Below are 57,671 nucleotides of genomic sequence, written 5' to 3'. Positions count from 1 at the left end.
GAGATGGCAAATGAACAAACAGTTTATTGGGAAAAAGCACCGAATAATAAATTGTTACTTCGTTCTTTGGTATTAGATGCTACCGCCGAAGAAAACAGCGATATTAGTAAAGCTGTGGCTGTCAGTTCTGAAAATCCGATTATCGGTATTTTTTCAATTGAAGCCCTGAATAATGGAAGTTCCGTTATCAAGGTAACCGATTTCTTTGCTGGAGACAATCAGGCTGTATCATTACCTGCCCGTACGAAAAAAGAATATAACCTGGGTTCCATACAAGGCGATAAGTCATACATACAGAATATAAAATCATATCCTATCAATACGGAAGTGCGGATGGTAAAGACCTTTGCTTCTTCTGCTCCTGCCGATGGGAAAACAGGTCGCAGGGAAGTCGTTTATCCGGCAGCTAAGATGACAGGAGCAGTTACTATGCAATTGAATACTTCTTTTGTACTTCTTCCTGAAAAACCAATGCAGAAGCGTCTGTTTGATCTTCGTGTCGGGTATTTCACAGACAACTATTCTTATTTTGCAGATGATCAACAGGCCGTAAAAGAAAAGAAGTTTATTTGCCGTTGGCGTTTGGAGCCGAAACCGGAAGATGTGGAAAAGATGAAACGGGGCGAATTGGTGGAGCCTCAGAAACCTATTGTCTTTTATATTGATCCGGCTACACCGAAACAATGGCGTAAGTATTTGATCGATGGTGTAAATGACTGGCAAAAAGCTTTCGAAGAAGCGGGATTTAAGAATGCTATCTTTGGCAAAGAATGGCCGGAAAATGATACCACAATGAGTATGGAAGACGCCCGTTTTTCAGTAATCCGTTATTTGGCATCACCTATACCGAATGCATATGGTCCTCAGGTGCATGATCCGCGTAGTGGAGAAATTATAGAAAGCCATATCGGCTGGTATCATAATGTCATGAAGCTGGTACACGACTGGTATATGATACAGGCCGGATGTAGTGACAAGCGTGCTAATAAAATGCAGTTTGATGAAGAATTAATGGGTGATCTGATTCGTTTTGTTTCTTCACATGAAGTAGGCCATACATTAGGTTTACGCCATAATATGGGAGCAAGCAGTCTTACGCCGGTAGAGAAACTGCGTGACAAAGCCTGGGTGGAAGCAAATGGACATACGGCATCTATTATGGACTATGCCCGTTTTAATTACGTGGCTCAACCAGAGGATAATATAGGGCCAGCAGGATTATATCCACGTATTAATATTTATGATAAATGGGCTATTAAGTGGGGATATATGCCTGTCTTTGAAGCTAAGGATGATGAAGAGGAGCGTTTGATATTGAATAAACTGACTGTTAAAACACTTGCCGATAATCCGCGCTTGTGGTTTGGTAGTGAAGAAATTCGTATTGATCCGCGTAGCCAACGTGAGGATTTGGGCGATAATTCTGTGAAAGCGAGCGAATATGGAATTAAAAACCTGCAACGTATAGTAAAAGCTCTTCCCGAATGGACATACGAAGAAGGAGACCTGAATACAAATCTTCATCGGATGCATAAGGAACTGATCAGCCAATATAAACGTTATCTAGGGCATGTGGCAACAAATATCGGAGGTGTTAACCGTAACTATAAGAGTGTAGAAGAAGCAGGAAAAGTATATCAGCCGGTAGCTAAAGAGACACAGAAAGAGGCGTTGGCATTCTTCGACAAACAATTCTTTACGAAACCGGGTTGGATTATTGACGAACCGTATATGCTACGTATCTATCAATCTCCCGAACAGGAATTGAACAGTTTGATTGACTATGTATTTAACCCTTCTGCCTGCCCATTATTGGATCCGGCAACATTTATTCGTATGGCCGACTTTAATAACAGCTTTCCGGATAGTTATACCCCTGACGAATATATTACGGATTTGCGTACGGTTCTTTTTAAAGAACTGAATAACCGTCAGCCGATCAACGCTTATCGCCGCTATATACAGAATACGTTTGTAAACGGTTTAATGGCAAATATGAACAATAAAGAATATGTAAATACTGATGTTCCGATGTTGATGCGTGATTGTCTGGAAAAGGTTTCCATTCAGATCGGTAAGTCAAGTGGAATGGCTAATGATCCGGCTACCAGCCGTCATCTTAAAAATCTGAAGACACGTATTGACCAAGCTTTGAATCCGAACAAATAAATTTCTTAATAGTATATTTTAAATCATCGGGATGAAATTAAAAAATCATCCCGATGATTTTTTTTAAAGATCGGGACGATTTAAAATATTCCTGCGACTGCTTATCAGCTGATAAATAAAGGATATACTCTTTATAATTTGAAAGGGGGATATGGCGGATGATATCTGGGTTTACGATCCGCAGCAAAAAACGGTAGTGAATATTACCGATAACCCGGCGTAGGATATATTTCCGATGTGACGGGTAAGACCGAACTTTATTTGCAAAATGCCGAAGGTGTCGATCCTGATATCCTGATCGATAATGATCCTGTAAAGGAATGGAACGGTGAAGATCAGCAACTTGATCGGGCTATTGAGGAAATAATGTTGCAGTTGCAAAACCGTAAACCGTTGGCACCTGTTCCGGCACCAAGAGATTTTAGTAAATAAGTTGCTATTTCATAGTTTTACCGGATGTAGGCTCTATTGCAAATGCTAGCCGCATCCGGTAATTTATATTATCTTTGTGCGTTCTCAAATCTAACTTAATACGTGTTTTTAATGAAAAGTAAAATCTATTCTTTAGCCGTTAGCGCTATTCTACTCAGTGCGTGTACTGCGCCTGAAGTAACCGAAACTTATACGCCAGCCGCAGAGAATGCTCTCCGCGCTCCGGCTGTACCTTTGGTTACAATTGATCCATACACAAGCGTATGGTCTTTCTCCGACAACCTGAATGAGGAGAATACCCGCCACTGGACAGGTAAAAATTTCCCTCTTTTAGGAGGCATTCGTGTAGATGGTAAATCTTATCGTTTTATGGGAATGGAAGATTTCCCGGTAAGCCCTGTTATACCGACTGCTGCCGGTGGTGTATGGGAAGGTCTTTATACTGAAAAACAGCCCGCCGGTGATTGGATGGCTGTGGCTTATGAGGCCAAAGGCTGGAAAACAGGTAAAGCCGGATTCGGTTCCGAAGGGAATCCTGACCTGTCTACCCCCTGGACTACAGACGACATTTGGGTACGCCGCACATTTGATCTTCCCGGAGATGTAAGCGGAGAATCATTATATCTGCAATACTCTCACGACGACAATATTGAGGTCTATGTAAATGGTACTTTGGTTGCCGTTACCGGCAATGGCCTGGACTATAATCTGCTGAAAGAGATCCCGGCCGAAGTAGTGAAGGCCCTGAAGCCTACCGGCAATGTGATTGCTGCCCATTGCCATAACAACGGTGGTGGTTCGTATGTGGATCTGGGTATTGTGAAAAAAGAGAAACGTGACAATACGTTTGATGAACGTGCAAAACAAACTTCTGTTTGTGTAATGCCTACCCAGACATTCTATACTTTTGAATGCGGAGGTGTGCAGCTGGATGTTATCTTCACAGCTCCATTCTTAATGGATGACCTGGACTTGATGACTTCTCCATTTAACTATATTACGTATCAGGTTCGTTCTTTGGATGGACAGGAACATGATGTTCAGGTATATCTGGAAGCTACCCCGCAATTGGCAACGAACAGCCTGGATCAGCCCGTTTCTTTCGAGAGGATAGAAAAGGATGGCATGACTTTCCTGAAGACCGGAACCGAAGAACAGCCTCTTCTTGGCAAATCGGGCGACGATGTGCGTATCGACTGGGGTTATCTCTATCTGGCAGCCGAACAGTCTCCACGTGTAACCATGTCTATTGATGAGTATTATGCCTCTAAAGGTGCATTCATGGCAAACGGCAAACTTTCAGGCAGGACAGAGGATGTATCTCCCGATATGCAAAAACAAATGACAGTGCTTGCGTATGCCGATAACTTGGGCAAAGTCTCATCCAATACAGCCAGTGGGCATGTCATGATAGGTTATGACGATATATACTCTATCCAATACTTCGGAGATAACCGCATGGCCTACTGGAAACATGACGGACAGGTGGACATTTTCAAAGCCTTTGCTGATGGTGCTAAGAACTATGCAGACGTAATGAAGCGCTGCAACGAATTCGATGGAAAGATGATGCAGGATGCCGCTGCTGTCGGCGGACAGAAATATGCCGAGCTTTGTGCCCTTGCATACCGCCAGGTCATTGCCGCTCATAAACTGGTGCAGGACGAAGAGGGTAATCTTTTGTTTTTCTCTAAAGAAAACTTCAGTAACGGTTCGATCGGTACGGTGGATATTACCTATCCGTCCGCCCCTATGTTCCTGCTTTATAACCCGGAACTGTTAAAGGGCATGATGAATCCTATCCTTTATTACAGCGAAAGCGGAAAATGGACGAAGCCGTTCGCTGCCCATGATGTGGGTACCTATCCCTTGGCTAACGGCCAGACCTATGGTGGAGACATGCCGGTGGAAGAAAGCGGCAATATGCTTATCCTTATGGCAGCTATCGCCCAGATGGAAGGAAATGCCGATTATGCGGCCAAACATTGGGATGTGCTGACTGTATGGACCGACTATCTGCTGAAAGAGGGGCTCGATCCTGCTAATCAGCTTTGTACCGACGACTTTGCCGGGCACTTTGCTCACAACACCAATCTTTCGATCAAGGCGATCATGGGTATTGCCAGTTACGGAAAATTGGCTGCCATGCAGGGTAAAGACGATGTAGCTGCCCGCTATACCGAAGCTGCCCGTGAAATGGCTGCGAAATGGGTTGCAATGGCTGCCGATGGCGACCACTACCGCCTTACTTTCGACAAGCCCGGAACCTGGAGCCAGAAATATAATATGATATGGGATCGCTTGCTGGGTTTCAATATCTTCCCGGCCGAAGTGGCTGCTACCGAGATGGCTTACTATAAGACTCACCAGAACAAGTATGGCTTGCCGCTGGATAACCGGGCAGATTATACCAAGTCCGACTGGATTATGTGGAGTGCTTGCTTGACCGATACGCCGGCCGACTTTACCGCTCTTGTGGAACCGATATGGTTGTATGCTAACGAAACAACTTCACGCGTTCCGTTGAGCGACTGGCACTTTACGAGCAACGGCTCCCAGCGCGGCTTCCAGGCGCGCTCCGTAGTGGGAGGCTACTTCATGCGCCTGCTACACGACAAAGCCAAGCGGTAACGCATAGCCCTCGTTGCGTTCGTTATCCCTGCTCACCCCTAGGTAGGGAGAAAGATGCTCCCTACCTAGGGGGATAACTTCTCCCTACTTAGGGTGATACTTTCTCCCTACCTGGGGAGATTAGCGAATATCGTCCGGAGTGAGGCAGGCGAAAGGAGACTGTGAATTATTTCATACCTTTGCATCAAACTAAAATGAGATGGAACGTTTTGCTGCTATAGACTTTGAAACTGCCAACGGCAAGAGAAGCAGTGTGTGCAGTGTAGGTATTGCCATTGTAGAAGGCGATACGGTTGTAGATAGTATTTATACCTTGATACGTCCTGTCCCTAATTATTATTCCCCTTGGACAACAGCTATTCATGGCATTACTGCTGAGGATACGAATGATGCTCCTGACTTTGAAGAAGTATGGGCCAGGATTGCTCCCAGGATTCAGGATATACCTTTAGTGGCGCATAACAGTCCTTTCGACGAAGGTTGCCTGAAAGCTGTTCATCAGGTTTATGGTCTGGCTTATCCGCACTATGACTTTTACTGCACGTGCCGTTTATCGCGGAAACTATATCCATACCTTTGCAATCATCAACTGCAAACCGTAGCCGCCCATTGCGGATATGATCTTACCTATCACCATCATGCTATGGCCGATGCTTATGCATGTGCCCATATAGCCAATACAATGATGCGTGAGCGCGGGGTGGAATCTTTGCAAGAGCTGGTACGGATTATCTATTGAGCTTGTTTACCTGCAATTTTATCTATGATGACGGCTATGGAACCGTCGCCCGTAACGTTGCATGCCGTACCAAAGCTATCCATTGCTATATATAGTGCTATCATTAATGCCTGCAATGTCTCATTAAATCCTAACATGCTTTGAAGTAATCCCAGTGCAGCCATGATGGCTCCGCCGGGAACTCCCGGCGCTGCTACCATTGTGATACCTAACATCATGATGAAGCCGCCGAACTGGGCAAAAGTAACAGGCTCTCCTGCCATAATCATGATAGCCATGGCACATGCCGTTATCTTCATTGTACTGCCGGCCAGATGGATCGTGGCACATAAAGGAACTACAAATATGGCGATGTTTTCGCGTACCCCGTTTTTAACAACCTGGGCTAATGTAACAGGGATTGTTGCCGCCGAAGACTGTGTACCCAAAGCTGTAGCATATGCAGGCAGCATATTCTTTAATAAACGTAGCGGGTTTTTACGGCTGACGCTGCCGGCTATTGTAAATTGGATCAGCAGTAAAAGCACATGCAGTACGAAGATTACGACAATTACTTTCAGGAACATTGCAATTACGCTCATTACCTGTCCGCTTACCGTCATATTCAGGAAAATGCCGAAGATATGCAAAGGCAGCAAAGGGATAATGACAGCCTCTATCAGCATCGTGATAACTTCTTTGAAGTCAACGAACGTATCCCGTAGGGTGGTTCCTTTTATGTTGGAGATTCCAAGCCCTACGGTAAACGAAAGCAATAAGGCTGTCATTACGTCCATTAACGGAGGCATGGCTACTGCGAAATAAGGTTTGAGCATGAAGCTCTCAGGGTTTTCCATAGCGGTCAGTTCCGTATTGGCAGGCAGGATGTGGGGGAAGATTGCCGAACCGCTGAAATAGGTGAAGAAACCGGAAAAGATGGTTGATCCGTAAGCTATCAATGCTGTTATTGCCAGAAGTTTGCCGGCTCCTTTGCCCAGTTCTCCGATAGCCGGTGTTACCAGCCCCACAATAATGAGCGGAATGGAGAAGGAAAGGAAGTTCCCGAACAGAGAATTAAAGGTGACAAAGATTCGTGCTATACCCGACGGCAGGAATTGTCCGAACAATACGCCGGCGGCTATGGCAATAATGACTTTAGTCAGCAGTGTGATTTTTATCTTCTTCATGGTCGCGTACTTGTTTTATTTTGAAGCCTATGGCGGCAACGGTTATACTCATCAACGGACTGATCAGGTTGAAAAAACAGTAAGGCAGGTAGGTAAGCGTGGCTACTCCCAGAATGGTAGCTTGCGTCATGCCGCATGTGTTCCAGGGAATCAGTACGGAAGTGACCGTTACCGAGTCTTCTGTCGTGCGGCTAAGCAGACGGCTTTCATAGCCTTTTCGTTTGTATATATCTTTAAACATATTACCTGTCAGGATAATGGATATGTATTGGTCTGCCGTACATATATTCAGAAATAAACCGGACATCACGGTAGAAGCTACCATGCCCGCCCTGCGTTTCATAAAGCGCAGGAATACGGAAGTTATACTTTCCAGCATTCCGCTGGCTGTCATGGCACCGCCGAAACACATGGCACAGATAATAAGCCAGATCGTGTTCATCATACCTGCCATTCCCCGGGTAGCTACCAGGTTGTTCAGTGCCTCGTTGTGTGTCTCTATCTGGGTGCTTCCGTAAAATGTCATGAATAAACCTTTGAAAGAAGCTTGTACTCCTTCTGCCGGAAGCCCTGAAATCTCTTGTAGCAGATGGGGCTGAAAAAAAAGAGCGAATACACCAGCCAATGCCGATGATACGAATAAAGTAATTAACGACGGTACTTTGCGGGCAATCAGAATACCGGTTATTACAGGTACAATGAGCAGCCAGAGTGAAATGTTGAAGGTGCTTTTTAGTGATTCCGAGAAGGCGGCTATTTGTTCGTTGCCTGCGTTATCCTGTGTAAATCCCGCAATTGTAAAGATGGTTAAGGTAATCAGCATGGAGGGTACCGTTGTGAACATCATATAACGGATGTGCGTGAATAACGGGGTGTGCGTTACGGATGAAGCCAGAACTGTCGTGTCGGAAAGGGGGGAGATCTTGTCACCGAAATAAGCTCCCGATATGATAGCCCCGGCAATCCATCCGGTAGAAAAACCTTGTGCTTCCCCAATGCCCATCAGTGCAATACCAATGGTTGCGATAGTTGTCCACGAACTGCCTGTCATAACCGATACGATAGAACAGATAATGCAACAAGATGCCAGAAAGAAACTGGGATGCAGTATCTGCATTCCGTAATAAATCAGTGTGGGTACAACCCCGCTTATCATCCAGCTGCCCGATAAAGCCCCTATCAATAGCAGGATAATGAGTGCAACCGACACACCTAATATGTTATTGCAGATAGCTTGTTCGATGTCTTTCCATTTCGTTTTGCAGACTACGATAGCCAGGAGGGAACATATCGCCGTTGTTGTGAGTAATACAATCTGGCTGCCGCCATTTAATGCATCACTTCCGAATGTACGGATTGTAAAGAAAAGGAGGACAATCAGTACAATGATCGGGACGATGGATAGTAAGGGTGCCGGTAGTCTTTGCGGACGATTTTCCATTTATTTCTGTCTTATACGCTGTTATGATATAGGTTGCAAATATAGCGAAAAGATGTCTCTCTTAAAAAATATATCTGCGTTCATCTGTACCCGTCTGCGTTATCTGCGTTTCTTGATCCCACAAACACATTATAGCCTGCCTCGTATAGGCCGGCTACCTCTTCATCCGACAGAGCAGCTCCGTATATCCGGCTTGAACCGAATTTCATGTGGGAGAAGCGACTGTAAGGCATCTCGGCATTACGTCCCAGATTCCAGGGTAATTCTGTCTCCGCCAGCTCTCCCTCGACCTGTATCTCCTGTATCAATTGCCCGTCTATGTATAGTTTAATGCTGGAACCGGTACATACTCCTGCGATATGATGCCAACGGGTGTACCAATCTTCCGGTACATTGACCTGGCACTCGCCCCGTCCCCAGCCTCCGGCGAAGAATGCCAGCCGGCGGGCACCCTCCATCTTGAACAGGCTGTAATCTCCTTTTGTAAAGAAATCGGCATCACCCCTGGGTGGCTCTTGCGGATAGATCCAGGTGGCTATTGTCAGTTGATTATTGTAGACAGATTGCAGGCTCTCGGAGAGTGGGAATACGACATAGGCTTGTTCTCCGGTTTGTATGGTCCCTTGTCCGCCTTGTTTGCCCCACTGAAGGCTACCGTGCAATTCACCATGGTTGCCAAAGCCGGACTGGTCATATACAAACAGGTCGTCTTTGTGGTTGTAATCGAGATGCAGCAAACAGGCAGACGTACTTTGTGAATAGGCTTTTACCCGTTTATGGCAACCTAAGACATCTACGTCCAGAAAGCCTTCGCGGCAGGCGGTATATGGCATGCTTATTGTCTGTTGCTCTCCCGGTGCCAGGGAAACTTTTAGGGTGGCAACTGCCTTTCCGTTTACTAAGACAGGAACTTTTCTTTTATGCGGTTTGCCGGATATGTTCTTGCAAACTATTTGCCAGCTCACCTTCTCGTTTACGGGTAGCAAGGGAGAGCCAATGATCCGGGTGCAGATAAAAGGTTGTGTACGATCTGCCGAATCTTTTACCACTATGGTATAGGTGTAGTCTCCCAGGTTAATCTTGTGTTTTCCTTCTTTATAGAGTGTGAATGAGAGTGTATCTGCCAGGGTATGCCCTTGTTGTACCATTACCCGCCTGGTGGCTATCTGTGCTGTGTCATCATACAAACAGGCTGCGAAGGAACCTTGAACGCCTTTGTTGGTGACGTGGAAGACAATATGATTGGACTGGTTGGGAGACATTGTACTTTGAGCCGGAATAGTGGCCGTTATCTTAAAATCCGGCTTCTCCTTTGTTTCGGAGAATGGCCTTTTGTAAGAAGAAAAATCGGTTATAGGGCTGCCGTAGTCAAATGCTAACCTTCCTCCGTTTGCAATAGCATGGTGATCGATGTACATACTATTGTGCATTTTTCCATTGAATAGTATGGTAGGGTAGGAGGTTGCAGCTTGTTGTGGCTCGTCTTCGGTGTCGATTGTGAGGGTCTTGCCATTGTGCAGACGGATTTCTATGTGGTCGAATAACGGAGGTGTCAGTATATATTCGCCAGTCCCCGGACAGGCAGGAAATAGTCCGAGGGCGCTGAATACGAACCAGCTGGAGGTAGACCCTAAGTCGTCATTTCCCGGAATGCCGCCCGGACGCGAGGAGTAATCTTCATTAAGGATTCTGTTTACTATCCGGTGCGTAATATCCGGCCTGCCCGCCCAGCAGAAGAGGTATGGATAATGGAAAACGGGTTCGTTATCGTGTATGATTTTACCTTCGCTATACCCTTTCTGTAAATGGTTTACAAAATCATTGGTGCCGCCGGATAAGTTGATTAAATCTTGTATATTATGCGGGACGAAACAGGAGGCTGTCCACCGGTTGCTTTCCTGATATCCCAGTTCTCCGGAATTACGGACAAAACCGTTTTCATCCTTTGGCAACATGAACAATGTTTGCCCGTCAAACAGATTCCGGTAATTAAACGAACGGCGTATCAGCTTCTCCGCATCTGCTTTCCGTCCTGTTAATCGGGCAAAGTGGCCTAAAGCCCAGTCGTCGTAGGCAAATTCTGTTGTGATACTGACCGATTTTTCTTTGGAAGCTCCGATATAGCCCTTCTGCAGGTATTCGCTCAGAGAGTTCTGTAGATCTCTTTCGCCGTAGCAGGATAGCATGGCCTGGTATAATTCTTCCGCATTTTCGTCTACCGCCTCTTTTACGTAGGCATCTACAAGAACCGGTATCATGTGCATGCCGGTCATGGGGCCTTTTGGAAGAAAGCCTTTGGCACGGTATTCGTTCATGGCAGACCGTATCATGTCTTTCTGGCGGTCCGGTTTCAACAAGGAGAGGAGGGGATGCAGAGAGCGGAATGTGTCCCAGGCTGAGAACTCGGCGTATGTGTTGCCTGTTTGTGTTTGTACATCCGAGACGATCCAGGGCATCAGGAAGGAATGATAAAGTGCTGTGTAAAACTTTTCTTTGTTATCCTTGTCATCCGATTCGATCCGGACGCAGCTTAGTTCTTCATCCCACAGGTTGTAGGCAGACTGCCGTACGGCTTCAAAATCCCAGCCGGGTATTTCGGCATCCATGTTTTTGAGACTGCCTTCAAAGTTACGGATGGAGGTGCCGAGTTTTATCTGTAGCCCGTCTTTTGTCTGCGCTTTATCGAAATACAGGTAGGCTGTGTCGTTACGCAATGTACATTTTTTCCAGGGATGGTTGAACCGGAATACGGTATGAAAGAAATCCGCATTTATCGTGTTTTGATTACCGACAGATAAGTTTCCTGCATTACAGATAACCAGCGTTGTCTGTTCTTTGTCCGAGTGGTAGCGGAATAATCCGGTGCGGACTAAGGCTGTAGTTTCTACCTGGTCTCCGCTTTGAAAGTGCACGTTATAATATCCCGGCGCAGCTTGTTCTTGTGTGTGGCAGAAAGCACGTCCGTCGTATTCCTGGGATAGTTCCGAAATATGATCGGGTATGAATAAGAGATGGACCCTCCCGGCCGAACCGTTCGGGTAACCGCTCCGATGGGTTACGCACGAGAAGGAACGTATTTTGTCGTCACTATAATAATATCCTCTTTCCGAGGGACGGATGCTGGTCTCAGGCGTAAGTTGCACGCGTCCCCAGGGGGCAACGGCTCCGGGGTAAGTTCCTCCGTAGTTTCCCCACAGCGAAAGGGCGTGGCTCCGGGCTGTTCCGATAAACGGATTCACGAGAGATGCGTTTTGACTGTGTACGTGCAATTGAACTAGTATAAAGACAAGCAGTGACAGGGAGAATATGTTCTTTTTCATAACCGTATAGTGTGTTGAGGGAATAAAGTTAATACAAATCTCTTTGGTTCTGCCCAAAACTTATGCCTATATTTGTTGGTAGTCAAAATAATCAGGATATGAAAAAGAAGTTAGTTGTATTGACAGGCGCCGGTATGAGTGCCGAAAGTGGAATCTCTACCTTTCGCGATTCGGACGGGCTATGGGAAAAATATCGTGTGGAAGACGTCGCAACTCCCGAAGGATTTGCGGCAAATCCGGGCTTAGTCCTCGATTTCTATAACCAGCGGCGCAGGGAACTACTGAATACCAAACCGAATGCAGGACACATCGGTTTGGCCGAACTGGAAAAGGATTTTGATGTGTGCATCATCACCCAGAATATAGACAACCTGCACGAGCGTGCCGGAAGCTCTTCTGTAATTCATCTGCATGGCGAGCTGATGAAATCGTGTCCGGTGGGCGACATGGGCACTACTTACGATATTTCGCCGGACAATCCCGATTTGCATGTGGGAGATAAAGATAAGAATGGCCGCCAGCTACGTCCTTTTGTTGTTTGGTTTGGTGAAGCTGTCCCGATGATCGAACCGGCTATCCGGGAGGTTGAGGCTTCGGATATAGTGGTCGTTATCGGTACATCTTTAAACGTATATCCGGCTGCAGGCTTATTGAACTACGTGCGCAAAGGTCAGCCTATCTTCCTGGTCGATCCGAAAGATGTGAATACATATCGTAACGACATACAGCATATCCAGACAGGAGCTTCGGAGGGGGTAATGAAGTTGAAAGAGATTCTGTTGGCAGGCAGGTAGGTTTGTGAAATAGCGGGCCGTGAGCCCGCTATAATGGAGTGCCACCGTTTTATCCCAGATTATTCAGGATATCTACTTTGCCTTCGTTTACGAGGCGGTAAATCATTTCGCCAAACAGGGTGTTTACCCACGCAAACCATGAGCGGGTGAATTTGCTTGGATCGTCTTTATAGAATGATTCGTGCATAAAGCCTGTATTGGCATCGGTGTCGCGAAGCATCTTAACGCACTTGCGTATTTCTTCGGCGTCTTTTGTTGTGTTGCAACGCATAATGATACTCATCGGCCAGATGTAACCGAATCCGATGTGCGGGCCGCCTATTCCTTCGCCGGCTGTGCCTTTAAAGAAATACGGGTTGTATTCGCTCAATACGAACTTGCGGGTGTTCTGGTAGATGGGGTCGTTTGCGTCTACACAGCCCAGATAAGGTAGAGCTAACAGGCTGGGCACGTTGGCGTCGTCCATAAATACGTGGTTGTAGAAGCCGTCTACTTCAAATGCGTATATTTTACCGAACTTCGGATGGTTGATGATACCGTATTCTTTTACGGCTGCGTCTACTTCTTTGGCAAGGGCTTCGCACTGAGCGGCAAATGCGTTGTTGCCTTTTATTGTGCGCATCATCTCGGCCAACTGGCGAAGTGAAGTGATGGCAAACAGGTTGGACGGGATAAGGAAACCAAACAGAGTGGCATCGTCTGAAGGGCGGAAAGAAGAAACGATCAGTCCCACCGGACGAACGGGGCTTCCCCAGCCGTCATTAAGCAGGGTGTCTCCCTGACGGTCTGTTACGCGTGTGAACTTGTACGGACCCAGATTGTCTTTGCGTTGTTGTTCGATGAATGTTTTGTATACGGATTGCATGGCCTTTTCCCAATCGGCGTCGAAGGGTGAGGTATCGCCCGTTTTCTTCCAGTAATGATAAGCCAGACGGATGGGATAGCAAAGCGAATCGATTTCCCATTTGCGTTCGTGAAGTTCTTTCTTCATTTCGGTGTTGTCGCTTTCCCATTCGCTGCCTGTCGGGCCTTCGTTGAAGCCGTTGGCGTAGGGGTCTTTCAGTATGCACCAAGTCTGGCGGTTGATAACACCGGCAAGCATGGTTTTCACCTTCGGATCTTCGTTGGCAAACTGGATATGAGGGAATACCTGTGCCGACGAATCGCGCAGCCACATAGCGTGGATGTCTCCGGTAAGGACGAAGGTGTCCGGCTTGCCGTTAATCATCTTGTGTTCGCAAGTGGTGTCAAGTGTGTTGGGGAAACAGTTTTCGAACATCCAGGCCAGTTTTTCGTCTTTTAGTTTGGCTTTTGTCGTCTTGATAGCTTTTTCTACTGCTTCGGAGGTGAATTGGCGTTTCTCCGGTGCCGGACGCTGGCAAACATACTGCAAAGCGGCTGCTGTGCCGGGCATGCTGTCGTACTTGCCTGCTGCTTCGGCCATGCTGGTAATCGATTTCTCTCCAACCATTAGGCCGGCCAGTGCAAGGCCACCGTTTCTAAGGAAGTTTCTGCGAGTTGTCATTTTTGTAATGTGTTTAATAAGTAATTATTTAATGTTTCCAATTACCGAATAAAGTTCGATCATGCAGGGTGGTTAGCCCGCGTAAAAGTACAACATAAAACTAAGGAGTGGCAGAATAAGAGCTATTTTTTTGTACTATCCACCCCTTGCTTCAGTTTTGTAGAGTAATGAAACAAATCAAATGCTAGGGGAAGAATTAGCTAAATAAGAGAAAAACGCGTAATATTGCATTTACATTAATAATATAAATGCCGCGTATATGAAATATCTGAAAAAACTGCTGTGGCTTGCCTGTTTGGGTATTACTTATCCTGCTGTTGCACAAGAGGCAGGCAAAGCCATGACTTTCGAAAATCTGGTTGAATGGAACCGTATTTCTTCTAAAAGTATTTCCAATGATGGAAATTGGGTAACTTGTCAAATGGAGCCTTGGGTTGGGGATGCTACCGTTAAGTTATATGATGTAAAAGGAAAAGAGGTAGCTTCTTTTTGCCCGGCTGATAAAGCTGTTTTTTCTTCTTCTTCCCGTTACTTACTTGCTGTAAGTAAACCAACGGTGAAGGAAACAGACTCTTTAAGGTTGAAAAAGACGAAGGAAGATGATATGCCTATGGATAAATTGATTATTTATCATTTATCCGGGAAACAGGAGACGATTGACTCTCTGAAAAACTACAAATTAGCGGAATCTGCCGATTGGATAGCTTATCAACGTGGCCGGAAAGATTCTACATTGTATATCCGTTCCCTGGATGGAAGCAAAACATTTCAATTTCCGTCTGTAACAGAATATAAGTTTGCGAAAAAAAGTGCTATGCTCTTCTACATTTCTATTGAAGATAAAGAGTTGCAGCCTGGTTTATTTACATTGAATCCGGATAAGGGAACACCTGTCTTGATCAAGGAGGGAAAAGGTGTGTTTAAACAGACAACTTTCGATGAACAAGGTAACCGTATAGCTTTTCTTTATTGTGCTGATAAAGATTCGGTATATAAAGCACTCGATTTATGGTTGTCCGAGAATAATGTGCCGGCTAAATTACTGGCCGGACGGGGCAATAAAGCTTTCCCAACCGGTTGGGTAGTGAATGAAAATGGAGAGTTGCAGTTCTCAAAGAATGCAGCCCGTCTTTTCTTTGGTACTTCACCTGAGCCGAAGCAAAAAGATACGACTATTCTGGCCGCCAATCGTCCGGAAGTACAGGTATGGAGCTGGAATGAACCAGTTCAGTATACTGTACAAAATTATAATAAGGAAAAGGAACTGAAACGAAGTTATCGTGCAGTCTATAATTTAAGTGATGGCTCTCTGTTTCAACTGGCCGATAAGGAATTACCTGATATTAAGTTAGGTGATGAAGGTAATTCATCTGTTGCTTTGCTCTCTACTTCGCGTCCTTATTCTCTTTCTTCTATGTGGGAAGGACGTACTCGCAGTGATTATTATACCGTGTCGTTGGATAATGGAGAGAGAAAACCGTTGCTAACGGCCGATTACGGTGATTTGGATATTTCTCCGGCAGGCAAATATGCTTATTGGTATGCTGAAACGGATAGCAGTTGGTATACTGTTGCTTTGGCAAGCGGCACGAAGTATCGTCTTTCTACTCCGCAAACTTTTCCTGCCTGGGACGAAGAAAATGACGTTCCTGATTATCCCAGTTCTTATGGCTCGGCGGGATGGACAACGGATGACAAATATTTACTGGTATATGACCGTTATGATCTTTGGCGTTTTGATCCGATAGGAGAGGCTGCGCCAGTGAACCTTACAGTGGACGGAAGAAAGAAAGATATATCTTATAATTGGATACGCCTGGATAAGGAAACACGTGCTATTAACCTGAACGAACCTCAGCTATTAATAGGCTTCAACCGGACAACGAAAGGGTATGGTTATTATCAGGCAAAGTTGTCTTCTCCGGGAGCTCCTAAAACATTGCTTGCAGGCAACTTCATGCTGAGTGTTCCTTTAAAGGCCAAGAATACGGATGCCGTTATTTATACATCTGAGACGTTTGAACAATATCCGGATATTCGTCTTTCTGATCTGAATTTTAAACAATCCATTCAGTTGACTCATGGTAACCGGCAGCAGGAAGACTTCCTTTGGGGAACAACAGAAATGGTTTCCTGGATTTCTTTGGATGGCCGTCCGTTGGAGGGCGTGGTGTATAAGCCGGCCAATTTTGATCCGAAGAAGAAATATCCGATGATTGTCAATTTCTACGAACGGAACGCCGACACATATTATAGCTACCACATGCCTGAACCCGGACGCTCTACTGTGGATTATCATTTATACAACAGTCATGAATATATTATTTTTAATCCGGATGTACGTTATGTAGACGGCTACCCCGGACAGAGTTGTTATAATTGTGTTATGCCGGGTGTAACCATGATGATTTCTAAAGGCTATATTGATGAAAAAGCGATTGCTGCACAAGGCCATAGCTGGGGCGGTTATCAGGTGGCTTATCTGGCAACACGCACCAATCTGTTTGCAGCTATCGAGTCTGGAGCACCTGTCGTAAATATGTTTAGCGCGTATGGCGGTATTCGTTGGGGATCAGGTTTGAACCGTTCATTCCAGTATGAGCATACGCAGAGCCGTATTGGTGGAACTCCCTGGAGTGCACCATTGCAATATCTTGAAAATTCACCCCTTTTCCATATGAATAAGGTGCAAACGCCAATCCTTATCATGCATAATGATGCAGATGGACATGTGCCCTGGTATCAGGGAATAGAATATTTTATTGCTTTGAAACGTTTACATAAACCGGCTTGGTTGCTTAACTATCCGGGAAGTCCTCATTGGCCGGAACCAATGGCAGATCGTGTAGACTTTCAGAAGCGCATGTTCCAGTTCTTCGATCATTATTTGAAGAAGAGCCCGATGCCTAAATGGATGTCGGAAGGTGTACAGGCAACGGAGCAGCCTTTTGAATTAGGATATTAGCTTTTAGGGGTTGCCCTTTTGGAGTGTAAGATTTCAGGTTCATCCGACAGATGTATGATATGTTGTTGGATGAACCTTCTTTGTTTGATAGTATGAAACCTGGACAGGATTTTAACTGCTTATGTTCAGCTTGTTAGAGATACATCCTTTTTATGCTTCATTTCTTTCCTTACGAAACGTTATATGGTGATTTGGGTGAGGCTTTATCCGTACCAAACAAGATTGCTTTGAGGAGTGAATAGTGATATTTTTATATCATCGGGATCATTTTGTAAAATCATCCCGATGATTTTTAGAAAAGATCGGGATCAATACTGTTCCTTCTGTAGCGGCCATATCACGGGCGCATGAATTGGCAAACAAAATAAAAGGCTCCTTAAATTGATCAAAGAGCCATGAAAATCTTGTTAATTCGGTTTGCCGTTCATTCATAATTGATGCAAAAGTAATAAAAAAGTATTTCCTTTTGGTGATTGTCCGGTTAAAAGCATTACTTTTGTACCTCATAATTAGTTGAACAAGAAAAAAATGGATAAAGTAAGTTATGCCCTTGGTTTAAGTATCGGCAATAATTTCCAGAACTCTGGAATCAATAATCTTCAGGTTGAAGATTTCATGCAAGGATTGAAAGACGTATTGTCTGAAACCAAACCTGTTATAAGCTATGATGAGGCAAAACAGATAATCAATGATTATTTTGTAAAACTTCAACAGGAAAAGTTGGAGATTAATAAAAAAGCAGGAGAAGAATTTTTGAATATCAATAAGCATAAAGCAGGCGTAAATGTATTGCCTAGCGGACTGCAATATGAGGTACTGAAGAAAGGAACCGGTGCAAAGCCTACAGCATCAGATAAAGTAAAATGTCATTATCACGGAACTTTGATAAATGGGACTGTTTTTGATAGTTCAGTGCAAAGAGGCGAACCCGCAGTGTTTGGTGTATCGCAAGTTATTCCGGGATGGGTTGAGGCATTACAGTTAATGGAAGTCGGTTCTAAATGGAGATTGTTTATCCCTTCCGACTTGGCTTATGGCGAACATGGTGCCGGAGAAGCAATCGAACCGAACAGTACGCTCGTGTTTGATGTTGAATTATTGGATATAGTAAAATGATTAAATACAAAAAGAAAATGAAAAAGTTTGGTGTATTAGCTACTACAGCTATCGTGGCATTAGGTATCTCTGTCTCTTCTTGCAATTCGCATCCTACGGCAAATTTAAAAACTGCCGCTGACAGTGCAAGTTATGCAATCGGTGTAAGCACCGGTTTGAACTATAAGGAAAACCTGAAAACTTTGCCTGGTGGCGAAGCTAACATCGATGCATTGATTGCAGGTTTTGTTCAGGCTATTAAAGGTGATTCTACAAAGATGTCTATGCAAGAAGCACAGAATTATTTGCAGACTTATTTTGTAGAAGCTCAAGCTCGTGAAGCAAGTAAAACAAAAGAAGAAGGTGATAAATTCCTTGCTGAAAATAAGACAAAAGACGGTGTTATTACAACTCCGAGCGGTCTTCAATATAAAGTGGAAAAAGAAGGTACAGGTGCAAAACCTACTGATGATGATAAAGTAAAAGTTCATTATACCGGTACTTTGTTGGACGGTACTAAATTTGACAGCTCACTTGATCGCGGCGAACCATTGACAATTGGTGTAGGTAATGTTATCAAAGGTTGGACAGAAGGTCTTAAGTTGATGCCAGTAGGTTCTAAATACATTTTCTGGATTCCTGCAGAATTAGCTTATGGCGAACGCGGCGCAGGCCAGGATATCAAACCGAACAGTACATTGAAGTTTGAAGTGGAATTGCTGGAAATTGTAAAAGACGACGACAAGAAATAATATTTCCTTTGTTTAGTTAACGGGCGGGCAAAATATGCTAAAAAGCATTATTTGCCCGCCTTTATTATTTATTTAGCACTTTTTTCTTTCAGAATGACATTTGATTCAAATTAATTATATACTTTTGATACATTAAACTATAGTGCATTATAAAGCAAATTGAAAAATGGAGAAGATTGACAAACTGGATCGGCAGATATTGAACATTATTTCAAAAAATGCCAGGATTCCTTTTAAGGATGTTGCCGAAGAATGTGGTGTCTCACGTGCAGCCATTCATCAACGGGTACAGCGCATGATTGATATGAATGTGATCGTTGGGTCGGGATATCATATCAATCCGAAAATTTTGGGTTATAATACCTGTACTTATATTGGTGTTAAGCTGGAACGCGGATCCATGTATAAAGATGTGGTTCCGGAGTTTGAGAAAATTCCGGAAGTAGTGGAATGTCATTTTACTACGGGGCCGTATACAATGCTTATTAAATTGTATGCGCGTGACAACGAGCATTTGATGGAGCTTTTGAATTCTAAAATTCAGGAAATCCCGGGAGTTACGGCAACTGAAACATTAATATCCTTGCGTCAGAGTGTAAAACGGGAAATACCGATCTGCAATATCAGCGAGTAAATAATAGATATATACTGAAATAAATAAACCCTTCATGGCTTGTCTGACAAGAACTATGAAGGGTTGTTTGTTTTAGTATGTTTGTGTGTTATAGTATATTTTATGCATTATTCGTACCTTTGTAACCCGTGTGTATTGTGTAGATAAATATCATATGAGTAAATATATAGCAGTATTATTGTTTAGTTGCCTGTCTTTATGGCTTTGCGCCGGTGAAAGTTACTGTTTTCGTGTCTATCTGAAAGATAAAGGGAATTCCGGTTATACGGTTGATAAACCGGATGCCTATCTCTCCGAACGTGCAATAGAACGCCGGGCAAAACAAGGAAAACAAATCTCAGTTTCTGATTTGCCTATTGCCCGTGCCTATTTGGATTCATTGGCTGATTGTGGAGGAAAACCAATCGTACAGAGCAAATGGTTCTCGACAGTAGTTGTGGCATGTGCTGATAGCCTGGCCTCCGAACAGTTAAAACGGCTTTCTTTTGTGGATTCTGTGAAATGGGTCTGGAAAGGAGATTGGGAAACAAAGGTCGTAGCCCGTGATGATACGTCTTTATTTGTACCCTCCGACGAACCTTTAGAAACGTTTTATGGTTATGCAGAAGATCAGATTAAAATGTTGAACGGTGTAAAATTACATAATGCCGGGTATAAGGGTGAAGGTATGCAAATTGCCGTGATTGATGCCGGATTCATGAATGTAGACCGTATAAGTATATTTAGCTCATTGAAGCTACTGGGTACACAGAATTTTGTTTTTCCCGGAGAAAGTGTTTTTGATGATGACGACCATGGGACTAAGGTATTGTCTTGTTTGGCTTCAAATGTCCCGGGTTTAATGGTGGGGACAGCTCCCGAAGCATCTTATTGGCTGATAAAAAGTGAAGATAGCCGGTCTGAATATCCGATAGAAGAAGATTATTGGGCTGCTTCTGTTGAGTTTGCCGATAGCGTTGGGGTTGATGTCATTACTTCTTCTTTAGGGTATTTTACGTATGATGCGGGTGAGTTGATTTACAGTCAGTCGGCTTTGGATGGAAAGACTGCACTTATCAGCCGTGCTGCGCATAAGGCTTCTGAAAAAGGAATTTTGGTGTTTTGCAGCGCCGGCAACGAAGGAAATGGTTATTGGGAGAAAATAACTTTCCCTTCGGATGCTTCTGATGTCGTAACCGTAGGAGCAATAACAGAGAAGAAGAAAAAGAGTGTGTTTAGTTCCGTTGGGCTTACGGCGGATTACAGGGTAAAACCCGATGTTGTTGCTTTGGGTAGTGGTTGTTGTGTAATAGATTCTTCGGGTAATATACATTACGCAAACGGGACATCTTTTTCAACTCCTATCCTTGCCGGTTTGGGAGTTTGTTTATGGCAGGCATTCCCGGAATTGAGCAATAAGGAAATGATAGAGTTATTGCAACGATCATCCAGCCAATACAACCAGCCGGATGCGGAGTTGGGATATGGTATTCCGGATGTGTTCAAAGCGTATAAAAACAAGAGTAAATATGTCGCAAGAACAGAATAGCATAGAGATTGAAAAAGAAGCGTTTTCACTCTTGGAATTAACAACCCGGGTAAAGAAAACGGTCTATGAATCTTTTTCCGATACTTATTGGGTACGTGCCGAAATGAGTGATGTGCGTACAAATATGTCTTCCGGACATTGTTATTTGGAATTTATCGAAAAAAATACAATAACAGGACAAATTGTAGCTCGTGCCAGAGGAACGATATGGGCGAAAACGTTCCGTATGGTGAAACCTTATTTTGAAATGGAAACCGGGCAGTTGTTTGCTTCCGGAATAAAGGTACTGGTAAAAGTTATTGTTGAGTTTCATGAATTGTATGGTTTTAGCCTGACTGTTATAGATATTGATCCCGCTTACACTTTGGGTGATATGGTGCGTAAGCGGATGGAGATAATTCGTCAGTTACAGGAAGAAGGAGTATTGACATTAAATAAAGAACTTCCTTTTCCTGCATTGCCACAACGAATTGCGGTGGTTACCTCTGCTACGGCCGCCGGATATGAAGATTTTCTGAATCAGTTATCTTTGAACAAAGCAGGCTATCCTTTTTATGTAAAACTTTTTCCGGCTTTGATGCAAGGTGAAAAAACGGAGGCTTCCGTCATTTCAGCATTGGATAAGATTTATCATTATGCAGATAGTTTTGATGTCGTGGTTATCATCCGGGGTGGTGGTGCAACGTCGGATTTGAATAGTTTCGATTCTTATTTGCTGGCTGCTAATTGTGCCCAGTTCCCGTTGCCTGTTATTACAGGAATTGGCCATGAGCGGGATGATACGATTGTTGATATGGTAGCTCATACCCGAATGAAAACACCTACGGCTGTGGCTGAGTTTCTTATTGGACGAATGGACGCAGCTGCAGACGAATTAAATGCTTTGCAGCAAGATATTTGTGCATCGGCTGTTGATGTTCTTCAAAAACGAAAGAACTATCTCCAATTGGTAGGAAACCGGTTGCCGGCAATAGCGGTAAATAAGATCGAACGAAACCGGGCTACATTGCAGGCATTAGGAAGCAAATTGCCAACTGCAGCATCTTCTCTTTTAAAGTTACGCAATTCTTTGCTGAATGCTGCCCGGCTACGATTGGGAAACTTGGCGGTTTTTAAATTGAAAGAAGGCGAACGTTTTATACAGCTTACAGAACAATTTATAAAAATGGCTTCGCCGGAATATATTTTGAAACGTGGATATAGCTTATCTTTGAAGAACGGAAAAATTATAAAGCACGCTGCAGACTTGCAACCTGGTGATGAATTGATAACCCGGTTTGCCGATGGTAGTGTATATAGTACGGTAAATAAAATAAAATGATATGGCAGAGAAGAAAGAAACATATAACGAAGCAGTAGAGAAACTTCGTGAGATTGTAGCTGATATTGAAAATGGCGATTTGGATGTTGACATTCTTTCGGAGAAGGTGAAAGAGGCAACCCGCCTGATCAAACTTTGTAAGGAAAAATTATATAAAGCAGACGGGGAAGTGAAAAAAATACTGGAAGAATTGGATGTATGAAGAAGTTTGTATTGATAGTTGCCGGAGGTAAAGGGCTTCGTATGGGAGGCGATTTACCCAAACAATTCATACCAATGAACGGAAAACCTGTATTGATGCATACGTTGGAGACTTTTCACCGATGGGATGAGGCTGCCCGCCTTATATTGGTTTTACCGGAAGAACATCAGTCTTATTGGAAGATGTTGTGTAAAGAAATAGGATGTGGTGTGCCCCATGAGGTTGTTAACGGAGGAGAGACTCGTTTTCATTCCGTTCGGAACGGTTTGGAATTTCTTTCGGAACGGTTTGGAGTTTCTTTCGGGAGGAACGAAAATGTTTTCGTTGGTGTGCACGATGGAGTACGTCCGTTTGTTTCCAAAGAAGTGATAACGGCTTGCTTTGAAAAAGCGCAACAATGCGGTAATGCTATCCCGGTAATGCCGATGATTGAATCTTTACGTGAATTGGATGGCGAAGGCAGCCATCCGGTAGACCGTAGTCGATATATTACCGTACAAACGCCTCAGGTATTTTCTTCCTGTTTATTATTGAAGGCTTATAAACAGCCGTATTCACCTTTGTTTACAGATGATGCTTCGGTTGTTGAAGCGATAGGGGAAGTTGTGCATACAGTGGAAGGTAACCGTGAGAATATAAAGATAACGACACCTTTTGATCTGTTGGTTGCAAATGCTATTTTTGCAGACAAGTGTAATTTATAAAGTGAAATGCTTGATCTTGATAAACGGTCTATAACGTATCTGCAGGGTGTAGGACCTAAAAAGGCGGAAATTTTGCAGAAGGAAGCTGATATTTCTTCTTATGAAGACTTGTTGTTTTATTTTCCTTACAAATACATAGACCGCAGCCGCTTTTACAAAATAGCCGAGATCAATGGGAATATGCCTTACATTCAACTAAAAGGGCGCATCCTTTATTTTGATACTTTTGGAGAGGGACGAAGTAAACGTTTGGTGGGTAAGTTTACGGATGGTACAGGTACGATTGATCTTGTCTGGTTTAAAGGGTTGAATTATGTGACCGATAAAATCAAGCCGGGATTGGATTATATCGTGTTTGGCAGGCCTGCCGAATTTGGGCATATTTATAGCATCCCGCATCCCGATATTGACCCGGTAGATCAGGCAGATCAGGTTTCAGGCGGTTTGACGCCTTTTTATAATACAACGGAAAAGATGAAGAAATCTTTTCTGAATTCCCGGTCGATACAAAACTTGCAGTATACTTTATTAAGCTGGCTGAATTGGGAAGTTCCGGAAACGCTTTCGCCCGATGTGTTACAGCGTATCCGTATGGTTTCACTTACCGAAGCAATGCGTAATATTCACTTTCCCGAATCGGCGGAGAAACTCAAAAATGCACAGTTACGTTTGAAGTTCGACGAACTGTTTTTTATTCAATTGAATATCCTTCGTACGGCAAACGTGAGAAAACTTAAACTTAAAGGAATTATTTTTCCTACGGTAGGGCACTTCTTCAATACCTTTTACAAAGAGTATCTCCCTTTTGAGTTGACAGGGGCTCAGAAACGTGTGGTGCGTGAAATCCGTTCGGATATGGGTAGCGGACGGCAGATGAATCGTTTGCTCCAAGGTGATGTGGGTAGTGGAAAAACATTGGTTGGTTTGCTTGCTATGTTGCTGGCTGTAGACAATCATTGCCAGGCATGTATGATGGCTCCTACCGAAATTCTTGCGACACAGCATTATGCAACGGTGATGGGGTTTCTGAAAGATATGGATATTAAGGTTGCTTTGCTAACCGGTTCTACTCCGAAAAGAGAAAGAAATAAGATATTGCCTGCCATTGCTAATGGTGAAATCCAGATAGTTGTTGGTACTCATGCGTTGATAGAAGAAACTGTTGTTTTTTCTTCTTTAGGACTGGCTATTATAGATGAACAACATCGTTTCGGAGTGGAACAGCGTTCACGTTTATGGACAAAGAATGCAATAGTGCCGCATGTCTTGGTTATGACAGCTACGCCTATTCCGCGTACGTTGGCCATGACGTTGTATGGCGATTTGGATGTGTCGGTAATAGATGAACTGCCTCCGGGACGAAAACCGATACAGACAGTTCACCGTTACGATAATAAGAAGGCTCAATTGTACGACTTCTTACGGAAAGAAATCAATTTGGGACGCCAGGTTTATGTAGTATATCCGTTAATCGAAGGAAATGAAAAGCTGGATTATAAAAATCTGGAAGACGGTTTTAAACTGTTTAAGGAGATGTTTCCCGAGTATAAAGTTTGTATGGTGCACGGACGTATGAAGGCTGCGGATAAAGAACGTGAAATGCAGAAATTTATATCCGGCGAAGCCCATATCCTGATGGCAACAACAGTTATTGAAGTAGGAGTAAATGTACCGAATGCTTCGGTTATGGTAATAGAAAGCGCTGAACGCTTTGGCCTGTCCCAACTGCATCAGTTGCGTGGACGGGTAGGACGTGGAGCAGACCAGTCGTATTGTATTTTAGTCTCTTCTTATAAGTTGAGTAATGAGACCCGCAAACGTCTGGAGATTATGGTAAATAGTAATAATGGATTTGAAATAGCCGAAGCCGATTTGCGACTTCGCGGACATGGTGATTTGGAAGGAACCCGCCAGAGCGGAGAAGGCATTTATCTTAAAATTGCCGATTTGGCTGCCGATGGTCAAATTCTTCAGTTTGCACGTGAAGTGGCACAAGATATTTTGAACGAAGACCCGGAGTTGCTGTCCGATACTCATAGGATATTGAACGAACGGTTAAAAACGTTATTTTCCAGAAAGGTGAACTGGGGAATGATAAGTTAATATGTTGTAAAACATATTGTGATATAATCGCTTGTATATCAAATGGTTTTTGTGTTTGATTTATTTTTGTTTATTCTCATTGTGGAAATTTTTCTATAATTCTTTTTGAGGGTTTACTTAATTTCACGAACTTTGGCAAACTGACTTTTGGGCTGATGGGCTGAAAGTCTTTGTTTTTCATGATCTAAGAAGAATAAATTAATAAAATGAGTATAAAAGCATTACTTATAATATGTTGTTCCGTTGTATTTGTGTCGGCAGGGAGTGCCCAGAATAGAGATAAAAAAGGAACATCCCCGAAGATAACTTCACATACTAAATTAATGGATGAACGTGTTTCCGAACTAATGGCAGACCGTGTCGGCTTTAAAAAAGATATTACTCTTAAAGCATTGGCCGAATTAGAAGAGCAAGCCGAATTAGAAGAGGAAGAATTGTTATTTCCTGCAGACGAATTATATGGCTCTAACTGGGATACCCGTTGGGTAAACCCTTTTCGTGAAGGCAAAGTGGAATTTCCTGATTCATGTGCGATAAATTGTGCTTCTTTTACAATGCCGATTGATTCGATGACTCGTATCACCTCTAAATATGGCCCGCGTCGTCGGCGTATGCATAAAGGAATTGATTTGAAGGTGCAGATTGGAGATACGATTCGCGCAGCTTTTGATGGTAAAATCCGTATTTGTAATTTTGAACGCCGTGGATATGGCAATTACGTGGTAATTCGTCATCCGAATGGTTTGGAGACAATTTATGGTCATCTTTCTAAGATATTAGTTAAAATAAACAATATAGTACGTGCGGGAGATCCGATTGCTTTAGGAGGTAATACCGGACGTTCTACAGGCTCTCATCTTCACTTTGAAACCCGTTTCCTGGGACAGGCAATAAATCCTTCAGAAATTATAGATTTCGAAAATGGAGTTCCTCACCAGGATACTTATGTATTTCATAATGTGAAAATAAACGGACGTAAGAGTAATATTTATACTTCATCCGATAATCAATTGGTCTATCACCGCGTGAAATCGGGTGATACATTGGGTAAAATAGCCCGTTTATACGGAACAACAGTTAATGAACTTTGCCGTTTGAATGGGTTGAAAAGCACATCGATACTTCGTTTAGGCCAGTCAATTCGTTGTAGTGCAAACGGCCAGAGAAGTGTGTCAAAGACTCGCTCCAAACAGGGAGCCTCGTCTGTGCAAAAGGCATCAAAGACAAAGGTCGAGGCAACTACAGCTGCTGTAGCCTCACTTCAGGATAATACTTCAAATAGTAAACCGGGGCAGACTCCGGTTTATCATCGTATTAAATCGGGAGATACATTGGGTGCAATTGCAACTAAATACGGAACAACGGTTTCCAAATTATGCCAGTTGAATGGCATTTCTAAAACTACTGTTTTGAGACTGGGACGTTCTATCCGTTGTTCATAATAGAAATTTAAACAGGTTTATAATGAAAAAAGGCACGAGTTGATTCCCGTGCCTTTTTTATCCCTATCTTTGTCGTATAATTTATATAGGTTATGCCAGAAACGAAGGAACAGTTCGATAAAGTTATATTCCTATGTCGGGAATTATTTGAGAAAAAGTTGAAAGACTATGGTCCGTCATGGCGTATTATGCGCCCTCAGTCGGTTACCGATCAGATATTTATTAAAGCAAACCGTATTCGAAGTCTTGAAACCAAAGGGGTGAGCATGATTGACGAAGGTATTCGTCCTGAGTTTATAGCTATCGTCAATTACGGTGTAATTGGATTAATCCAGTTGGGGCTGGGGTTTTCTGATACGACGGATATAACTAATGATGAGGCATTGGCGTTATATGATAAATACATCACAGCAACCAAAGAATTAATGTATGCCAAAAATCATGATTATGATGAAGCATGGCGTAGTATGCGTATCAGTTCCTATACAGATTTGATTCTTATGAAGATTTACAGAACAAAGCAGATAGAGAGTCATGATGGCAAGACATTAGTGTCTGAAGGTGTAGATGCCAATTATATGGATATGGTGAATTATGCTTTGTTTGGCTTGATTAAATTGGAATTCGGCGAGGAATAACAATGAAAGGAAAAGAGACAGTACTGAAAATCATTGCAGAGAGCTGTCGTTTACTGATAGGACTTGTATTTATTTTTTCCGGAACAGTAAAGGCAGTAGACCCGATGGGAGGAGCTATCAAGATTGGTGAATATCTTGCTTCTTTCGGGCTTGACAAGTTACAATCTTTTTCCGTATTAATCTCCTTTAATCTGTCTGCTGCAGAGTTTACTTTGGGAGTATGTGTTTTGTTGGGGGTATATCGCAGATATGCATCTTTCCTTACGCTTGTATTTATGCTGTTTATGACGCCGTTGACGTTGTATTTGGCACTTTATAATCCGGTTTCCGATTGCGGATGTTTTGGTGATGCGTTGGTTATAACTAACTGGCAGACATTTTATAAAAATATTCTTCTTCTGGCTGCTGCGATAATTGTATTTATTTATAATCAGAAATTATTGCAATGTTATACATACAAAGTATATTGGTTTATAGCTTTGTTTGCTTATGCTTTTAATGTATGTTTTGCCTATTATAACTATAATCATCTTCCGATCTTGGACTTTCGTCCATATAAGGTAGGAGCGAATATTCCGGCTTTGATGTCTATACCGGAAGGTGCGCCGGAGGACGAATATCGCTATTCATTCATTTATGAGAAAGATGGTGTAAAACAGGAATTTTCATTAAATGATGTTCCTGCAGATGACAGTACCTGGACTTTTGTCGATTCAAAAACAGAATTGATAAAGCAAGGATATATACCTCCGGTTGCAGCGTTCAATATTTATAATGACAAAGACGAAGATGTTACAGACCTAATATTGGATAATCAGGATGGAGTGCTGCTGTTGGTAGCTCCTAAACTGGAACATGCGAGCGATGAACGGATTGATGAAATAAATAATCTTTACGATTATGCTTTGGAAAACAATATTCCGTTTTACTGTGTGACAGGTTCTGCACCGGCAGCTATAGCTGAATGGAGTGATAATACTGGAGCTGAATATCCCTTCCTCATGGCAGATGAAGTATTGCTGAAAACAATTATCCGTTCTAATCCTGGTTTAGTGCTTCTAAAGGGAGGTACAGTATTGGCAAAATGGCATTATAACGATATTCCGCAAGAAGAAGATCTGAAAAAAGTTATAGATGGTTATCTGCTGGGAAAAGAGCCTGTGGCTAAAGAAGATGGTCTGTTATTAACCAACCTATTAACTTTTACCGTACCTTTGTTGCTCGTTTGGATGTATGATTTCGGGAGAAATCGCCGAAAGAAAAAAACTGGTAAAAACGAGGCAGAAAAGAAATAAGTTATTGTATTATATATTAAATAATAAGAATTATGAGAAAGAATATTGTTGCAGGAAACTGGAAGATGAATACTACTCTTCCTGAAGGTTTGGCATTGGCTAAAGGTTTGAACGAAGCATTGAAGGGCAAAACTCCGAATTGCGATGTAATTATCGGAACTCCGTTTACTCACTTGGCAAGTGTTGCAGCTGTTATTGATACAAATAAGATTGGTGTTGCTGCTGAAAACTGCGCAGACCAAGCTGCGGGTGCTTATACCGGCGAAGTTTCTGCTGCTATGGTGGCTTCTACAGGTGCAAAATATGTTATTTTAGGCCACTCTGAAAGACGTGCTTATTATCACGAAACTCCGGAAATCCTGAAGACAAAAGTAAATCTGGCTTTGGCTAATGGCTTGACTCCTATTTTTTGTATCGGTGAAGTATTGGAAGAAAGAGAAGCTGGTAAACATTTTGAAGTGGTAGACGCTCAGATTAAAGGTTCTTTGTTTGATCTGTCTGCTGAAGACTTCGGCAAGATTGTTTTGGCTTACGAACCGGTTTGGGCTATTGGCACAGGTAAGACTGCAACGTCTGACCAGGCAGAAGAAATTCATGCTCATATCCGTGCAACGTTGGCTGCTAAATATGGTAAAGAAGTTGCAGACAACTGCACTATCCTTTATGGTGGTAGTTGCAATGCAGGCAATGCAAAAGAATTGTTCTCTAAACCGAATGTAGATGGCGGTTTGATTGGTGGCGCTTCTTTGGCTGTTGATAAATTCATGCCTATTATCGAAGCATTTTAATTAAGCAAAATAAAATAAGGGCAGCCTGGTGAAGGTTGCCCCTATATCATTTGTCCAGATGAAGAAATTTCCTTGTATTATATCGTTTTTATTTTTTCTGTTTTGTGTAGTAAGCATCTCTGCTCAGACATTAGACGGGCCTGTTACAACTATATTCGATGATTTGCAATTATCCGGATATGGGAAAGGGCAGGTAATAGTAAATCAGTCCTCCGCTATCCGTAACATGATTGGTGCACGTATGCATGGAGCAAATGTGGAGAAGACAGACAATGAAACTTATCTGAAGATACAAGGTTTCCGTACACAAGTATTTTCCGGTAACAACCAGAGAAAGTCTAAAGATGAAGCATTCCGTAAAGAGAAAGAAATTAAGGAAATGTTTCCGGATGTACCTACTTATGTTACTTATAATGCTCCTTTCTGGAAATTGCGTGTCGGGGATTTTCGTTCACATGAAGAAGCTTATCACATGATGCGCCTTTTAATGGATGCATTTCCTTCATATGGAAAAGAGATGTATATAGTAAAAGAAGAAATTAAGATTCCGTTGAACTAATACGAAGCATAACACAAAAGAGATGGTTTTAAAACAGAGTGAAGAAGAAAAATCCCGTGTCCAGGGAGAATTAGCTGTTCATTATAACGCAATCCTTAGTTTATTGGGAGAAGACCCTAAGCGTGAGGGCTTGTTGAAAACTCCTTTCCGCGTAGCAAAAGCAATGCAGTTTTTAACTAAAGGTTATAGTGAGGATCCCGAAGCTGTACTTCGTTCGGCAATGTTTCAGGAAGAGGACTATAAACAAATGGTTATCGTTAAGGATATTGATTTCTTTTCTCTTTGTGAACATCACATGCTTCCGTTTTTTGGAAAAGCACATATTGCTTATATTCCTAAAAAGTATATTACAGGCCTGAGCAAGATACCTCGTGTAGTAGATATTTTTGCCCGTCGTCTACAAATACAGGAACGCCTTACGATGCAGATTAAAGACTGTATTCAGAAAACACTCGATCCTTTAGGGGTAATGGTTGTTATTGAAGCACAGCACATGTGTATGCAGATGCGTGGTGTAGAAAAACAGAACTCTTTGACTACGACTTCCGACTTTACCGGTTTTTTTCAACAAGCTAAAACCCGTGAGGAATTTATGAACCTTATTAAGCATAACCGCTAAAATTGTCATAAGTTCTAATTTTTAAGTGCATAGCTCCGTATATTTGTACACGGGGCTTTTTTATGCTTGCAATATTATTTTCTTTTCGTTATTATACCTTCTTTTTTCGTTTTGCTTATTTAAAGCAGGTAAGTAGAAATTATTTTGTTTTTCTTTGTAAGTAAGAAAATAGATGGTTATGGACTCATTTGATGCATATATCACCCGGAATCTTCCATGGGCTAGCTTAGTTAGCACAGTATTCATTATATATCCAAACATATCTTGTCTTCCGTGGCAGCTGGATTTGCTGAATGAGTCTGGCTATATGGTCTTTTTTCTCTATTTTAGTTATCGTATATTCTTCTTCTGGGGATTAATATATTGGTTGATACGCTATAATTTGAGGAAAATACCTTCTGCCCAGTTTAAAGAAAGGTTTATCCGTAATTTTATCTATTCTCTTGTAGCATATCTGGTTTTTGCTTCGGTTTCATTTTGGATATCTTCTTTCGGTTTCTTTACGGATTTTAGAGGCAGCACGTTGATTTCCCAGTTCTTTACCTTATGTACTTTATGTACTTTTATCGGTTATATATCAATGATGTATTCTCGCCAGCGAGAAAAAGAGCAAGAGATTGAACGTCTTCGTTTTGAAAACCTGCAAAGCCGTTGTAATGCGTTGGCGAACCAGATTAATCCGCACTTCTTTTTCAATTCATTGAATGGAATACAGTCGTTAATTCGGAAAAAGAACGATGACCACACACTGATGTATGTCCATCAATTGTCTGATATTTTTCGCTATCTGCTCCAAAGTGACCGGAAAGGTCTGGTAATATTGAGGGAAGAGTTGGAGTTTATACAATCTTTTCAATATGTAATGGAGGTTCGTTTTGCGAATAAACTTGCTTTTTCAATAAATGTGAATCAAGAAAAAAAAGATATGTTGATGTTGCCTGTTCTTTCACTGCTTCCACTGGTAGACAATATAGTTGTACATAATATGATAGATAGCGAACATAAAATGTTGATCTCAATTTATCTGAATGATTATGATGAGCTGGTAGTGTCAAACCCTGTTTATCCCAAGCTCTCTCAATCAGATACGAATGGTACAGGACTTAAAAATCTGGAGAACCGTTTTAGTTTATTAATGAACAAACAAATACGGGTAGAGTGTGATGAGAAAACGTTTCGTGTTTATCTTCCTTTAAAATAATATGCCTTTTAAAAACAGCGAATATGAGAGTGTTGATTGTTGAAGACGAAACTGCGGCCTACGAAAATTTAATAGGTATTCTTTCGGAAGTTGCACCGGATATTGAAATAACAGGCAATACAGAGAGTGTTACTCAAACAGTTTGCTGGTTGCAGTCTAATCTGTTACCGGACTTAATATTTATGGATATTCATTTATCGGATGGTTCAGCGTTTACTATTTTTGATAAAATAAAATTGGAAGTCCCTGTCGTTTTTACAACAGCCTATGACAGATATGCAATAGAAGCATTTAAGGTGAATAGTATAGATTATTTGCTGAAGCCTGTGAAGGTTGGAGACGTGAAGCATGCTTTGGAAAAATATAGTAAATTGACACATCTTGATGTCATCCAATATTTGTCTAGATTGGCGCAGCTTGCTCCTGCACGTAAATATAAGGATAAACTGTTAGTGCCATATAAAGACAGGCTGTTACCAGTAAATCTGAATGAAGTTTCTTTTTTTTATACGTCAGATAAAAGCACGTATATATATTTAAGAGACGGAAGCAAATATCCATACTCCAAGACATTGGAGCAAATAATGCCAACATTGAGTCCGGCAACTTTTATCCGGGCAAATAAACAATATATTCTTAACAGGGATAGCGTCACGAATATAACGATATGGTTTGATAGCCGCCTTCTTGTGACATTGGATGTAGAAGTTCCGGAGCGTGTCTATATAAGTAAAAATAAAGCTTCCGAGTTTAAATCTTGGATGGTGAATAATGTATAATAACTCTTTTTAGGTTGTTTTGAGTTATCCAAAATTAAGATTATATAAATGTAGATCAGAAATTATTTTGTGACTTTAAAATGTAAAAACCACACAAGAAAGAGGAGATGCCCGATGAAGGATGTCTCCTTTTTCGTGATAAATTCTTTATTTTTCGTTTTAATGAAAAAGCTCTTTTTTTGTTAATTTTGTTCTGTAATCTTTGTATTAATAATAAATAATATCTACAGTATGCTACGAAAAATCAGATTGATATTGGCTGTTGCGTTCATATCAATTATTACTCTTCTGTTTCTTGATTTTACAGGAACAATACATGCATGGTTTGGCTGGATGACTAAGATACAGTTTCTTCCGGCTTTATTGGCTCTCAATGTTGGAATTGTTTTGTTTCTGCTGGCTCTTACATTCATGTTTGGACGTATTTACTGTTCTGTTATTTGTCCTCTGGGTGTATTCTCGGATATATTAGCCCGTATAGGAAAGGCAGGAAAGAGATTGCCGTATTCATATTCGCCTGAGATGTCATGGTTGCGTTACGGTGTATTAGCGGTGTTTATCCTTGCAATGGTAATGGGGTTTAATTCGGCGGTAGCATTATTGGCTCCTTATAGTTCTTACGGGCGGATTGTTAATAATTTGTTTAATCCGCTTTGGCTATGGGGCAATAATATGCTGGCTTATTTAGCGGAACGTGCAAACAGTTATGCATTTTATGAAACAGAGGTTTGGATGAAGAGTTTGTCGACGTTAGTAATTGCTCTGGTAACATTCTTAATTCTTGTCGTATTGGCATTTCGTAATGGTCGTACGTATTGTAATACCATATGCCCAGTTGGGACACTACTTGGTTTTGTTTCTCGTTTCTCATTGTTTCGTTTTACAATAGATACGGATAAATGTAATAATTGTGGGCTTTGTGCGCGTCGCTGTAAAGCGGCATGTATCAATTCGAGAGAACATAAAATAGACAATAGCCGTTGTGTGGTTTGTATGAATTGTGTAGATAATTGCCAGCGCGAAGCGATAACTTACAAGCCTGTATGGATGGAGAGGAAGAAGAGTGACGAAAAGTTGGAACAGACGATAAACTTGTCTCGCCGAAGAGCTTTATCTGCAACAATCTTGACGGCAATGGCGAGTACCTTGAAAGCACAAGAGAAAAAGATAAAAAATGTAGAGATGAAGAAGGATGGAGGACTTGCGCCGATTAAAGAACGGAAAGCTCCTCTGCGTCAAACACCACTTGCGCCTCCGGGGGCGTTAAGCGTTCGTAATATGACGCAGCACTGTGTGGCATGCCAGCTTTGTGTTACGGTTTGTCCGAATCAAGTATTGAGTCCTTCAGATAGCTTGATGACTCTGATGCAACCGGAAATGTCTTATGAACGCGGCTATTGCCGGCCTGAGTGTGTCAAATGTTCAGAAGTTTGTCCGGCTGGAGCCATACGCCCGATAACAAAAGCTGATAAATCAGCGATCCAGATTGGACATGCCGTATGGTTAAAGGAATATTGTGTGGTTAATACAGATGGGGTAGAGTGCGGAAATTGTGCACGTCATTGTCCAACAGAAGCAATCCAAATGATTGCAATTAATCAGGATGATAAAACTTCACATAAGATTCCGGTTATTAATACAGAGCGTTGCATAGGTTGTGGCGCCTGCGAAAATCTTTGCCCTTCGCGTCCATATCCTGCTATTTATGTGGAGGGGCATTTGGTTCACCGGATTATATAATTTATTTATAAAGACTAACAACATGAAAGAACAAGATAAGAACATAAATCGTCGCGAATTTTTAAATATTGTAGGACTTACTGCAGCTACTACAACGGCTACACTTTATGGTTGTACTTCTAAACCGGAGAAAAGTTCTGTAGGAAATGCTTCTCTTGCTGTTCCTACAGACCGGATGACATACCGTGTTCTGCCAGGTAATGAAGATAAAGTTTCTTTATTAGGGTATGGATGTATGCGTTGGCCGACAATACCTTCTCCTGATGGCAATGGTGATCTGATTGATCAGGATGCGGTAAATGAATTGGTGGATTATGCAATTGCACATGGTGTGAATTATTTTGATACATCTCCTGTGTATGTACAAGGTTGGTCGGAAAAGGCTACGGGTATTGCTCTGAAACGGCATCCACGTGAGAAGTTGTTTATTGCTACCAAATTATCCAACTTTGCTAATTCATCAAGAGAGAACTCTATAGCAATGTACCGGAAATCATTTGAAGATTTGCAAACCGATTATTTTGACTATTATCTGCTTCATGCTATTGGTGGTGGTGGAATGGAGGTTTTTAACAGGCGTTATATTGACAATGGAATATTGGATTTTTTGATTGCAGAACGTGAGGCAGGTCGTATCCGTCGTCTCGGATGGTCGTTCCACGGGGATGTGACCGTTTTTGATCAGGTCCTGGCCATGCATGATTCGGTTAAATGGGACTTTGTGCAGATACAATTGAATTATGTCGATTGGAAGCATGCTACTGCCCAAAATGTCAATGCCGAATATTTATATGGAGAACTTGAAAAACGCGGAATCCCTGCTGTTATTATGGAACCACTATTGGGGGGCAGGCTTTCCAACTTGCCGGATCATATTATAACACGGCTAAAGCAACGTCGTCCTGATGATAGTGTTGCTTCATGGGCTTTTCGTTTTGCCGGTTCGCCGGAGAATGTTCTTACGGTGTTAAGTGGCATGACTTATATGGAACATTTACAGGATAATATCCGTACATATGCTCCACTTGTACCTCTGGCTGATGACGATAAAGATTTTCTGGAGGAAATGGCAGAATTGATAATTGCATATCCTACAATTCCGTGTAATGATTGTAAATATTGCATGCCTTGTCCTTATGCAATTGATATTCCGGCAGTCCTTTTGCATTATAATAAATGTGTGAATGAAGGTAACGTATCACAAAGTAAAGGAGATGCAAACTACAAGGAAGCTCGCCGTGCCTTTTTGGTTGGTTATGATCGTAGTGTACCTAAACTTCGCCAGGCAGACCACTGTACCGGGTGCAACCAGTGTAACGAGCATTGTCCGCAAGGTATTGATATTCCTAAAGAAATGCAGCGGATAGATAAATTTGTTGAACAATTGAAACAGGAGACACTTCCCGGGTAGATGATTTAACCATTAGTCAACAAAACCATTCCATTCGTCATATTTATTTGAAGAATGAAAGTGGCACCTCTACTTTTGAATCAAAATCAAAAGTAGAGGTGCTATGTGTAAAGTTTATCTTTTATTATTAAGTATAATATATCTTTCGGTAAGCTCGTTGTGGGCACAAACCGATACAATTGCAGACCAAAAGATTGAGGAAGTAGTTGTAATAGCTAAACTTCCGTCAGTACAAATACAGCCTGATAAAACAACTTTCCGGCTAGATGCTTCTGTAGCTCGTAACCAGGGCAGTCTGTATGATGCCCTTCGCGGATTACCTGGTGTGATTGTGAATAATGACGGGACAATCATATTGAATGGTCAATCCGGAATCAATATTTTGATGGACGGCAAATCTACCTATCTGAGCAGACAGGAACTGGTAAACCTATTGAAGTCCACACCCGCTACAACAGCAGAAAAGATAGATCTTATTACGCATCCTTCCTCACGCTATGACGCTAGCGGTAACTCGGGAGTCATTGACATTCATACGCGTAAGATCAAACTCCGGGGAATGAATATCGTGCTTAACGGAAACTTTACTCAAGGGCGTTATTCTACCGGATATGGTAGTGCGTCACTGAATTACCGGAATGAAAAGTTTAATATGTTTGCAACTTATTCTTACTACCAGGGGCAAGAATATGATGAAATGAATATTGCCCGTGTGTTTGTTGATCCACGTACAGGTGAAGATACCGGATTAAATCTGCACCAGAATTCTTATCGGCGCGACCTCAACAAAATGCACTATTATCGTGTAGGGCTTGATTATTATCTGACAAATCGTAGTACATTAGGTTTCACTTTTGATGGTAATCATTATGATAAACACCGGGTTGGGACAATGGATTCCTATTTTAAAACTTTAAGGGAGCAATCGGATTCAACCCGGTATACATGGAATGACAGCCGGAAGAAAACTACGAATCTGACGGTCGGAATAAATTTTACTCATAAATTCGATTCGGAAGGAAAAAGGTTGGATGCATCTTTTGACTACCTCCGTTTTAAATATAATGATAATCAGTTCCAGCACGACGTATTTCATGATGCAACTTTTGATCGACAAAAAAGAGATTCTTTGCAAGGACATATGAATGGGATATTAAACCTGTATACAGGACAAGTGAACCTGGCTTTACCTCATGGCGATAAATGGTCGTTGGATGCAGGTGCAAAGACATCATTTGTAAAACTGGATAATAGTGCAAATTATGCAGATGTACTAAATGGAGAGTATATTTATAATACTTCTATCAGTAATTGTTTTGTGTATGAAGAAAACATTAATGCGGGCTATTTGCAGCTGAAAGCAGATTTCAAGCCGATACATGTAGAAGCCGGTTTACGGGTAGAAAACACGCGGGTTACCGGAAAACAATCGGGAAACTCAGTTCAAAGAGACTCTTCTTTCACACAACATTATACAAACGTATTCCCTACGCTGTTAGTGCTGTTCAGCATTAGGGAAAGTAGTCTGTCTTTATTTTATGGCCGGCGGATTGTACGTCCTGACTACGGCGACTTGAATCCTTTTATTTACATCTTCGACGACTATACTTATGAACAAGGGAATACTATGTTAAAGCCCCAGTTATCCAATAACCTGGAGTTTGCGTATATTCATAAAACGTTGTTTAAGGCAAGCTTTTTCTTTACGCACATTCATGATGTAATAGTAAAGAGCTTTTCGTTGATGGACGATAACCGGATACTGGTTTCGCCGGCCAATTATTCTTCGGCTTTTAGTTTGGGGCCGCGTATCAGTACCTCTAATTTGCCGTTTACATCTTTCTGGGATATAAATGTAAATGCATCTGCTATTTATAATCATTTTCGGTGGTTGGTAGACGGAGAGGAACAAGTAAGCAAACGATTGGCTTTTGTAGGAGGATTCAATAATCAGTTTTCTTTTGGAAAAGGGTGGTCGGCCGAGTTGAATGTCTCTTATAGAAGCAAGATAGCTGCGGGACAGGCTTTAATGGCTCCTGTCTGGCAGATGGATGCGGGTATCAAAAAGCAAATACTGAAAGGTAAAGGGAGCATACAATTATATGCGAGAGATATTTTTAATACGTACAATCGAAATATGGATGTGGTTACACCCGATCAGAAAGCCTCTGTAAAAGAACACGAGAGCCAGTCTCTTATCGGCATCTCATTTTCTTACCGTTTTAATAGTGGATATAATGCAAAAGAGAGTCGCTCAAAAAATAGTATAGATGAAAGTAAAAGGATAAATTTGTAATAAAATAATATATATGAAGTTTTTGTTTCGTGCTCTGTCCCCTTTGTTTCTTGGAGTCGTGATGTTTAACTGTATTCGGTTTACCACAGATTTGTTGCGATATGAAATACCGTGGAGCAGTGGTCCTATGAAGTACCATCTATTTGCTTTATGTACTACGATTGTAATGTGCTACGCTTTTGATTTTGCCAGTCGGTATTTTCTTTCCCGGGTAAGGCCGAAATTGAAAATATCTGTTGTTTCGGAATGTATGCTGATAATACTGAACTTGTTGGTTGTTATGAATTTGATAATGTTTGTAGGTGACCGGCTAGGTGTTTTATATATGGGGAATATTATTACTGATTATGTAGTAGCCAATGTGATTTACATACCACTTTTTTTAATTTATTATATTATTCTTCGTACGAATCAGCTGGAAACGGATTATCATCGGCAAACTTTACAACTGGAAAAGATAAGAACTGACCAATTGGAAATGGAACTGAAATTCTTGAAATCTCAATATCATCCTCATTTTCTGTTTAATGTTTTAAATACGATTTATTTCCAGATAGATGAAAAGAATAAAGAGCCGCGGCGTACTATAGAAATGTTGTCGGAGTTGCTGCGTTATCAATTGTATTCGGAAGATAACAAAGTGTTATTGGAGCAAGAGTTTGATTATTTGAATACCTATATTGCCTTACAGAAGCTCCGCGCAAACGAGAGGCTGGAACTGAATACATTTTTTGATCCGTCTTTGCAGAAGTATAGAGTCTCTCCTCTACTATTATTACCGTTGTTGGAGAACGCTTTTAAATATGTAGGAGGTGATTATAAAATAGATATTACTGCACGAAAAGAAAAGAACGGACTCTTTTTTAGTGTAACAAACTCTATACCGCCTTCTGTTATCCAAACTCGTAAACGTGCCGGTATCGGTTTAGATAATCTGCGGAGGCGGCTTGCCCTGTTATATCCTGGCAAACATACATTGGAAATTAGTAAAGAAGATAATATTTTTGTTGTAAAATTGTTTATTGTGTTAGAAGATGCAATCTGTTAAGTGTGTAATTACCGATGATGAACCAATGGCCCGTAAAGGATTGGTTTCTTACGTGGAGAAAGTAGATTTTCTTACACTTACCGGTGTATGCGAAGATGCTATTCAATTGGATAAGTTATTGAAAACGGAACAGCCGGATTTGCTTTTGCTGGATATTGAGATGCCTTACCTTTCCGGACTGGATCTTTTGGCAACACTGGCAAATCCTCCGAAGGTAATTATTACATCTGCTTACGAACAATATGCTTTACGGGGGTATGAGTTGGATGTGACAGATTATTTGTTAAAGCCAATCTCGTTCGACCGGTTTCTGAAAGCAGTTAACAAGGTTTACAACATATTGCAAAAAGAGATGAATATGGCTAATAATCTTGATAAATACTTGTTTGTAAAGAGTGACAAACAGATGATCAAGGTATTTTTGAAAGACATCCTTTTTATTGAAGGAATGGAGAATTATATTGTTATCTATTTACCTTCCGGCAAGTTTACTGTGCACTCTTCCATGAAAAAAATCATGAAATCATTACCTGGAGTCCAGTTTTTACAAACGCATCGTTCCTATATAGTGAATAAGTTGATGGTAGAAGGTCTGGAAGGGAACCAGTTGTTTATTGGAATACATAAAATACCGGTAGCTCGTAATTTCAGGGAGGTGGTATTTAAACAAATTTTGACGGATGTTTTATAGGAACTATATTAATCTGATAAATAGTTTGTGGTATGAATATGGGTATGATGGAAAATGAGACGCTGGCCGAATATTGGATCGGACGTTTAGGTATGACTCCGCATCCGGAAGGAGGTTATTGTAGAGAGGTATATCGTCCTGAATGTTGGAAACCGCTTGAAGGGTATCCTTCTGATAAAAGGGTTCTTACCACAATTTATTATTTATTGGAAGGTCAGGATTTTTCTGCTTTTCACCGTATTAAATCGCCCGAGAGCTGGTTTTTCCATAAAGGAGAGCCTTTATTCATTTATTCGTTTGAGCAAGGTTGTTTGGTTGTCCGCGAGTTATCAGATAGGGAAGATGGGGAATTACAGATAACTATTGAGCCTGGAGTATGGTTTGCCGCTCGTTTGAAAGAGCCTTATGGTTTTAGTTTGGTAAGTTGCGCTGTGGCTCCCGGCTTTGAATATGCAGACTTTGAATTGGCGAAGAAGAAAGAGTTGCAAGCTGCATATCCACAGGATATAGAGATAATAGAGCAATTATGCCGGCAATAGATATTTATGTCATTAATATATAAGCCCTGTAGCGGGTTTCCTTTGTAACCGGACAAAGGGAGAGATAACCTTCTGTAATCTTACCGTTTTCCAGTTTTAGCGGATAAGCCTTTTCCATGAAATGATGGTTTTCGTATGCTTCACCGATCTGATGGTTGTAGGTAATACAGAAATCACCTTTCTTTTTGAAGTCTATATACTTTTCAAATAATCGGATGGCTACCATTCCCATTGTATACCGCATATTGATTTCAATACAGGGATGAATGGAATAACTTCCGTTCTTTTCTTTATATACCAGCATATCAACTCCTAAATACCCCGTGTATATATTGCCATATATTTTTTGTAATGCCAGACAAACAGCATTCTGAATTTGTTGAAACTTGTCTTTGTCCGAATAACGACAAAGTAGGGCTCTCATGTCTTCCTGATTCTGTAAAATATTACCGGAATAAGAACCTTTCTCTTCTGTGTTGAAAACAGACAGACCCTTGTATTCTACCGTTCCTTTTCCATCGGAATAAAATTCCATAGCAAAATCTTGTACTTTATCCAGGCCGTATTCTATACTGATGGTTCGTTGTTTGTTGAAAGCCCCGTTTATCCAGGCTTTGTCTTTGTCGGTCAGTTCAGGCCTGTTTATCCAATGCAATCCTCTTCCGGAAGAAGAATATGGGGTTTTCAGAATAAAGGGCGCATGGTGTAATGTAAGGTGTTTTTTTATTTCATCAATTTGGGTGCAAAATGCCGGGGTAGAAGGAATTGAAATGCCTGGTAATAAGTTACGTAACATCTCCAGGCATTCGGCTGCTGTTTGCCGTCCGGCCAAGCGTTTGTATTCTTCTTTCCAGCTTGGGACAGCTATGTTTAGTGCAAATTTCTTTTTTAGTTTTTCAAATAATTGGATGCTATGAGGTGATAATCCCCAGGGAGCCGCTTCTGTTTTTTCGGAAGAAGAAATAAATTTGTTTATTTCTTTGGGTATTACAGGAGTGGCAAACGGATGAAATACTTCGGGTTGTAAAGATAGAAAGTGAAGAGAATTTATTTCATCTATTAGTACATAATCCTCCGGATTTGCATACCATGCGGGCAAGAAAGCCAGCTCTTTTGTCATTCTTTGTACATTGGCTGGCGGAGTATAGTTTTCTGTTCCTAAAAGTATGGCTGTTTCATGGCCCGGATTAAAGTAATGAATTTTTCTGGTCATAGCAGATAAAATAACGAAGCCGTCTTGTTGAGAGGACGGCTTCATTAATTATTATGTCTTTGAATTTGGTTTATTCGAGATTTTCATCAATTGCTTCAATCTTTTTGATTGTAAGCTCCATATCCTCCTTCAGCTTTTCGATCTTACGTTCCATCTCTTTCAACAGTCCGCCACCACCTTTTGATGAAACACTAAGGAAGCCGATGTTGTTTTCGTAAGTCTGCAGTTCATTTTTCATGCGTTCGTACATGCGCATTAGCTTTTCACGTTCTCCGTAAAGTTTGCCTTTGCTGTGTTCGCCGCTGGCCATATCATTCAGATTGCTGCGGAAGTTTTGCATCTTACGGTCGTTCTTGTCTACTTTCAGACGGTCAAACTGTTTGTCTATAGCTTCGTGATATTCTTTGTATATTTTATCTTTTTCTTTGAATGGGACGAAACCTATGGAACCCCACTCGGACATAAGACCTTTCAATGTTGCCAAAGCCTCCTCAGGGTCTATTTCATTTAGGCTGTTAATTTTTTCAATTAATGCTTTTTTTGCAGATAGGTTATTTTGTTCGATGCTCTTTTGTGAGACTACATTTTTATTTTTTTGTTCAAAGAAATAGTCACAAGCAGAAATAAAACGTTTCCAGATAGTATCTGAATGTTTGCGGGCTACGGAACCGATGGTTTTCCATTCTTTCTGTAATGCAATCATTTTCTCTGTTGTTTCTTTCCAATCTGTGCTGTCTTTTAAGGCTTCAACCTTCTCACATAATGCCTTTTTGAGTTCGAGATTCTTTTCCATCTCCTCTTTGATGGCCTTGTAAAATTCACTCTTTTTATTAAAGTAAATGTCACAAGCGGCGCGGAAACGTTCAAAAATCTTTACATTGAATTTCTTTGGTGCAAAACCGATGGTTTTCCACTTTTCCTGTAAGGCGATGACTTCTTTGTTTTTTCCCTCCCAGTCTTTGAATGATTTCAAAGTGCTGAAATCTATTGCTTCAATTTCTTCACAGATTGCAGTTTTAGCTTCCAGATTTTCCTGTTCTTTTGCTTTCAGTTTCTCAAAATGTTCCTGGTGGCGTTTGTTGATAACTGTAGATGCATTTTTAAAACGAGTCCATAAATCTTCGCGCAACTCTTTCGCTACCGGACCAATTTCGCGCCATTGCTGGTGCAGTTTCTGTAATTGGTGGAAAGCTGAAATAACATCCTGCTCATTTTCCAGTTTTTCTACCGTCTCACAAAGAGCTGTCTTTAATTCAAGATTCTTTTTGAAGTCGTAGTCACGGAACTGGTTATTGATTTTTATAATATCGTAGAACTTTTCGCTGTAAGTTGTATATTCTTTCCACAAGTCGTTTACATGCTCTTGTGGAACGGCTTTGATATCTTTCCATTTCTGTTGAATATCCTTGAAGTCGTTATATAGTTTGTTGAAGTCTTCCTGACTTTCGCTTAACGCTTTTAGTTGATCAATCAGTTGAAGTTTAAGCGTGTAGTTCTCTGCTTTTATACGTTCTTCTTCTGCAAGAACAGCTGCCCTTTTTTCTTTATATGTAGCCAGTAAATTCTTGATTTGATTTTCTATTTCATCTTCAGGAGCTACAAAATCCTTTTCTTCTCCCCCATTTTCAAGGAAAACTTTCTTTAGTTCGTCCACCTCGCTGCGGCGAATCTTATAATATGTCTGTTTCAAAGATTCTACTTCGCTACGGGAAGTTTCTGCCGATTTTTCAACTAACTCTGTTAGTTTATTGACAATTTCTTCTTTGGTTAACTTGCTGACAGCAGTAACTTCTTCTTCCGAAACTGTGTTTTCAACATTATTCGGAGTTTCTTCCGATCCGATAACCGGAGCTTTAGCTTCTTCCAATTTGCCGGTTTCTTCTACAGGCAGATTAGTCTCAACGGTGTCCTTCATATACAATCACTTATTTAAGAAAAGGATATATTTCCTATATCAAGTCACAAATTAAGCTAAATATTTTGTGATAACAGCATTTACAAGCAATTATTTGCATGCAAAAGTTAATATTTAATCCCCATTTTACGAAACATATTAAAATCGGTCTCTTTTAACTTTATATCTTTCAGTAAAATAGGAAGGTTGTGATCGTTCAGGTATAATCGTTTTTGCTCTGTAAAATCTTTGCTAACTACTGATAACGAGTCATTTTTATAAGGCGTATTTATTCCTCCGATATCTAGCATAGTATGAAAAACCGAGTTGCTGGATATGGCTTTTGAACTGTTTTCTTTTGCCGTATTATATAAGGAAATATGATTTTCCAGATAAGGCTGGGACATCCATATCAGATAAGGTACATGCAATTGATAATAACTGGGTACGGGAGATGCATGGAGAAATAGATTCCGATTGTCGTCGAAAATGTCTTCTCCGTGATCGGAAGTGTAAAGCATTGCAGCCGAAGCCAGTGTGTTATCCAGTATTGTTATGAGCCGGGACAGAAAGTCGTCGGTGTAGCAAATCGTATTGTCGTATGCATTTATGAGATTTGTACGGTATTTGACTTCTGCTCCTTCCACCTGGTCTGGTAAAAAAGCCGCTTTAGTAGTAGGATAACGCTCCTGGTAATTGAAATGTGACCCATATGTATGCAATACAATGAATTGTTTATTGTAGTTTTTCCAGATTTCTTTTTCAACCATATCTAGTAACACATCATCCGATGGGTTGAATTTGGAATCCAGACTGTCTTCTTTAATGAAGTCGTATATGTCGGCTTCTTCACCGAAAAAGTCGATAAATGAATGATTAGGCCTTTGGTTTGAAAAAAAAGCAGTATGAAAACCTGCTTCTTTGAAAGCAGTGACGATACCCTTTTGTTTATATATGCAATCATAATTATCGGCAGATACGGCCGACAACAATATGGGAACACTTTTATGGGTGGTGTTTGATTGTGTCAGCGCATCTTTGAAAATTGTCAGACCGTTTATCCGGGCAAGTTGGGGGGTTGTATTGCGTTCATAGCCATATAGTCCCCAATTCAAGGCTCTTGATGTCTCTCCTATGACGAGAACATAAATTTCTTTTTCTTCCTGGGCATGGGATGGTTTTGCCTGAAAAGTGAAGCCGGAAGAAGTTGTTTTGTATAGTTCGAGTTTATGCTGGCGTTGAATAGCTAAGCCGACATTATAGCAAACATTTAAGGGGAACATGTCTGTTTGTATCTTATATCCGGGCTCTACCTGGTAAGTAAAAAGCGTAAATAAAATACCTGTGGATAGAATAATAGAAGAAACCGTTTTTTCTTTGCGGAGAAAATTATCGGTTAGTTTTTCTTTCCGATAGATAGATGCAATCCCTAAAGCCAATGCTGGTAAGTATAGGAAGCAGACACCAATGATGGCAGGAGTTAAATTGTCTAATAATTCCATAGCTTCACTGGAGTTTGTTGTTGCCAGATTCAGGAACATATCTACGGCTATAATCGATTCGCCGAATAAATACAAAAGTACTAATTGGAATGCCCCGAAGAATATAAAAGGAAATAATATCCAAAGCACTTTCCCCGGTTTGGCGGATAAAGACATCAGGAACCAATAGAAAGATAGTGGTACCAATATATTGCATAAATTAGCAAGGAAAGACATTTTTTCTGTAAACAGAAAGAATATATTGGGTACTATCAGTACAAATAAAAAAAAGAAAAATAGAACTTGCTGATCAAAAACAGCATGGTATATATTCTTAAAATGCTTCATTGATATTAAATATAAATCCGGTTTGATTTTTTCCAAATCCTAAATCCAGCCGTACGTTTACACCTCTTTTAAACTCCCATCTATAACCAAAACCATAATTCGGCAAAGTATGTTTAAATTGTAATTCGTCAAATTGATGGAATATATTGCCGGCACCAACCCATACGACAACTCCGTTTCTTCTCCATATATGCTGGCGTAATTCAACTTGTATCTCCATTATATTTTTGTCACGATAACGACCTTCGTAATAACCCCGCATGGCATACGAACTGCCTAATATAGCCATTAATCCCCAAGGCGGATTCCCATAATTAAATAAAGAGTGGAATTCTCCGGCTAAAATGCCTCCTTTCCATACTGTATGGTAGATGCTGGTGCGGATATCTGTGGCACTGAATGCATATTTGTTTCCTAAAAAAGCGGGACTGAATTTTTGTTCTGCTTTTAGATAATATCCTCTTGTTGCATTCGTAAGCATATCTCTCGAGTCATAAGACAATATGATACCTCCCGTAAGATTGGAAGTCGTCATTGCCATTCCTTCCAGTAATTCCGGTTTTCTGAAATCCATACCATGTACATAATCAAAACTTATGCTTGGACCAAGGTATAAATTTGTTGCAAGACGGAATAAAAAATCTGTTTTTACCTGTGCTTGAAAACGTTTGTATTTACTCTCGTTGTCGTTGTTATTACCGTTGTCATATCCAATACCCCAGAATTTGCTGGGGAAAGAATAAAAGTAAAGGTTATAGTTTAACCTGTATTTATTTTGCGGGAATAAATTATTCCCCCGTATTCCTAAAAGAAAGAAACCTACGGTCGAAACATCGCCGTATAATGAGACATTGGAGGGGGGAAGAAGAGTATCTCTCCTGTCCATACGGTAAAGTCCTGCGGCGACAAGCCCGATGCCTACTTTGGTATCACTTGAATAATGGGGACCGCCGATGATACTGAAGTCAAACGGTTTGTTTTTTGTGTTTTTATTGGAATCTTCGAAATAATCTAATACTTTTTTGATAAGAGAACGGCGTTCAGCTGAATCTTTCTGCGCATAATGATTGTCGTTTGCCTTTAAGCCGTTTCTGGCAAAGCCGGACCGGACACATGAAAATAATATAACACCAATAAAAAATATCGATAATTGTTGCTTCATCTCCTATTTTTTTAACATCTGCGATTTAATAAAAAATAGTGAGGCTGAATTGTTCTTATATAATCAATATTCGTACATTTATTTACATATTGCTTTGAATAAGTGCTTCCGTTACCATTTTCCCTTTTGCAGAACCTGCAAAATCTATTAAAACGATGCCACAACTGCTTTTCCCTAACCTCCGGATATGTTTGGCTACAGGTTCATTTACTTTTTCGGCAAAATGTATCGGGCCAGAGACCGGAACAGCAGTTGCACTTACGAAAGTAATAGCCCAAAGGTCAGAGTTGGCAGGTTCGGATGCTCTTTTATTGATATTGTCTATACATACTTGCGTTTTATAGCCGGCTTTTTCATCTGACGGATAAAGGTATTCGTCTTCTACAATAGCACGTCCTTCTGTCCCGTTGTTATCTCGCATAGACATGTTGAATGTGGCGTTGTCTCCCCATACCGATCCCAGGCATTCAACTCCGGGATAGTTCTTCATGGCATGGTCGCGATGCATAAATAAAATTTTACCACGACATTCTCCCAACGTAATGTCCGGACGAAAATCCTGAATGAAATAAGATTGATATTCCGGTTTTTCTAAAGTGGAAGATAAAGACCGGGCATAATCGGATATTTTCCCATTTTCTTTTTTAAGCGATACGATCAAAGTTTCGGAAGGGTTCTTTTGTAGAAAACGGATAAAGTCTGCCAGAACGTTTTCTTCCCAATAAATATCCTGAAATGCAGGTCCGTGATAAACGCCTAGTTTGCCGTCTTCCATAGCCTGCAACCGGATATCAAAGCAACGTATTCCTTCTGCTAATTGAGAGGCAATGTCTATATCTTGTGTTTGAAGTAAAATGCCGCCATTGCGACAGGCTCCGCTGTCGTGACTTCCCGGTATGGAAATCAGGCATAGGCGGGTGTTATCCGCAAGTTTCGACATCCAGTTCTGAAAGTCTTTTGTTTTCAGGGATGTTTGCTTTACAGCTTGGGAATAGGCTGTAAATGCACAGAGCAGGCTAATAATGATTCCGTATAAAACTCTCATTTATGATTCTCTTTTGATCGTTTATGGACGCTAAATATACGTAAATAATTGGAAATTTCAGTGCGGGCATATGTTTTGAACAGTTCCGGAATCTGTATTTATGGAATGCAAACGACACAGACAAGCGCAGAAATATTATGTCTTAAAAAATCGGCGTGAATCTGCGCTTGTCTGTGCCATCTGCATTCGCTTTTGTGCAGCTATTATCCCAAGAAAGAAATCAATACACCGGCTGCAACGGCTGAACCAATTACGCCCGATATGTTGCTGGCCATGCAGTATTGTAATACATGGTTCTTCGGATCATATTTCAAAGCGATCTCGTTGGCTACCCGGGAGGCCATCGGAACGGCGCTCAGTCCGGTTGCTCCGATCAGCGGATTGATCTTTTTCTGAGTGAACAGGTTGAATATCTTAACAAAGAAAATACCTCCGCTGATAGATAAAGCGAATGCCAAAAAACCACCGATAATGATACCTATCGTAGTGAAATTAAGGAATGCTTCTGCTGTCATGGTAGCACCTACCGATAATCCGAGGAAGATGGTTGCAGCATTCATAATGCTGTTTGATGCCGCATCGAACAGACGGAATGTGTTTGTTCCTATTTCCTTTACCAGATTACCGAACATCAGCATACCGATCAATGGAACGGCACTGGGCACGAACAGGGCTACAACCGTTGTTACAACGATTGGGAAAATAATTTTCAATACACGCAGGTTTTTGATTTCTACGGATGAAGGGAATTTCTTCTCCTGTTCTTTCATATTGATGGAAAGCTCCTTTTTTGAACAAAGTAATTTAACCACTAATGGTATGATAACCGGAACCAGAGCCATGTACGAATAGGCTGCAATGGCGATAGGGCCGAGCAGGTGAGGAGCCAGCTTGATGGTGGTAAAGATCGCTGTAGGGCCATCGGCTCCTCCGATGATACCTAAAGAGGCTGCCTCTTTGGGAGTGAATCCCATCAGGATGGCAACAAGTAGGACAGTGAAGATACCTAATTGAGCTGCCGCTCCGAAGATGGAAAGACGCAAATTGCGGAGCATGGGACCGAAATCGGTCAGTGCACCTACACCCATGAAGATGATAGGTGGCAAAAAACCGGTCTTTATCAACATGTAGTAGATAAAGTTCATTAATCCCAGTTCGTGTGCAATATCGTGCAAAGGCATTTGCCAGATGTTTTTCATTACGCCATGTACATTGATCATTCCGTTTTCGTCGGCTTGAATAACACCCATGTCTCCACCCGGAAAGTTGGCCAGCAACACGCCGAACGCAATAGGTACGAGCAGCAATGGTTCGTATTGCTTCTTTATTCCGAGATATAGCAGAATGAAAGCAATGGCATACATGATAAGAAACTGCGGTTCAGCAACAATGTTGCTGAACGCAGTCATATTGTATAGATTTTGAAATATTTCGTTCATTACCGGATTGTCATTAATACGTCATCTTCTGAAACTGCATCGCCCGGAGACAGGCAGATAGCTGTTACCGTTCCGCCAAATTCTGCACGGACGGCATTGTATGTTTTCATGGCTTCTACGTAACATAATACGTCGCCTTCTTTTACGGTATCCCCTACCTTAACCGCAGCTTCCGAGGCATTCTTTACAAGGAAGAATTTACCTTCCAGCGGAGAAAGGACTTCCTTTCCGTTTCCTGCTGCTGCCGGAGCGGCAGGTGCGGAGGCTGGCTGAGAAGCTACCGGTGCAGCAGCGTTGGTAGTATCACCGAAGGCAACCGTTACGCGATAGGTTTGTCCGTTCACATCTACATTCATCACCTGAGGTGTTGTTGGCATAGCTATTGTTGCAGGTGCGTCATGGGGTGCCGGCTTTTTGGCTTCCTCTTTTTCCGCTTTGCGATGTGCTACGTCGGCCAAAAATTCCACTTTGGCTTTACCTGAACGGTAGGCTTCGTATTGAGCCGGATGCATGGCGTATTCAAATAACTCTTCGTCGTCCTGACCGCATTCCCATTGTTTTTCATTCATCAACTTGCGGTATTTATCCAAAGCGTCCGGATAATTGTCTTGCGGATTGCCTTCAAAGAACTCTCGTCCTTCGGCTTTGGCTTTCTCTACAAGTTCGGGAGCCAGTTTACCCGGCAGGCGTCCGGCTTTGCCTAAAAGCATATCCCAGATGTCATCGGCAATCATGCTCCAGCGTTCTTTTCCTTTTTCCATCTGCATGACGTTCATCAACGCCAGATTCTTTACATATTGACTGAATGGGGTAACCAGTGGAGGATAACCCACACGTGGCCATACAAAAGCAACTTCGTCGAATAATTTGATCAGAAGCTGATCTTGTGTCATAAGAGGCTTATTATTCTTGGTGCGTCCTTTGTTGATTGATTCCAGATTCTTTTCCAGATCAGACATAAGGCTACCCATCATACCTCCCGGCAGTCCGGGGCCGATCAGTAGCGAATTCATCAAACGGTTTTTAGGACTGATATATAAGCCGAGGAAATCGTCCATAAATTCCTGTACCATGCTGCGTACTTTCATGTAGGCTTCCATATTGATTTCCGGTACTTTGTAGCCGGCATCTTTCAGCATTGCCTGTACGGTTAGCAGGTCGGCGTGGCCTGTACCCCACGAAAGCGGTTCCATACCCACGTCTATATAATCGCAACCGGCATTACATACTTCCAGAATAGAAGCTACATTGAAACCGGGGCCGGCATGGCTGTGATATTGAATAGGAATTTCGGGATATTTAGCTTTGATGTTACCTACGATTTGTCCCAATGAATACGGACGTCCGATACCGGCCATGTCTTTGATACAGATTTCGTCTGCACCTAGCTCGATCAGTTCCAGCGCCATATTGGTGTAATACTCTACAGTATGTATAGGTGAATGGGTGATACACAACGAACATTGTGAGATCATACCTGCTGCTTTGGCATATTTGATTGAAGGTGCGATATTGCGCACATCGTTCAAACCGCAAAAAGTACGGGCTATATCGGTGCCTTGTGCTTTTTTTACTTTGTAGAACAACTGGCGGACATCTGCCGGAACCGGACTCATACGCAAACCGTTAAGCGCACGGTCTAGCATGTGTGTCTGAATACCTGCTTCGTGGAAGGGCTTTGTCCATTCGCGAACGGCTTTGTTGGGATTTTCTCCAAAGAGCAGATTAACCTGCTCAAAGCCACCGCCGTTGGTTTCTACACGGGCAAAACATCCCATCTCTATAATGGCAGGTGCTACCCTTACCAGTTGGTCAACTCTGGGAACATATTTTCCAGCTGATTGCCACATGTCGCGGAAAACCAGACTGAATTTAATTTCTCTTTTCATGATATTATATAATGTAACAATGTTATACTTTTTCTATTTTAACAACTTTACCTTTCCCTCCCGTTATAACACTTATGGCAGAAACAATTGCGGCTGTTTCCTGATTTGATGCTGATCCGGCCTGAGGGGATATGCGGGTTGCGGGAGTCTGTTTTTGGATAGATGCTTCTTCGGGTGCATACTTGTTCACCAATACTATCAACCCTTTCCCCAAGTTAATAACAATTAGTAGGATGGCAAATACAGTAGTCATTCCGACTACCATCAATAGTAGTCCTGTCTCTAAGTTTTCCATATTTTTTTAATGGTATTTATTTTAAGGTATTTACAGAGGTATATCCGTCTGAATACAAATTGAAAACTAGTGCAAAAATAAATAAATACTCTTATACTTTGTAAGATAAATTCTTTAAAAAATTGAAAAACGGAATAGCTGGTTATCTTTATGTTTGTATTTCTAAGTGCAGACAGCCCGTTTTGTTTTAATTTGAAACAAAACGGGCTGTCTTAGAATCGTAGAGTAACGTATATGTATTATATTGAATTTACTTCCCCCATAAACAGAATCGTATTTGTGGAACTTTCGCATATCATAAACAAAAACGGGCGATTTGCAATGAAGTCTGCAGATGGCGGTGTTGCGGGCTCTAAGTCTGTAGGCCCAAGGCTGTCATAGGTAATAGCAGCCGCTTCCGATCCTTCTTCGTTTACGGTTAAGTAAGTATGCTGTTCTACTTTAGTAACGACTACATCATAATCTGTTATGAGTGAAAAATCAGCTTTATTCGTAAATATCCTCTTTATTCCTAAAGCCTCTAAAGCGGTAATAAGATTCTCTTTTCCGGTCACTTTAAAGCGTGGTAAAGCTAAATCTACAATGTAGGTGGAGAATTTATTACACTCTTGCCAGTATCCGGGTTCCTTCAGTTGGTCTATCACTTGCTCTGTAGTGTAATTTTCATTTGGTAGAATCAGTTGCATATAGAATGCTCCGTTGCCGTATTCCAACTTGGTGGAAGCAAACAGGTTGTTTCTAAAATAAGGACGTTCACCCTTTTGTGGCATAAAATTAGCTGTTGCCACGGAACCGTCTTTTTGTGTAAACTCACCTTCCCTAGTACTCTCTTTTTGGAACTCATTGGTCCACTTTGCACTAAAATACAAGGCATTTATCAGATATAATAAATCATTTACGCTTGTCGATTCCAATACTTTGTCAATTTTTCCGTTCGTATTGTCTGCACACCATTTATTAATATCGTTTACAGTGGAAGGGTTTGCAAAGTCTACTTCAAAGCATTCGGCATTGTATACCGCTTTGTTGGCGGTTACATAATCTTCTTTCAGTTTGATGTTTTTGTTGCTCCACATCGAATTAACAGACGAGAAAACAACACCTCCGTCTGCTTTCTTTAGTCCTTCCGTCATTTTCTGATAGTAACTGTTTAGTTCATTTATGGAGAAGCCTTTCAGTCCCGTTGCATCTGTTATTTCTTTCAGTGCATCTCCTTGCGTTCCGTTGGCAAGCATCGCTAATGCAATGTTCAGGCTAAAAGGAGATAGTAGTATGTTTTCATTATTCTCTTTTGGTGCATTTTGTAATTGTTTGTACAGACTGAAAGCAAATGAGTTTGTCGTATTTACTATTTGTTGTTCGCTTTCGTTTAGTTCTATCTTTATCCGTGGATATGTTTCTATGGACGGAACTTCGGGTGCCGGGTCTGGTTCAGGTGGCAGAACGGGTTGATCAACGTTGTTGTTTTCTTTGTCGCAGGCTATAAGCATGCAACCGGCTAATATGAATGTGTAATAAAGGTTCTTCATAATTGTTATTTTAGCGTTTGATATTGATTATGTTTATTGATCTGTTGAAGTACGAGGCGTTGCAAAACTACACAATATTATATGTACTTTTTTTTAAATAAATTCTTATATAAACAAATATAGGTATAAAATATGACTATAAGCCGTTTTTGATTGAATTATAAAAAGCAGGAAGTGCGTTATTTAACTAGTTGTTTTGATTCTTATCGTTTTTCAGACAATGTTAATGTATCGTAATTGAATCTCGTTTTTTTTGCAAAATATCTTGTCTCCGGTCAGAACGGAATGTATTGATAAAATCATCGGGGTGTTTTTTGAAAATCATCAGGGGGATTTGGAAAAATGATCGGGATGATCCTTTTTTATGAATCGTTTGTGGTGGTATGAGTAATTTGTTTACATTTGCGAAACTAATATCGGGAAAGTATGGGATTTCTTAAATCATTGTTTTCTTCTGCCAAAGCGGAAAATCCGGAAGAAGAAAAAGTAAAAAACAACCAAAAGAATTTTGATATATTAAAGTACGATGGTGTGCGTGCCCAAAAAATGGGGCGGGTTGCTTATGCTGTTAAATGTTTTACGGAAGCATTGAATATACAGGAAGATTTTGAAACTATGACATACCTTGTCAGTGCATATATTGTAGCCAACGAACAGGAAAAGGCTTTGGCTGTATTAGACCGTATGGTTGAACTGGAACCCGACCATATTAATACGCTGCTTACACGGGTTAATATTTTGTTTTTGTTGGATAAAGATGCCGAAGCGATTTCGGTTTGCCAACATGTAATAGAGTTAGACGCAACAAACCATGTGCCCCATTATTTGATGGCAAAAGCTAAAAAGACGACCGGAGATCTACTGGGAGCCGTTGTCGACCTTACAAAAACGATTGCTTTGAAAGATGATTTCTTCGAGGCATATTTGCTCCGTGCAGAAGTTCTATTGTCTATGTCGCAGCTACAGGAAGCTTTAGCTGATGTTGAAAAAGTGATCGAATCTGTTCCGGAAGAAGAATCAGCCTTTTTGTTGAGAGGCCGTATTTATGAAGCACAGGGGAATACAACGGGGGCGATGGCCGATTTTGAAAAAGTTCTTGAGCTGAATCCCTTTAATGAAGATGCAAGCCTTTTAATTGGTAAGCTGTTAATCGTTCAGGATAAATTAGATGAGGCTATTTCTTTTTTCGATGATGCTATCGATATGAATCCTGCGTTTGGAAAGGCTTATGCCGAACGTGGACGGGCAAAAAATATGAAAGGCGACAAAGAGGGGGCTTTTGAAGACTTGAAAAAGTCTATTGAATTGAATCCCGAGGGCGAGGAGGCAAAGAAAATGGACGGACAACACACGAATTTTGAGAATAAATCATATATGCCTTTTTGACGAATAGATATGCCTGATATGTAGATGAAGGATATACAGCAATATGAACTGGTAGAAGGGTTGCGTAATGGAGAAGAGACTGCATACAAAGAACTTTACAGACTTCATTATAAGGTTCTTTGTGCTTTTGCATATAGTTATGTAAATAATAGTTTTATTGCTGAATCACTGGTCAGTGATGTCATTTTTAATCTATGGGAAGGTCGCGGTACTTTGACTATCAATCAATCTTTGCGGGCTTATTTGATGAAAGCTGTGAAGAATACCTGTATAAACTATCTTGCTCATTGCTCACGGCATAATGATTTGCTTCAAACATTGTCTGGTAAACTGACAAGTGAGCAACAAACTTATTACAATCAGGATGGACATCCGCTGTGCTCATTGCTTGAAAAGGAATTAGAAGAGCAAATTGAGAAGTCTATCTCTTCTTTGTCTGAATTGTCCAGGGAAATTTTTTGGATGAGCCGTAATGATAAAATGAAGTATGAAGAAATAGCCCGGCAAAAAGGACTTACTGTCGATATTGTGAAATATCACATTCGTTTGGTGCTTAGTAAACTGAGAAAAGATCTAAAAGATTATTTGTTTACTTTTCTGTTTATATTTTTCCCGTTTTAAATAAAAAATAATTCATTTTTTATCACCTGATTTGTTTTCTCGTTTGTCATATCTATATAGACATACTATATATATATATGCAAATTCGGGATAAAGAATACTGGGATGACTTGTTAATCGACTGTTTTTCAAATGATATAACAGATGATAATAGAGCTGTGCTGAATAAATGGCTGGATGAATCGGAGAAACATCGGTTATATTATGAAAGTATGAAAGATATATGGAACGCATCTTCGGTGGCAGATGACCAGTTTCCGTTTGACTATGAAAAAGCATTTATTCTTTTTGAGAGAAGAATTCATTCTGCAAATGGACAAAAAATAAAACATAGTATGCCATTATGGCGTAAAGCAGTTGCAGTAGCTGCTGTATTGATTCCGTTTATTCTTTTGTCTTACTATACGATCTTATATTTTAACATACAAAGTAGTAGGGACGAAGGTTTGGTTTTGTCAGAGATAACAAGCCCAAACGGCTCAAAGACAAAATTGAAACTGGCTGATGGCACTGTGGTATGGCTTAATTCCGGTAGTACGGTTCGCTATAATAATGGTTTTGGAAAAGATAACAGGCAATTATTGCTTTCGGGGGAAGCTTATTTGGAAGTTGAACGAAACGAAAAACTGCCTTTTGTGGTGAAAACCAAAGAAGTGGATGTTGTTGTATTGGGTACGGTATTTAATGTAAATGCTTATCCGGAGAATGAAGATGTGAAAGTCTCTTTACTTAACGGTTCAGTATCTCTGTCTAAGGACGGAAGTGTAAAACCGATTATATTGAAGCCGATGGAGACAGGAGTTTATAATAGGGTGTCCGGACAGATTATTATAGATCATCAGATGGTTGCCAATGCGTTGAGTTGGATAAACGGGCGTTTGGTGTTTAATGGAGAAACTTTTGAAGAAATTACAAAAATATTAGAGCGTAATTTTAATGTGAAAATTGTTATTCATGACGAGAACTTGAAAAAGAAGCGTTTTGGAGGCGATTTCCGCAATAATAAATCAATAGAAGAAATACTTGGAATTATGTCGTCCAGCGGTAAGTTTAAGTACAAAACCACTAATGACAGAATAGATATCTATTAATTTGTTAATCTTGTCGAACCTAAAAAAATCTAATGCCTATGAGTGAAAATATAAGTTAACTAGTTAATGTTTGAAGAAATTGAGGAATGGGCCAACATTCCTCAATTCAGATTTGTCAACAATCAGAAAACCGATTATTAACAGCTTAATAATTAACTGCAAATGTATCAAAAATTATGCAGCAGGGATCTGTTATACGAGATCTTATGCAATAAAAAAAGTATAAATGTTATGAAAATATCCATATTACTTCTTTTTGTAGCGGTATTTTCTATTTCGGCAACCTCGTATTCTCAGGAGGCTCGTGTGACATTAGATATGGAAAATGTCAGTATAAACGAAGTATTTAAGGGTATACAAGAACAAACCAACTATTCTTTTTGGTATGATTTAAAGGATATTAATTTAGATAAAATTGTATCAGTTAAAGTCAAAGAGAAATCAGTGGGCAGCATATTGGAACAATTATTACAAAGTGAAAATGCAACTTATAAACTGGTTGGTAACCATATTGTGATTATACCAAAACAGGAAAGTTCCGGTAGTCCGGTGATAATGCAAAAGAAAAATGTAACCGGCATTGTTAAAGATCATCTGAATGAACCCGTTATAGGGGCAAATGTAGTTGAAAAAGGGACTCAGAACGGAACGATAACTGACGAGAATGGGAATTTTTCTCTTGAAACCAGCCCGGATGCTATTCTAGTTGTTACTTATATTGGCTTCTTGCCCAAAGAAGTAACTGTCGGTCTCAAAAATACATTCAACATTTCTTTGTCGGAAGATGTCGGACAATTAGATGAAGTAGTGGTTATTGGTTATGGAAGTGTAAGAAAAAAAGATCTGACAGGATCTGTTGTGAGGTTAAATGCTGAAAAATATAAAGATCAGGCTAAAACCCAGGTATCTGATATGCTGTTGGGAACAGTTGCCGGTTTTTATGCACAGCAATCGGGTGCAGCCAGTGATGGGGCTTCAAAATTGCAGGTTCGAGGTCCTACTTCATTGAAAGCATCTACTTCTCCTTTAATAGTTTTGGATGGTGTTATATATAATGGTAATCTAAGCGATATAAACCCGAACGATATAGAGGCTGTTGATATTTTGAAAGATGCAAGCTCTGCTGCTGTGTATGGGTCGAGAGCAGCTGCAGGAGTATTGATTATCACTACAAAAAAAGGTGTAAAGGGTAAACCTATGATTAATTTTTCTGCCCAGATAGGCGTGGCGCAACCTTCAAACCGGAAGTTCAAAGGGTATGATGCCGAAGGATTCCTGCAATATAGAAGAGATGCTATGACTGCCTGGTTCCCGAATAAATATCCGTATTTCTATTATAACCCGGATGAATTACCTGCTGATACATCACTGGATGAATGGAGAAATGCAAGTGCTAATCCGAGTGCAGACAATAAATCGGAATGGGGTTCACGTCTGAATCTATTTCCCACTGAGCATGAGAATTTTATGGCTGGGAATACAATCGATTTGGCAGATATGGCATTTCGGAATGGGTTGAGGCAAAGTTATGATGTAAGTATTTCGGGAGGGACGGACAATACAAACTATTACTGGTCTTTGGGATATGATGATAACGAAACGATTCTTCGGGATGGAGGTTTTTCGGCTTTGAGAACTCGCCTGAATGTGGATTTTAAAATTGCATCATGGCTGACGGTCGGTTTAAATACACAATTTACAAGTAGAGATG

Annotated in this window: 45 protein-coding genes (2 of these 45 only partly in view); 32 read left to right on the top strand and 13 right to left on the bottom strand. The window is 41.0% G+C overall.

All coding sequences use genetic code 11. The annotated features are described in order from the left end of the window. The 4 genes from ACYIB7_RS14435 to ACYIB7_RS14420 form a co-directional block, all read left to right on the top strand. Nucleotides 1–2,169 carry the 3' portion of a zinc-dependent metalloprotease gene (locus tag ACYIB7_RS14435; protein WP_480337561.1) on the top strand. 294 nt of this gene lie to the left of the window's left edge, so 2,169 of the gene's 2,463 nt are visible here — the last part of the coding sequence; its start codon lies off the left edge, out of view; its stop codon occupies nt 2,167–2,169. 237 nt (nt 2,170–2,406) lie between these two features. Further along, nucleotides 2,407–2,601, top strand: coding sequence for a hypothetical protein (locus tag ACYIB7_RS14430; protein WP_103983953.1), 195 nt, complete (start codon nt 2,407–2,409; stop codon nt 2,599–2,601). 111 nt (nt 2,602–2,712) lie between these two features. Beyond that, nucleotides 2,713–5,232 carry a glutaminase domain-containing protein gene (locus tag ACYIB7_RS14425; protein WP_480337560.1) on the top strand — a complete coding sequence of 840 codons (2,520 nt, stop codon included), beginning with the start codon at nt 2,713–2,715 and terminating at the stop codon, nt 5,230–5,232. A gap of 199 nt (nt 5,233–5,431) precedes the next feature. Continuing rightward, nucleotides 5,432–5,971, top strand: coding sequence for a 3'-5' exonuclease (locus tag ACYIB7_RS14420; RefSeq protein WP_103983951.1), 540 nt, complete (start codon nt 5,432–5,434; stop codon nt 5,969–5,971). On the opposite strand, the gene ACYIB7_RS14415 is transcribed toward ACYIB7_RS14420, so the two are convergent. From ACYIB7_RS14415 to ACYIB7_RS14405, 3 genes are all read right to left on the bottom strand, one after another. Continuing rightward, nucleotides 5,965–7,137, bottom strand: coding sequence for a dicarboxylate/amino acid:cation symporter (locus ACYIB7_RS14415; RefSeq protein ID WP_480337558.1), 1,173 nt, complete (start codon nt 7,135–7,137; stop codon nt 5,965–5,967). The two genes, ACYIB7_RS14420 and ACYIB7_RS14415, sit on opposite strands and share 7 nt — an antisense overlap. Beyond that, nucleotides 7,106–8,578: a Na+/H+ antiporter NhaC gene (gene nhaC, locus ACYIB7_RS14410; RefSeq protein WP_480337556.1), complete on the bottom strand. Its 1,473-nt coding sequence runs from the start codon at nt 8,576–8,578 to the stop codon at nt 7,106–7,108. The genes ACYIB7_RS14415 and nhaC overlap by 32 nt, the downstream gene beginning before the upstream one ends. An 80-nt stretch (nt 8,579–8,658) precedes the next feature. Further along, nucleotides 8,659–11,898, bottom strand: coding sequence for a GH92 family glycosyl hydrolase (locus ACYIB7_RS14405; protein ID WP_480337554.1), 3,240 nt, complete (start codon nt 11,896–11,898; stop codon nt 8,659–8,661). A gap of 98 nt (nt 11,899–11,996) precedes the next feature. Here ACYIB7_RS14405 and ACYIB7_RS14400 point away from each other — a divergent pair, with 98 nt between their 5' ends. Further along, complete coding sequence (locus ACYIB7_RS14400; protein WP_099464594.1) at nt 11,997–12,692, top strand: SIR2 family NAD-dependent protein deacylase; 696 nt, start codon at nt 11,997–11,999, stop codon at nt 12,690–12,692. A gap of 49 nt (nt 12,693–12,741) precedes the next feature. Here the strand turns inward: ACYIB7_RS14400 and ACYIB7_RS14395 are convergent, their stop codons facing one another. Beyond that, nucleotides 12,742–14,217, bottom strand: coding sequence for a glycoside hydrolase family 125 protein (locus ACYIB7_RS14395; RefSeq protein ID WP_480337552.1), 1,476 nt, complete (start codon nt 14,215–14,217; stop codon nt 12,742–12,744). Nucleotides 14,218–14,476: 259 nt separating this feature from the next. On the opposite strand from ACYIB7_RS14395, the gene ACYIB7_RS14390 reads away from it, so the two are divergent. The 23 genes from ACYIB7_RS14390 to ACYIB7_RS14280 all read left to right on the top strand — a co-directional run bounded on the left by ACYIB7_RS14390 (nt 14,477) and on the right by ACYIB7_RS14280 (nt 40,567). Beyond that, entirely contained in the window at nt 14,477–17,182 is a 2,706-nt protein-coding gene (locus ACYIB7_RS14390; protein WP_480337550.1) for a S9 family peptidase, read from the top strand. 528 nt (nt 17,183–17,710) lie between these two features. Beyond that, on the top strand, nt 17,711–18,298 hold the full coding sequence (bamJ, locus tag ACYIB7_RS14385) for a BamJ family beta-barrel-assembly machinery protein (RefSeq protein WP_099464587.1): 588 nt from the start codon (nt 17,711–17,713) through the stop codon (nt 18,296–18,298). Nucleotides 18,299–18,315: 17 nt separating this feature from the next. After that, nucleotides 18,316–19,029, top strand: coding sequence for a BamJ family beta-barrel-assembly machinery protein (gene bamJ, locus ACYIB7_RS14380; protein WP_103983964.1), 714 nt, complete (start codon nt 18,316–18,318; stop codon nt 19,027–19,029). A 166-nt stretch (nt 19,030–19,195) separates the two neighbouring features. Next, a complete protein-coding gene (locus ACYIB7_RS14375) occupies nt 19,196–19,663 on the top strand; it encodes an Lrp/AsnC family transcriptional regulator (RefSeq protein ID WP_099464586.1) in 468 nt (155 codons plus the stop codon). Nucleotides 19,664–19,817: 154 nt separating this feature from the next. Continuing rightward, complete coding sequence (locus ACYIB7_RS14370; RefSeq protein WP_103983945.1) at nt 19,818–21,191, top strand: S8 family peptidase; 1,374 nt, start codon at nt 19,818–19,820, stop codon at nt 21,189–21,191. Next, nucleotides 21,172–22,512, top strand: a complete 1,341-nt coding sequence (gene xseA, locus ACYIB7_RS14365) for an exodeoxyribonuclease VII large subunit (protein ID WP_099464584.1) — start codon at nt 21,172–21,174, stop codon at nt 22,510–22,512. The genes ACYIB7_RS14370 and xseA overlap by 20 nt, the downstream gene beginning before the upstream one ends. A gap of 1 nt (nt 22,513) precedes the next feature. Then, nucleotides 22,514–22,714, top strand: coding sequence for an exodeoxyribonuclease VII small subunit (gene xseB / locus ACYIB7_RS14360; RefSeq protein ID WP_099464583.1), 201 nt, complete (start codon nt 22,514–22,516; stop codon nt 22,712–22,714). Next, entirely contained in the window at nt 22,711–23,418 is a 708-nt protein-coding gene (locus tag ACYIB7_RS14355; RefSeq protein ID WP_480337547.1) for a 2-C-methyl-D-erythritol 4-phosphate cytidylyltransferase, read from the top strand. Before xseB ends, ACYIB7_RS14355 begins: the two co-directional genes overlap by 4 nt. Before the next feature lie 6 nt (nt 23,419–23,424). Continuing rightward, a complete protein-coding gene (recG, locus tag ACYIB7_RS14350; RefSeq protein WP_103983942.1) occupies nt 23,425–25,521 on the top strand; it encodes an ATP-dependent DNA helicase RecG in 2,097 nt (698 codons plus the stop codon). Nucleotides 25,522–25,727: 206 nt separating this feature from the next. Beyond that, entirely contained in the window at nt 25,728–26,963 is a 1,236-nt protein-coding gene (locus tag ACYIB7_RS14345; RefSeq protein WP_103983941.1) for a peptidoglycan DD-metalloendopeptidase family protein, read from the top strand. 92 nt (nt 26,964–27,055) lie between these two features. Next, a complete protein-coding gene (locus ACYIB7_RS14340) occupies nt 27,056–27,601 on the top strand; it encodes a DUF1599 domain-containing protein (RefSeq protein WP_099464579.1) in 546 nt (181 codons plus the stop codon). A 2-nt stretch (nt 27,602–27,603) separates the two neighbouring features. Next, complete coding sequence (locus ACYIB7_RS14335; RefSeq protein ID WP_480337545.1) at nt 27,604–28,896, top strand: BT_3928 family protein; 1,293 nt, start codon at nt 27,604–27,606, stop codon at nt 28,894–28,896. Nucleotides 28,897–28,928: 32 nt separating this feature from the next. Further along, on the top strand, nt 28,929–29,684 hold the full coding sequence (gene tpiA, locus ACYIB7_RS14330) for a triose-phosphate isomerase (RefSeq protein WP_103983939.1): 756 nt from the start codon (nt 28,929–28,931) through the stop codon (nt 29,682–29,684). A gap of 58 nt (nt 29,685–29,742) precedes the next feature. Further along, complete coding sequence (locus ACYIB7_RS14325; RefSeq protein ID WP_103983963.1) at nt 29,743–30,243, top strand: cell division protein; 501 nt, start codon at nt 29,743–29,745, stop codon at nt 30,241–30,243. Nucleotides 30,244–30,265: 22 nt separating this feature from the next. Continuing rightward, nucleotides 30,266–30,862 carry a GTP cyclohydrolase I FolE gene (gene folE, locus ACYIB7_RS14320; RefSeq protein WP_103983938.1) on the top strand — a complete coding sequence of 199 codons (597 nt, stop codon included), beginning with the start codon at nt 30,266–30,268 and terminating at the stop codon, nt 30,860–30,862. 178 nt (nt 30,863–31,040) lie between these two features. Beyond that, nucleotides 31,041–32,063, top strand: coding sequence for a sensor histidine kinase (locus tag ACYIB7_RS14315; protein WP_103983937.1), 1,023 nt, complete (start codon nt 31,041–31,043; stop codon nt 32,061–32,063). A 23-nt stretch (nt 32,064–32,086) separates the two neighbouring features. Then, nucleotides 32,087–32,842, top strand: coding sequence for a LytR/AlgR family response regulator transcription factor (locus ACYIB7_RS14310; RefSeq protein WP_103983936.1), 756 nt, complete (start codon nt 32,087–32,089; stop codon nt 32,840–32,842). A 231-nt stretch (nt 32,843–33,073) separates the two neighbouring features. After that, complete coding sequence (locus ACYIB7_RS14305) at nt 33,074–34,582, top strand: 4Fe-4S binding protein (protein ID WP_103983935.1); 1,509 nt, start codon at nt 33,074–33,076, stop codon at nt 34,580–34,582. Nucleotides 34,583–34,604: 22 nt separating this feature from the next. Further along, on the top strand, nt 34,605–35,993 hold the full coding sequence (locus ACYIB7_RS14300) for an aldo/keto reductase (protein ID WP_103983934.1): 1,389 nt from the start codon (nt 34,605–34,607) through the stop codon (nt 35,991–35,993). 103 nt (nt 35,994–36,096) lie between these two features. Then, entirely contained in the window at nt 36,097–38,289 is a 2,193-nt protein-coding gene (locus ACYIB7_RS14295) for an outer membrane beta-barrel protein (protein WP_480337542.1), read from the top strand. A gap of 13 nt (nt 38,290–38,302) precedes the next feature. Further along, complete coding sequence (locus ACYIB7_RS14290) at nt 38,303–39,337, top strand: sensor histidine kinase (protein WP_103983932.1); 1,035 nt, start codon at nt 38,303–38,305, stop codon at nt 39,335–39,337. Next, a complete protein-coding gene (locus ACYIB7_RS14285) occupies nt 39,324–40,028 on the top strand; it encodes a LytR/AlgR family response regulator transcription factor (RefSeq protein ID WP_103983931.1) in 705 nt (234 codons plus the stop codon). Before ACYIB7_RS14290 ends, ACYIB7_RS14285 begins: the two co-directional genes overlap by 14 nt. A 32-nt stretch (nt 40,029–40,060) precedes the next feature. Continuing rightward, nucleotides 40,061–40,567, top strand: a complete 507-nt coding sequence (locus ACYIB7_RS14280; RefSeq protein ID WP_234999368.1) for a cupin domain-containing protein — start codon at nt 40,061–40,063, stop codon at nt 40,565–40,567. A 4-nt stretch (nt 40,568–40,571) separates the two neighbouring features. Here ACYIB7_RS14280 and ACYIB7_RS14275 read toward each other — a convergent pair whose 3' ends face one another. The 9 genes from ACYIB7_RS14275 to ACYIB7_RS14235 all read right to left on the bottom strand — a co-directional run bounded on the left by ACYIB7_RS14275 (nt 40,572) and on the right by ACYIB7_RS14235 (nt 52,862). Next, nucleotides 40,572–41,825, bottom strand: a complete 1,254-nt coding sequence (locus tag ACYIB7_RS14275) for a hypothetical protein (protein ID WP_394340852.1) — start codon at nt 41,823–41,825, stop codon at nt 40,572–40,574. A gap of 25 nt (nt 41,826–41,850) precedes the next feature. Next, nucleotides 41,851–43,695 (bottom strand): DUF349 domain-containing protein, encoded by a 1,845-nt coding sequence (locus ACYIB7_RS14270; protein WP_480337539.1) that lies wholly within the window; start codon nt 43,693–43,695, stop codon nt 41,851–41,853. A 107-nt stretch (nt 43,696–43,802) separates the two neighbouring features. Next, complete coding sequence (locus ACYIB7_RS14265; protein ID WP_480337537.1) at nt 43,803–45,503, bottom strand: phosphoethanolamine transferase family protein; 1,701 nt, start codon at nt 45,501–45,503, stop codon at nt 43,803–43,805. Continuing rightward, nucleotides 45,490–46,665, bottom strand: a complete 1,176-nt coding sequence (locus ACYIB7_RS14260; protein WP_103983928.1) for a BamA/TamA family outer membrane protein — start codon at nt 46,663–46,665, stop codon at nt 45,490–45,492. The genes ACYIB7_RS14265 and ACYIB7_RS14260 overlap by 14 nt, the downstream gene beginning before the upstream one ends. Before the next feature lie 82 nt (nt 46,666–46,747). Continuing rightward, nucleotides 46,748–47,710: a phosphatidylinositol-specific phospholipase C gene (locus tag ACYIB7_RS14255; protein ID WP_480337534.1), complete on the bottom strand. Its 963-nt coding sequence runs from the start codon at nt 47,708–47,710 to the stop codon at nt 46,748–46,750. A gap of 203 nt (nt 47,711–47,913) precedes the next feature. Further along, nucleotides 47,914–49,149, bottom strand: coding sequence for a sodium ion-translocating decarboxylase subunit beta (locus ACYIB7_RS14250; RefSeq protein WP_099464565.1), 1,236 nt, complete (start codon nt 49,147–49,149; stop codon nt 47,914–47,916). Beyond that, nucleotides 49,149–51,038, bottom strand: a complete 1,890-nt coding sequence (locus ACYIB7_RS14245; RefSeq protein WP_103983926.1) for a biotin/lipoyl-containing protein — start codon at nt 51,036–51,038, stop codon at nt 49,149–49,151. Before ACYIB7_RS14245 ends, ACYIB7_RS14250 begins: the two co-directional genes overlap by 1 nt. Before the next feature lie 22 nt (nt 51,039–51,060). Then, the gene (locus ACYIB7_RS14240; protein ID WP_103983925.1) at nt 51,061–51,333 is read right to left on the bottom strand and encodes an OadG family protein; all 273 of its coding nucleotides are present in this window, start codon (nt 51,331–51,333) and stop codon (nt 51,061–51,063) included. A 239-nt stretch (nt 51,334–51,572) separates the two neighbouring features. Next, entirely contained in the window at nt 51,573–52,862 is a 1,290-nt protein-coding gene (locus tag ACYIB7_RS14235; RefSeq protein ID WP_480337532.1) for a serpin family protein, read from the bottom strand. 426 nt (nt 52,863–53,288) lie between these two features. Here ACYIB7_RS14235 and ACYIB7_RS14230 point away from each other — a divergent pair, with 426 nt between their 5' ends. From ACYIB7_RS14230 to ACYIB7_RS14215, 4 genes are all read left to right on the top strand, one after another. After that, nucleotides 53,289–54,248, top strand: a complete 960-nt coding sequence (locus tag ACYIB7_RS14230; RefSeq protein ID WP_103983923.1) for a tetratricopeptide repeat protein — start codon at nt 53,289–53,291, stop codon at nt 54,246–54,248. A gap of 24 nt (nt 54,249–54,272) precedes the next feature. After that, nucleotides 54,273–54,869 carry an RNA polymerase sigma-70 factor gene (locus ACYIB7_RS14225; protein WP_103983922.1) on the top strand — a complete coding sequence of 199 codons (597 nt, stop codon included), beginning with the start codon at nt 54,273–54,275 and terminating at the stop codon, nt 54,867–54,869. 77 nt (nt 54,870–54,946) lie between these two features. After that, nucleotides 54,947–55,960 (top strand): FecR family protein, encoded by a 1,014-nt coding sequence (locus ACYIB7_RS14220; RefSeq protein WP_234999366.1) that lies wholly within the window; start codon nt 54,947–54,949, stop codon nt 55,958–55,960. Between the two features lie 231 nt (nt 55,961–56,191). Continuing rightward, a protein-coding gene (locus tag ACYIB7_RS14215; protein WP_480337530.1) for a TonB-dependent receptor crosses the window boundary here: on the top strand, nt 56,192–57,671 show its beginning. The gene runs 1,856 nt beyond the window's last position; 1,480 of the gene's 3,336 nt are visible here — the first part of the coding sequence; the start codon lies at nt 56,192–56,194; the stop codon falls past the right edge of the window.

This window comes from Parabacteroides sp. KHUB-03 (genome assembly GCF_056640975.1).
This window is presented reverse-complemented; position numbering and strand designations above follow the sequence as displayed.

Coding starts and splice junctions, on each gene's coding strand:
- ACYIB7_RS14315 (WP_103983937.1), top strand. CDS start 31,041: ATGGACTCATTTGATGCATATATCACCCGGAATCTTCCATGGGCTAGC.
- bamJ (WP_099464587.1), top strand. CDS start 17,711: ATGGATAAAGTAAGTTATGCCCTTGGTTTAAGTATCGGCAATAATTTC.
- ACYIB7_RS14400 (WP_099464594.1), top strand. CDS start 11,997: ATGAAAAAGAAGTTAGTTGTATTGACAGGCGCCGGTATGAGTGCCGAA.
- ACYIB7_RS14420 (WP_103983951.1), top strand. CDS start 5,432: ATGGAACGTTTTGCTGCTATAGACTTTGAAACTGCCAACGGCAAGAGA.
- ACYIB7_RS14300 (WP_103983934.1), top strand. CDS start 34,605: ATGAAAGAACAAGATAAGAACATAAATCGTCGCGAATTTTTAAATATT.
- bamJ (WP_103983964.1), top strand. CDS start 18,316: ATGAAAAAGTTTGGTGTATTAGCTACTACAGCTATCGTGGCATTAGGT.
- ACYIB7_RS14270 (WP_480337539.1), bottom strand. CDS start 43,695: ATGAAGGACACCGTTGAGACTAATCTGCCTGTAGAAGAAACCGGCAAA.
- ACYIB7_RS14405 (WP_480337554.1), bottom strand. CDS start 11,898: ATGAAAAAGAACATATTCTCCCTGTCACTGCTTGTCTTTATACTAGTT.
- ACYIB7_RS14235 (WP_480337532.1), bottom strand. CDS start 52,862: ATGAAGAACCTTTATTACACATTCATATTAGCCGGTTGCATGCTTATA.
- ACYIB7_RS14260 (WP_103983928.1), bottom strand. CDS start 46,665: ATGAAGCAACAATTATCGATATTTTTTATTGGTGTTATATTATTTTCA.
- ACYIB7_RS14295 (WP_480337542.1), top strand. CDS start 36,097: ATGTGTAAAGTTTATCTTTTATTATTAAGTATAATATATCTTTCGGTA.
- ACYIB7_RS14290 (WP_103983932.1), top strand. CDS start 38,303: ATGAAGTTTTTGTTTCGTGCTCTGTCCCCTTTGTTTCTTGGAGTCGTG.
- ACYIB7_RS14280 (WP_234999368.1), top strand. CDS start 40,061: ATGAATATGGGTATGATGGAAAATGAGACGCTGGCCGAATATTGGATC.
- ACYIB7_RS14335 (WP_480337545.1), top strand. CDS start 27,604: ATGAAAGGAAAAGAGACAGTACTGAAAATCATTGCAGAGAGCTGTCGT.
- ACYIB7_RS14395 (WP_480337552.1), bottom strand. CDS start 14,217: ATGACAACTCGCAGAAACTTCCTTAGAAACGGTGGCCTTGCACTGGCC.
- ACYIB7_RS14390 (WP_480337550.1), top strand. CDS start 14,477: ATGAAATATCTGAAAAAACTGCTGTGGCTTGCCTGTTTGGGTATTACT.
- nhaC (WP_480337556.1), bottom strand. CDS start 8,578: ATGGAAAATCGTCCGCAAAGACTACCGGCACCCTTACTATCCATCGTC.
- recG (WP_103983942.1), top strand. CDS start 23,425: ATGCTTGATCTTGATAAACGGTCTATAACGTATCTGCAGGGTGTAGGA.
- ACYIB7_RS14305 (WP_103983935.1), top strand. CDS start 33,074: ATGCTACGAAAAATCAGATTGATATTGGCTGTTGCGTTCATATCAATT.
- ACYIB7_RS14230 (WP_103983923.1), top strand. CDS start 53,289: ATGGGATTTCTTAAATCATTGTTTTCTTCTGCCAAAGCGGAAAATCCG.
- xseB (WP_099464583.1), top strand. CDS start 22,514: ATGGCAGAGAAGAAAGAAACATATAACGAAGCAGTAGAGAAACTTCGT.
- ACYIB7_RS14245 (WP_103983926.1), bottom strand. CDS start 51,038: ATGAAAAGAGAAATTAAATTCAGTCTGGTTTTCCGCGACATGTGGCAA.
- ACYIB7_RS14250 (WP_099464565.1), bottom strand. CDS start 49,149: ATGAACGAAATATTTCAAAATCTATACAATATGACTGCGTTCAGCAAC.
- ACYIB7_RS14340 (WP_099464579.1), top strand. CDS start 27,056: ATGCCAGAAACGAAGGAACAGTTCGATAAAGTTATATTCCTATGTCGG.
- ACYIB7_RS14275 (WP_394340852.1), bottom strand. CDS start 41,825: ATGAAGCCGTCCTCTCAACAAGACGGCTTCGTTATTTTATCTGCTATG.
- ACYIB7_RS14265 (WP_480337537.1), bottom strand. CDS start 45,503: ATGAAGCATTTTAAGAATATATACCATGCTGTTTTTGATCAGCAAGTT.
- ACYIB7_RS14355 (WP_480337547.1), top strand. CDS start 22,711: ATGAAGAAGTTTGTATTGATAGTTGCCGGAGGTAAAGGGCTTCGTATG.
- ACYIB7_RS14370 (WP_103983945.1), top strand. CDS start 19,818: ATGAGTAAATATATAGCAGTATTATTGTTTAGTTGCCTGTCTTTATGG.
- ACYIB7_RS14425 (WP_480337560.1), top strand. CDS start 2,713: ATGAAAAGTAAAATCTATTCTTTAGCCGTTAGCGCTATTCTACTCAGT.
- ACYIB7_RS14415 (WP_480337558.1), bottom strand. CDS start 7,137: ATGAAGAAGATAAAAATCACACTGCTGACTAAAGTCATTATTGCCATA.
- ACYIB7_RS14220 (WP_234999366.1), top strand. CDS start 54,947: ATGCAAATTCGGGATAAAGAATACTGGGATGACTTGTTAATCGACTGT.
- ACYIB7_RS14240 (WP_103983925.1), bottom strand. CDS start 51,333: ATGGAAAACTTAGAGACAGGACTACTATTGATGGTAGTCGGAATGACT.
- ACYIB7_RS14310 (WP_103983936.1), top strand. CDS start 32,087: ATGAGAGTGTTGATTGTTGAAGACGAAACTGCGGCCTACGAAAATTTA.
- folE (WP_103983938.1), top strand. CDS start 30,266: ATGGTTTTAAAACAGAGTGAAGAAGAAAAATCCCGTGTCCAGGGAGAA.
- xseA (WP_099464584.1), top strand. CDS start 21,172: ATGTCGCAAGAACAGAATAGCATAGAGATTGAAAAAGAAGCGTTTTCA.
- ACYIB7_RS14325 (WP_103983963.1), top strand. CDS start 29,743: ATGAAGAAATTTCCTTGTATTATATCGTTTTTATTTTTTCTGTTTTGT.
- ACYIB7_RS14285 (WP_103983931.1), top strand. CDS start 39,324: ATGCAATCTGTTAAGTGTGTAATTACCGATGATGAACCAATGGCCCGT.
- ACYIB7_RS14375 (WP_099464586.1), top strand. CDS start 19,196: ATGGAGAAGATTGACAAACTGGATCGGCAGATATTGAACATTATTTCA.
- ACYIB7_RS14255 (WP_480337534.1), bottom strand. CDS start 47,710: ATGAGAGTTTTATACGGAATCATTATTAGCCTGCTCTGTGCATTTACA.
- ACYIB7_RS14345 (WP_103983941.1), top strand. CDS start 25,728: ATGAGTATAAAAGCATTACTTATAATATGTTGTTCCGTTGTATTTGTG.
- tpiA (WP_103983939.1), top strand. CDS start 28,929: ATGAGAAAGAATATTGTTGCAGGAAACTGGAAGATGAATACTACTCTT.
- ACYIB7_RS14225 (WP_103983922.1), top strand. CDS start 54,273: ATGAAGGATATACAGCAATATGAACTGGTAGAAGGGTTGCGTAATGGA.